At 65.1% G+C, this 53,614-nt stretch carries 59 protein-coding genes (2 of these 59 only partly in view); 17 read left to right on the forward strand and 42 right to left on the reverse strand.

The window, feature by feature from the left end; genetic code table 11:
• From ACKVEX_RS05735 to ggt, 10 genes are all read left to right on the forward strand, one after another.
• Positions 1-786: the 3' portion of an ABC transporter permease gene (locus ACKVEX_RS05735; RefSeq protein WP_473214739.1), read on the forward strand. 30 nt of this gene lie to the left of the window's left edge; 786 of the gene's 816 nt are visible here — the last part of the coding sequence; the start codon falls outside the window, past its left edge; the stop codon is at positions 784-786.
• Positions 783-1,322: a nitrous oxide reductase accessory protein NosL gene (locus ACKVEX_RS05740; protein ID WP_473214740.1), complete on the forward strand. Its 540-nt coding sequence runs from the start codon at positions 783-785 to the stop codon at positions 1,320-1,322. Before ACKVEX_RS05735 ends, ACKVEX_RS05740 begins: the two co-directional genes overlap by 4 nt.
• 2 nt (positions 1,323-1,324) lie before the next feature.
• Complete coding sequence (locus ACKVEX_RS05745; protein WP_473214741.1) at positions 1,325-1,870, forward strand: nitrous oxide reductase accessory protein NosL; 546 nt, start codon at positions 1,325-1,327, stop codon at positions 1,868-1,870.
• A 2-nt stretch (positions 1,871-1,872) separates the two neighbouring features.
• Complete coding sequence (locus ACKVEX_RS05750; RefSeq protein ID WP_473214742.1) at positions 1,873-2,145, forward strand: hypothetical protein; 273 nt, start codon at positions 1,873-1,875, stop codon at positions 2,143-2,145.
• Positions 2,142-2,510, forward strand: coding sequence for a toxin-antitoxin system TumE family protein (locus ACKVEX_RS05755; protein WP_473214743.1), 369 nt, complete (start codon positions 2,142-2,144; stop codon positions 2,508-2,510). The genes ACKVEX_RS05750 and ACKVEX_RS05755 overlap by 4 nt, the downstream gene beginning before the upstream one ends.
• The gene (locus tag ACKVEX_RS05760) at positions 2,510-3,115 is read left to right on the forward strand and encodes a nitrous oxide reductase accessory protein NosL (protein ID WP_473214883.1); all 606 of its coding nucleotides are present in this window, start codon (positions 2,510-2,512) and stop codon (positions 3,113-3,115) included. The genes ACKVEX_RS05755 and ACKVEX_RS05760 overlap by 1 nt, the downstream gene beginning before the upstream one ends.
• Before the next feature lie 463 nt (positions 3,116-3,578).
• Positions 3,579-3,992, forward strand: a complete 414-nt coding sequence (locus ACKVEX_RS05765) for a GlcG/HbpS family heme-binding protein (protein ID WP_473214744.1) — start codon at positions 3,579-3,581, stop codon at positions 3,990-3,992.
• Positions 3,993-4,077: 85 nt separating this feature from the next.
• Complete coding sequence (pyk, locus tag ACKVEX_RS05770; protein ID WP_473214745.1) at positions 4,078-5,496, forward strand: pyruvate kinase; 1,419 nt, start codon at positions 4,078-4,080, stop codon at positions 5,494-5,496.
• A gap of 92 nt (positions 5,497-5,588) precedes the next feature.
• Positions 5,589-6,446, forward strand: coding sequence for an HDOD domain-containing protein (locus ACKVEX_RS05775; RefSeq protein WP_473214746.1), 858 nt, complete (start codon positions 5,589-5,591; stop codon positions 6,444-6,446).
• Positions 6,447-6,643: 197 nt separating this feature from the next.
• Positions 6,644-8,356, forward strand: a complete 1,713-nt coding sequence (gene ggt, locus ACKVEX_RS05780; RefSeq protein ID WP_473214747.1) for a gamma-glutamyltransferase — start codon at positions 6,644-6,646, stop codon at positions 8,354-8,356.
• A 267-nt stretch (positions 8,357-8,623) separates the two neighbouring features.
• Here the strand turns inward: ggt and ACKVEX_RS05785 are convergent, their stop codons facing one another.
• The 3 genes from ACKVEX_RS05785 to ACKVEX_RS05795 all read right to left on the reverse strand — a co-directional run bounded on the left by ACKVEX_RS05785 (position 8,624) and on the right by ACKVEX_RS05795 (position 11,177).
• Positions 8,624-8,875, reverse strand: coding sequence for a type II toxin-antitoxin system ParD family antitoxin (locus tag ACKVEX_RS05785; protein WP_473214748.1), 252 nt, complete (start codon positions 8,873-8,875; stop codon positions 8,624-8,626).
• Positions 8,876-8,962: 87 nt separating this feature from the next.
• On the reverse strand, positions 8,963-9,823 hold the full coding sequence (locus tag ACKVEX_RS05790; RefSeq protein WP_473214749.1) for an REP-associated tyrosine transposase: 861 nt from the start codon (positions 9,821-9,823) through the stop codon (positions 8,963-8,965).
• A 253-nt stretch (positions 9,824-10,076) separates the two neighbouring features.
• Positions 10,077-11,177, reverse strand: a complete 1,101-nt coding sequence (locus tag ACKVEX_RS05795; RefSeq protein ID WP_473214750.1) for a porin — start codon at positions 11,175-11,177, stop codon at positions 10,077-10,079.
• 291 nt (positions 11,178-11,468) lie between these two features.
• Here ACKVEX_RS05795 and rpoH point away from each other — a divergent pair, with 291 nt between their 5' ends.
• Positions 11,469-12,317, forward strand: a complete 849-nt coding sequence (gene rpoH, locus ACKVEX_RS05800; RefSeq protein ID WP_473214751.1) for an RNA polymerase sigma factor RpoH — start codon at positions 11,469-11,471, stop codon at positions 12,315-12,317.
• Between the two features lie 57 nt (positions 12,318-12,374).
• Here rpoH and ACKVEX_RS05805 read toward each other — a convergent pair whose 3' ends face one another.
• The 5 genes from ACKVEX_RS05805 to ACKVEX_RS05825 are packed head-to-tail and all read right to left on the reverse strand — an operon-like array spanning position 12,375 to position 16,156.
• Positions 12,375-12,965, reverse strand: coding sequence for an SCO family protein (locus ACKVEX_RS05805; RefSeq protein ID WP_473214752.1), 591 nt, complete (start codon positions 12,963-12,965; stop codon positions 12,375-12,377).
• A gap of 18 nt (positions 12,966-12,983) precedes the next feature.
• Positions 12,984-13,898 (reverse strand): heme o synthase, encoded by a 915-nt coding sequence (gene cyoE, locus ACKVEX_RS05810; protein WP_473214753.1) that lies wholly within the window; start codon positions 13,896-13,898, stop codon positions 12,984-12,986.
• Positions 13,864-14,901, reverse strand: coding sequence for a COX15/CtaA family protein (locus tag ACKVEX_RS05815; protein ID WP_473214754.1), 1,038 nt, complete (start codon positions 14,899-14,901; stop codon positions 13,864-13,866). The genes cyoE and ACKVEX_RS05815 overlap by 35 nt, the downstream gene beginning before the upstream one ends.
• A 3-nt stretch (positions 14,902-14,904) precedes the next feature.
• On the reverse strand, positions 14,905-15,465 hold the full coding sequence (locus ACKVEX_RS05820) for an SCO family protein (protein WP_473214755.1): 561 nt from the start codon (positions 15,463-15,465) through the stop codon (positions 14,905-14,907).
• Complete coding sequence (locus ACKVEX_RS05825) at positions 15,455-16,156, reverse strand: SURF1 family protein (protein WP_473214756.1); 702 nt, start codon at positions 16,154-16,156, stop codon at positions 15,455-15,457. The genes ACKVEX_RS05820 and ACKVEX_RS05825 overlap by 11 nt, the downstream gene beginning before the upstream one ends.
• Before the next feature lie 153 nt (positions 16,157-16,309).
• Between ACKVEX_RS05825 and ACKVEX_RS05830 the strand changes: the two genes are divergently transcribed.
• Positions 16,310-16,504, forward strand: coding sequence for a twin transmembrane helix small protein (locus tag ACKVEX_RS05830; protein ID WP_473214757.1), 195 nt, complete (start codon positions 16,310-16,312; stop codon positions 16,502-16,504).
• A 5-nt stretch (positions 16,505-16,509) separates the two neighbouring features.
• Here the strand turns inward: ACKVEX_RS05830 and ACKVEX_RS05835 are convergent, their stop codons facing one another.
• The 16 genes from ACKVEX_RS05835 to ACKVEX_RS05910 all read right to left on the reverse strand — a co-directional run bounded on the left by ACKVEX_RS05835 (position 16,510) and on the right by ACKVEX_RS05910 (position 29,817).
• Positions 16,510-17,364 carry a cytochrome c oxidase subunit 3 gene (locus tag ACKVEX_RS05835; RefSeq protein ID WP_473214758.1) on the reverse strand — a complete coding sequence of 285 codons (855 nt, stop codon included), beginning with the start codon at positions 17,362-17,364 and terminating at the stop codon, positions 16,510-16,512.
• A 12-nt stretch (positions 17,365-17,376) separates the two neighbouring features.
• On the reverse strand, positions 17,377-17,622 hold the full coding sequence (locus tag ACKVEX_RS05840) for a DUF2970 domain-containing protein (protein WP_473214759.1): 246 nt from the start codon (positions 17,620-17,622) through the stop codon (positions 17,377-17,379).
• Positions 17,622-18,197, reverse strand: a complete 576-nt coding sequence (locus tag ACKVEX_RS05845) for a cytochrome c oxidase assembly protein (RefSeq protein WP_473214760.1) — start codon at positions 18,195-18,197, stop codon at positions 17,622-17,624. The genes ACKVEX_RS05840 and ACKVEX_RS05845 overlap by 1 nt, the downstream gene beginning before the upstream one ends.
• A gap of 16 nt (positions 18,198-18,213) precedes the next feature.
• Positions 18,214-18,408, reverse strand: a complete 195-nt coding sequence (locus ACKVEX_RS05850) for a cytochrome oxidase small assembly protein (protein WP_473214761.1) — start codon at positions 18,406-18,408, stop codon at positions 18,214-18,216.
• 5 nt (positions 18,409-18,413) lie between these two features.
• Entirely contained in the window at positions 18,414-19,994 is a 1,581-nt protein-coding gene (ctaD, locus tag ACKVEX_RS05855) for a cytochrome c oxidase subunit I (protein ID WP_473214762.1), read from the reverse strand.
• Positions 19,995-20,119: 125 nt separating this feature from the next.
• Positions 20,120-21,247 (reverse strand): cytochrome c oxidase subunit II, encoded by a 1,128-nt coding sequence (gene coxB, locus ACKVEX_RS05860; protein WP_473214763.1) that lies wholly within the window; start codon positions 21,245-21,247, stop codon positions 20,120-20,122.
• Positions 21,248-21,609: 362 nt separating this feature from the next.
• Positions 21,610-22,026, reverse strand: a complete 417-nt coding sequence (locus ACKVEX_RS05865; RefSeq protein WP_473214764.1) for a nuclear transport factor 2 family protein — start codon at positions 22,024-22,026, stop codon at positions 21,610-21,612.
• Positions 22,023-22,799, reverse strand: a complete 777-nt coding sequence (locus ACKVEX_RS05870; protein WP_473214765.1) for an SDR family NAD(P)-dependent oxidoreductase — start codon at positions 22,797-22,799, stop codon at positions 22,023-22,025. Before ACKVEX_RS05870 ends, ACKVEX_RS05865 begins: the two co-directional genes overlap by 4 nt.
• Positions 22,796-23,326, reverse strand: coding sequence for a DUF3833 domain-containing protein (locus ACKVEX_RS05875; protein WP_473214766.1), 531 nt, complete (start codon positions 23,324-23,326; stop codon positions 22,796-22,798). The genes ACKVEX_RS05870 and ACKVEX_RS05875 overlap by 4 nt, the downstream gene beginning before the upstream one ends.
• Positions 23,323-24,666, reverse strand: a complete 1,344-nt coding sequence (locus tag ACKVEX_RS05880; protein WP_473214767.1) for an MFS transporter — start codon at positions 24,664-24,666, stop codon at positions 23,323-23,325. Before ACKVEX_RS05880 ends, ACKVEX_RS05875 begins: the two co-directional genes overlap by 4 nt.
• Positions 24,659-25,183: a chalcone isomerase family protein gene (locus ACKVEX_RS05885; RefSeq protein ID WP_473214768.1), complete on the reverse strand. Its 525-nt coding sequence runs from the start codon at positions 25,181-25,183 to the stop codon at positions 24,659-24,661. Before ACKVEX_RS05885 ends, ACKVEX_RS05880 begins: the two co-directional genes overlap by 8 nt.
• 58 nt (positions 25,184-25,241) lie before the next feature.
• Positions 25,242-26,465 (reverse strand): class I SAM-dependent methyltransferase, encoded by a 1,224-nt coding sequence (locus ACKVEX_RS05890; protein WP_473214769.1) that lies wholly within the window; start codon positions 26,463-26,465, stop codon positions 25,242-25,244.
• Positions 26,462-27,244, reverse strand: a complete 783-nt coding sequence (locus tag ACKVEX_RS05895) for a DUF1365 domain-containing protein (protein ID WP_473214770.1) — start codon at positions 27,242-27,244, stop codon at positions 26,462-26,464. Before ACKVEX_RS05895 ends, ACKVEX_RS05890 begins: the two co-directional genes overlap by 4 nt.
• A complete protein-coding gene (locus ACKVEX_RS05900) occupies positions 27,241-28,593 on the reverse strand; it encodes an NAD(P)/FAD-dependent oxidoreductase (RefSeq protein ID WP_473214771.1) in 1,353 nt (450 codons plus the stop codon). Before ACKVEX_RS05900 ends, ACKVEX_RS05895 begins: the two co-directional genes overlap by 4 nt.
• Before the next feature lie 73 nt (positions 28,594-28,666).
• A complete protein-coding gene (gene folE2, locus ACKVEX_RS05905) occupies positions 28,667-29,467 on the reverse strand; it encodes a GTP cyclohydrolase FolE2 (RefSeq protein WP_473214772.1) in 801 nt (266 codons plus the stop codon).
• Positions 29,464-29,817 carry a hypothetical protein gene (locus ACKVEX_RS05910; protein ID WP_473214773.1) on the reverse strand — a complete coding sequence of 118 codons (354 nt, stop codon included), beginning with the start codon at positions 29,815-29,817 and terminating at the stop codon, positions 29,464-29,466. The genes folE2 and ACKVEX_RS05910 overlap by 4 nt, the downstream gene beginning before the upstream one ends.
• Positions 29,818-29,905: 88 nt before the next feature.
• Here ACKVEX_RS05910 and ACKVEX_RS05915 point away from each other — a divergent pair, with 88 nt between their 5' ends.
• Positions 29,906-30,811, forward strand: coding sequence for a MerR family transcriptional regulator (locus tag ACKVEX_RS05915; RefSeq protein ID WP_473214774.1), 906 nt, complete (start codon positions 29,906-29,908; stop codon positions 30,809-30,811).
• Between the two features lie 58 nt (positions 30,812-30,869).
• On the forward strand, positions 30,870-31,364 hold the full coding sequence (rfaE2, locus tag ACKVEX_RS05920; protein ID WP_473214775.1) for a D-glycero-beta-D-manno-heptose 1-phosphate adenylyltransferase: 495 nt from the start codon (positions 30,870-30,872) through the stop codon (positions 31,362-31,364).
• An 89-nt stretch (positions 31,365-31,453) separates the two neighbouring features.
• On the opposite strand, the gene ACKVEX_RS05925 is transcribed toward rfaE2, so the two are convergent.
• On the reverse strand, positions 31,454-31,705 hold the full coding sequence (locus ACKVEX_RS05925; RefSeq protein ID WP_473214776.1) for a hypothetical protein: 252 nt from the start codon (positions 31,703-31,705) through the stop codon (positions 31,454-31,456).
• 108 nt (positions 31,706-31,813) lie between these two features.
• Here ACKVEX_RS05925 and recQ point away from each other — a divergent pair, with 108 nt between their 5' ends.
• Complete coding sequence (recQ, locus tag ACKVEX_RS05930) at positions 31,814-33,652, forward strand: DNA helicase RecQ (protein ID WP_473214777.1); 1,839 nt, start codon at positions 31,814-31,816, stop codon at positions 33,650-33,652.
• 18 nt (positions 33,653-33,670) lie between these two features.
• On the opposite strand, the gene ACKVEX_RS05935 is transcribed toward recQ, so the two are convergent.
• The 16 genes from ACKVEX_RS05935 to ACKVEX_RS06010 form a co-directional block, all read right to left on the reverse strand.
• A complete protein-coding gene (locus ACKVEX_RS05935; protein WP_473214778.1) occupies positions 33,671-34,015 on the reverse strand; it encodes an FKBP-type peptidyl-prolyl cis-trans isomerase in 345 nt (114 codons plus the stop codon).
• A gap of 148 nt (positions 34,016-34,163) precedes the next feature.
• Positions 34,164-34,724 carry a peptide-methionine (S)-S-oxide reductase MsrA gene (gene msrA, locus ACKVEX_RS05940; protein ID WP_473214779.1) on the reverse strand — a complete coding sequence of 187 codons (561 nt, stop codon included), beginning with the start codon at positions 34,722-34,724 and terminating at the stop codon, positions 34,164-34,166.
• Between the two features lie 62 nt (positions 34,725-34,786).
• Positions 34,787-35,575, reverse strand: a complete 789-nt coding sequence (trpC, locus tag ACKVEX_RS05945) for an indole-3-glycerol phosphate synthase TrpC (protein ID WP_473214780.1) — start codon at positions 35,573-35,575, stop codon at positions 34,787-34,789.
• Between the two features lie 18 nt (positions 35,576-35,593).
• Complete coding sequence (trpD, locus tag ACKVEX_RS05950; RefSeq protein WP_473214781.1) at positions 35,594-36,625, reverse strand: anthranilate phosphoribosyltransferase; 1,032 nt, start codon at positions 36,623-36,625, stop codon at positions 35,594-35,596.
• Positions 36,626-36,727: 102 nt separating this feature from the next.
• The gene (locus ACKVEX_RS05955; protein WP_473214782.1) at positions 36,728-37,303 is read right to left on the reverse strand and encodes an aminodeoxychorismate/anthranilate synthase component II; all 576 of its coding nucleotides are present in this window, start codon (positions 37,301-37,303) and stop codon (positions 36,728-36,730) included.
• A 73-nt stretch (positions 37,304-37,376) separates the two neighbouring features.
• Positions 37,377-38,864: an anthranilate synthase component I gene (trpE, locus tag ACKVEX_RS05960; RefSeq protein WP_473214783.1), complete on the reverse strand. Its 1,488-nt coding sequence runs from the start codon at positions 38,862-38,864 to the stop codon at positions 37,377-37,379.
• 204 nt (positions 38,865-39,068) lie between these two features.
• Positions 39,069-39,746 carry a phosphoglycolate phosphatase gene (locus tag ACKVEX_RS05965; protein ID WP_473214784.1) on the reverse strand — a complete coding sequence of 226 codons (678 nt, stop codon included), beginning with the start codon at positions 39,744-39,746 and terminating at the stop codon, positions 39,069-39,071.
• On the reverse strand, positions 39,743-40,438 hold the full coding sequence (rpe, locus tag ACKVEX_RS05970; protein WP_473214785.1) for a ribulose-phosphate 3-epimerase: 696 nt from the start codon (positions 40,436-40,438) through the stop codon (positions 39,743-39,745). The genes ACKVEX_RS05965 and rpe overlap by 4 nt, the downstream gene beginning before the upstream one ends.
• A gap of 77 nt (positions 40,439-40,515) precedes the next feature.
• The gene (locus ACKVEX_RS05975) at positions 40,516-42,873 is read right to left on the reverse strand and encodes a GspE/PulE family protein (RefSeq protein WP_473214786.1); all 2,358 of its coding nucleotides are present in this window, start codon (positions 42,871-42,873) and stop codon (positions 40,516-40,518) included.
• 111 nt (positions 42,874-42,984) lie between these two features.
• Entirely contained in the window at positions 42,985-43,752 is a 768-nt protein-coding gene (locus tag ACKVEX_RS05980; protein WP_473214787.1) for a 3',5'-cyclic-nucleotide phosphodiesterase, read from the reverse strand.
• Between the two features lie 121 nt (positions 43,753-43,873).
• Positions 43,874-44,614, reverse strand: coding sequence for an FHA domain-containing protein (locus tag ACKVEX_RS05985; protein ID WP_473214788.1), 741 nt, complete (start codon positions 44,612-44,614; stop codon positions 43,874-43,876).
• Between the two features lie 42 nt (positions 44,615-44,656).
• The gene (locus tag ACKVEX_RS05990) at positions 44,657-45,394 is read right to left on the reverse strand and encodes a PP2C family protein-serine/threonine phosphatase (RefSeq protein WP_473214789.1); all 738 of its coding nucleotides are present in this window, start codon (positions 45,392-45,394) and stop codon (positions 44,657-44,659) included.
• 33 nt (positions 45,395-45,427) lie between these two features.
• The gene (locus ACKVEX_RS05995) at positions 45,428-46,384 is read right to left on the reverse strand and encodes an ornithine cyclodeaminase family protein (RefSeq protein ID WP_473214790.1); all 957 of its coding nucleotides are present in this window, start codon (positions 46,382-46,384) and stop codon (positions 45,428-45,430) included.
• A gap of 224 nt (positions 46,385-46,608) precedes the next feature.
• Positions 46,609-47,502, reverse strand: a complete 894-nt coding sequence (gene sucD / locus ACKVEX_RS06000; protein WP_473214791.1) for a succinate--CoA ligase subunit alpha — start codon at positions 47,500-47,502, stop codon at positions 46,609-46,611.
• Positions 47,503-47,514: 12 nt separating this feature from the next.
• Positions 47,515-48,675 (reverse strand): ADP-forming succinate--CoA ligase subunit beta, encoded by a 1,161-nt coding sequence (gene sucC, locus ACKVEX_RS06005; RefSeq protein ID WP_473214792.1) that lies wholly within the window; start codon positions 48,673-48,675, stop codon positions 47,515-47,517.
• Positions 48,676-48,924: 249 nt separating this feature from the next.
• Complete coding sequence (locus ACKVEX_RS06010; protein WP_473214793.1) at positions 48,925-49,479, reverse strand: DUF2889 domain-containing protein; 555 nt, start codon at positions 49,477-49,479, stop codon at positions 48,925-48,927.
• 438 nt (positions 49,480-49,917) lie between these two features.
• Here ACKVEX_RS06010 and ACKVEX_RS06015 point away from each other — a divergent pair, with 438 nt between their 5' ends.
• Complete coding sequence (locus ACKVEX_RS06015) at positions 49,918-51,861, forward strand: type IV pilus assembly protein FimV (protein ID WP_473214794.1); 1,944 nt, start codon at positions 49,918-49,920, stop codon at positions 51,859-51,861.
• Positions 51,862-51,922: 61 nt separating this feature from the next.
• Here the strand turns inward: ACKVEX_RS06015 and ACKVEX_RS06020 are convergent, their stop codons facing one another.
• Positions 51,923-52,669, reverse strand: coding sequence for a Nif3-like dinuclear metal center hexameric protein (locus ACKVEX_RS06020; protein WP_473214795.1), 747 nt, complete (start codon positions 52,667-52,669; stop codon positions 51,923-51,925).
• Between the two features lie 150 nt (positions 52,670-52,819).
• On the opposite strand from ACKVEX_RS06020, the gene ACKVEX_RS06025 reads away from it, so the two are divergent.
• A protein-coding gene (locus tag ACKVEX_RS06025) for a trypsin-like peptidase domain-containing protein (RefSeq protein ID WP_473214796.1) crosses the window boundary here: on the forward strand, positions 52,820-53,614 show its 5' portion. Its footprint extends 375 nt past the window's final position; 795 of the gene's 1,170 nt are visible here — the first part of the coding sequence; it begins with the start codon at positions 52,820-52,822; its stop codon lies off the right edge, out of view.

Consider the following 53,614-nt stretch of genomic DNA (forward strand, 5'->3'; position numbering starts at 1 on the left):
GGCAAGGAGTTCTGGGATCGCATTCGCAACCGGTGGGTGCTCGCTGTCGCGCTGGTGTTCACCATCTTCGCGCTGGTGATCGCGTATTTCGGCAGCGCGCAGCAGGGCACGATCGGCTTCCGGTCGATCGAGTTCACGATCGCCAGCCTGGTCAGCCTGGTCATCTATCTGATTCCGCTGATCGCGCTGGTGCTCGGCTTCGACGCGATCGTCGGCGAGCGCGAACGCGGTTCGCTCGACCTGTTGCTGTCGATGCCGATCACCCGTTTCGAGCTGCTGCTGGGCAAGTACCTCGGCCTCGCCGGCGCGCTCGCCTTTTCGACGCTGATCGGCTTCGGGCTGGTCGCGGCGGTGCTGGGCTCGCAGATGGGCCTGACCGCGCTGCTGCAGTTCGTCGGCTTCATGCTCAGCTCGGTGCTGCTCGGCATGGCCTTTCTGAGCCTCGCGGTGATGCTGTCGGTGTTTGCCGGCGATCGCACCCGCGCGTCCGGCCTGGCGATCGCGGCTTGGTTCTTCTTCGTGCTGATCTTCGACCTGCTGCTGCTCGGCGCGCTCGTCGTCACCGGCGGCAGCTACGGCGGCGAGATTTTCCCCTATCTGCTGCTGCTCAACCCGGCCGGTGTGTTCCGCGTGCTGAACATATTCAGCCTGGAAGACGTCCGGACCATGTATGGACTGGCAACGGTGATGCCGCAGGGACTCGCCGAGACCCGTGTGCTGATCATGGTCATGCTGGCGTGGATCGCCGCGCCGCTCGGCATCGCCGCCTGGAGGTTCCGCAAATGAAAGCCCACTTCACCGTGACGCACAGGATGTTCGCATCGATCGCGCTCGTCGCGCTGCTTCTGACCGGCTGCGGCGACACGCAGACGCCGGACACCGGCACGGTCACGCCGGCCGAGATCACGCGCGACACGGCCAGCGTGATCGACGGCATGCTGCTCGCCGACCACCCCGGCCCCAAGGGGCAGATACATTACTCCGGCCAGACCGGTCCGGATTTCTTCTGCAACACCAAGGACATGATCTACGTCTATCTGGTGCCGGAGCAGCTGCGCAAGGTTCGCGCGATGTTCGTGCAGGACATGGGCAAGACCGACTGGGACGAACCCGAGGGCCACTGGATCGATGCACGGGCCGCCTTCTACGTGGTCGGCTCGAACCGGCGCGGCTCGATGGGCACCACGCTCGCGACCTTCGCCGTTGACGCCGACGCGCGCAGCTTCGCCGAGACCTACGGGGGCGAGGTGAAGCGCTTCGATGAACTCACGCTGGACAGCGTCGTGCCGCCGGACGACGGCCTGGACGCATACAAGAACTGATCATGTGCACCGCACACCGAACCTCGCTGTCGCGGCGCGGCTTCGTCCTCGCCAGCGCCGCTGCAGGCCTGCTGATCGCGTGTGGTCGCAGCGGTGACCGGGTCGCGGCACCCGAGGCGCTCGCATTCGACGACAGCACCGTATGCGTACTGGACGGCCTGCGTCTGGTCGACCATGCGGGCCCGAAGGCCCAGATCTTCTGGAGCGACCGGCCCGATCCGGATTTCCACTGCGATACGGTCGAGATGTTTCACGTGGTCCTCGCCTCCGGCAGGCGCCAGCAGTCGATCCGCGCACTGTATGTGCAGGACATGGGCGAGGCCGACTGGTTCGAACCGCGCGGCCACTGGATCGATGCGAAGAGCGCGCTGTACGTCGAGGGCTCGTCGCGCCTGACGGCGATGGGGAAGACCCTGGTTTCGTTTTCACGCCTGCCCGACGCCGAGGCCTTCGCCGACGCGCATGGAGGCAGGATCCTGCGCTTCGACGACGTGGACGCCGACATGGTGGCTCTCGACGGCGGCGCGCTTCACGACGCGAGCATGTAGCCATGACGAACATCTTCGACAAGCTGGGATACGAGGAAGCCGGGCACCTGGAGCGGCTCACGCGGCTGGCCTATGAACTGCGCGAACATCGCAGGGACATCCTGGCCACGCATGACGTCGACGACGAACCGAGCCTGCTGAAGGGCATCGTCGCCGGCCAGATCCCCGAGCATCCGGGCTACGAGCACTACCTCGCCGCCCGCATTCTGGCCGAGACCCGCGAGCAGGCACGCCAGCTGCTGGCCGACGGGATTGCGGAGGCACAAAGATCATGAGCATTCATTTCACGCTTCAGGAGGCGATCACGGAGAACTTCGCCGAGCGCCTCGCGACCCCACCGCAGATGACGCAGGACGCGATCCTGGTCAGGCTGGAGAACGGCATCGAGCTGACCATCCGCTATGCGGCATCCGATGCGTATTCGTTGCGCTGGACGCACCGGGGCAGCTTCTTCGGCATCGATACCGCACCGCTGCATCGCCACCTGCGGACCTTTCCGAATCACTACCACGACGCCCATGGCAAGCCACATGCGGACCCGATCACCGATCCGGCCGACTCGCCGGAGGACAACGTGTCCCGTCTGATCGTCACGCTGCTCGACGAGCCCACGCTCGGCGCCAAGGAGGACGAGGCGTGATGCCGTCGGTCGGCCGCCTCGTCGGATTGGGCGCGATCTTCGCGATCGCGAGCCTGGTCGCGTGGTGGTGGCCCCACGCCCACGGCGAGTCGCCGGGCGTCGAAGCCCTGTCCGACGTGTGCATCGTCGCGCCGCCGACCCCCTACGACCCGGCCTCCGGCCTCGACATATTCGAACCGCGGCCGGTCCCGGCCGATGCCCGCTGTCCGGTGTGCGGCATGTACCCGTCGCGCTTCCCCGACTGGGCGGGACAGGTCATCTTCAAGGACGGCGCGGCCCAGTTCTTCGACTCGCCGGTCAATCTCCAGCTCTTCCTGCGCAACGTGTCGCGCTACAGCCCCTATCAGGCGAGCGACGTGGCGGTGAGCTTCGTCAACGATATCGCCAGCGGCCAATGGACGCCGGCCAGCGACGCGTTCTATGTGCACGGATCGAGCGCGCTCGGCCCGATGCGCGAAGGTAACCTGCCGACCTTTGCCGATCGCGCAGTCGCCGAGCGCTTCGCCGCCGACCGCGGTGGCGAGGTGCTGACGATGGACGAGATCACCGACGAAATTCTCGGTGCACTGGTGCGCGACGCCCCCCAGCATCACCAGCACCACTGACAAGCCAGTCGTCCGATATCGGGCGGGGAATGCCGGAACGCATGCGGCATCAGTCCGCGCGCCGGGCGATTGCTCTTCGTCTGGCTGAGCGTGGTCAACCTGTTCGTAGTGTCGGTGTGCTGGTCCTTCAAGACCGACCTGTACCGACCGACCCAGAGCAAGCGACTGTTCGGCATGGTCGCGGTCGGTGGCACGCCGGGCTCGCGGTCCTGCACTGCGATGGCGTGGCTGGGCCTGGGGCTGTCCGACCTCGCGCTGTCGATGGTGCCGCTGTCGCTGGCCTGGCTGATGCTCGCGCTGTGGCTGGAGCGCAAGCATCGTGCGTTGCATAAGGGAGCGGCCGACTTCGCGGCAGGAAGGCGGATCGCCATCCGTCGATTTCGTGAGATCATCGCGATGCGATCCGGCGCCGGCTCGGCAGACCGAGGCACCGGACATCACACACCACGACTTGGGAACACGAATGAAGACCTGCAACAAGCTGACGCTGGAAGACGTCAGGACCATCGCCGCCGCCTCCGAGACCTTCGCGGCCGAGAAGGGCTGGAAGGTCACGATCTCGATCTGCGACGCGGGCGGTCACCTGCTGTGGCTGCAGCGCATGGACGACGCGCCGCTGATGAGCGCGCAGGTCGCACCGCAGAAGGCATACACCTGCGTCATGACGCGCAAGCCGAGCAAGGCGATGGAGGACATGGTCAACAACGGTCGCTTCGCCGCGCTCGACATGCCGGTCCTGCCGATCGAGGGGGGCGAGCTGATCGTGGTCGATGGCGACATCGTCGGCGCGGTCGGCGTGTCCGGGGTCAAGGCGAGCGAGGACGCCGAGATCGCGCGGGCCGGCATTGCGGCGGTCGGCGCAACCACCGCACTCTGAGGCGCGCACGACGATACGATGACGCGGGCCGCGATCACATGAAATCGATCGCAGCCCGCATCACCCGAAATTCACGGAGATCTTCATGCGACGCACACGCCAGGCCCGCATTCTCGCCACGCTCGGTCCATCGAGTTCGGACACCGCGCGGATCCGTGCGCTGCACGCGGCCGGCGCGGATGTCTTCCGGCTCAACTTCAGCCATGGCAGCCACCAGGATCATGCCGAGCGCTACCGGCAGATCCGCGAGATCGAGCACGACACCGGCAGGCCGATCGGCATCCTGATGGACCTCCAGGGTCCGAAGCTGCGGGTCGGCCGCTTTGCCGACGGCCCCGTCCAGCTCCGGCCGGGCGCTCGTTTCCGGCTCGATCTCGACCCGACCCCGGGCAGTGGCAGCCGTGCACCGCTCCTCCATCCGGAGATCTTCGCCGCGCTGCATGCAGGCACCGATCTGCTGCTCGACGACGGCAAGATCCGGCTGCGGGTGGAGCGCTGCGGTCCGGACCATGCCGACACCACCGTGCTGGTCGGCGGCACGCTGTCCGATCGCAAGGGCGTGAATGTGCCCGGCGTGATCCTGCCGATCTCGCCGCTGACCGACAAGGATTTGCGCGACCTCGAATTCGGCCTCGAACTCGGCGTCGACTGGGTCGCCCTGTCCTTCGTGCAGCGCCCGGAGGATATCGTGGAGGCGCGCAGGCTGATCGGCGATCGCGCGTGGATCATGGCCAAGCTGGAGAAGCCGTCCGCGATCGAGCATCTGGACGCGATCGTCGCAGAAGCCGACGGCGTGATGGTTGCGCGCGGGGATCTGGGCGTCGAACTGCCACCGCAGCAGGTACCGGTGCTGCAGCGTCGCATCGTGCGCGCGTGCCGGCACGCCGGCAAGCCGGTGGTGGTCGCGACCCAGATGCTCGAGTCGATGATCAACGCGCCGATTCCGACCCGCGCCGAGGCGTCCGATGTCGCGACCGCCATCTACGACGGCGCGGACGCGGTCATGCTGTCGGCCGAGTCGGCATCCGGCCAGTACCCGCTGGAGGCGGTGAGCATCATGGACCGGATCATCGGCGAGGTCGAAAGCGACCCGACCTGGCGGCGTGCGCTGGAGGGCACGCATACCGCGCCCGAACCGAACACGCCGGACGCGATCTGCGCGGCGCTGCGCCAGGTGTCCGCCCTGCTCGCGCCGGTCGCGACCGTGGCCTACACCGCATCAGGCTTCTCCACGCTACGGGCCTCGCGCGAGCGCCCGCCGGCGCCGATCCTGGGCCTCACGCCGCACCTGCGCACCGCACGCCGGCTCGCGCTGGTGTGGGGCGTTCATCCGGTGCCGTTCGAGGAGGTGCATGACGTGAAGGAGATGATCGAGCATGCCGCACGCGCCGCGGTCGAAGGCGGATTCGCGCGGCCCGGCGACCAGATCGTCGTGATCGCAGGCATCCCGTTCGGCCACAGCGGCACGACGAATCTGCTGCACATCGCGCGCGTACCGGAATGAGTACGCACCGGGCCGGCCCGGTCGAACAGCCGGATGACGAATCACCGGTTAAACTTGTCGAGCGTGCCCAGACGCGGCACGGGAGTGAATGAATGCAGGATTTCGAAACCCAGATACAGGCCTTTGGCGAACGGATCGAACGGGAACTGCAGGAGGGACACCTGAACTTCCCGACCGCCCTCGACGTGTCGATGCGCATCCGGCGCCTGGCCGACGACCCGGACTCGTCGCTAGACGACATCGCGAAGGTGGTCAAGGCCGAACCGGTACTCAGCGCCAAGGCGGTCAGGCTGGCCAACGCGGTGATGATGAATCCGTACGGCCGCAAGATCACCAGCGTCGGCGACGCGGTGCAGCGCATCGGTCTCGCGTCGCTGCGCTGCCTCGCGTTCGCGGTGTCGGCCGAACAGCTTGCGCAGGATCACCGCTCGCCGAACATGCGCCTGGTCGCATCCGGCCTGTGGATGCATTCGATCGATGTCGCCTGCTGGGCCCATACGATTGCGCGCGAAACCCGCGCAGCACAGCCCGACACCGCGATGTTCGCCGGCATGATGATCGACATCGGCCAGTTCTTTCTGCTCGCGCGTGCAAACGAATACCCGGCCATGGAGCGCAACCTGGACCGCTTCGCCGAGTTCGTGAACACCTGGAACGAACCGGTCGGCCGCGCGATCCTCGAGATCTTCGACCTGCCCGAGGCGGTGCTCGACGCCTATCAGTACGAAAACCCGTACGGCGGCTCATGGCCTCCGGCCGGCCTAGCAGACGTGGTCTTCATCGCGTCGCTGGCCGCCGAGGCCCCGAATCCGTTCGACAACCTGCTCGGCATCCGACGGCCCGCACTGCGCGACCTTACCGCGCCCGGTTTCGACAAGGACAAGATCGACGCACTGCTGAGCGCCGCCAATGCCGGTCGTGCCGGCCTGCTGGCGGCGGTCTGCGGCTGACCCGTGCGCGGTGCCCGAGCGCATGCCCGCGGCGCAACCGGGTCGCGCGAAACCGTGATCGTGCCGCTGTGAGACCGGCAGCGACACCGACACCTGCCGCGCACCCGGAGCCTGTCGCAGCGCCGTACTGGCGCACCGAGACGACAGGCTCGACCCGATCGCCATTCGATTGCCGGATCGACAGGATTCTTCGGCTGGTGCTGGTGACGGCGCTGCTGGCGCTGCTCGGGGCCTGCAGCCGTGACAATCCCGATGTCGAATCGCTGCTCGGCCCCGGCCCGCCGGTGGAGCAACGCACGGCCGCGCGGCACATGGTCTCGGCAGCCCATCCGCTGGCGGTGGAGATCGGGCTGGACACGCTGCGGCGCGGGGGCCATGCGGTCGATGCGGCGGTCGCGGTGCAGATGGCGCTCGGTTTCCTGGAGGCACCGGAGACCGGCATCGGCGGCGGCGGATTCCTGCTGCTGCGCGACGCCTCGACTGGGGAACTGCAATTCTTCGATGGCCGCGAGACCGCGCCGGCCGCGGCCACGCCGGACCGGTTCACGCTGTTCGGCAGGCCGCTGCCGCTGTGGGCTACGGTGCCGTCGGGCCGAGCGGTCGGCGTGCCCGGCCTGGTCGCGATGCTGGGCGAAGCCCATGCGGCCCATGGCCGGTTGCCCTGGTCGGAACTGCTGCAGCCGACGATCGCACTGGCGCGCGCAGGCGTCGACATGCCGGCACGCCTGCAGCGCCAGGTCGCCGAGGACCCCTCGCTGTGGCTGTTCGGGGACATGCGTCGTTATTTCGTCGCGCAGGCCCGCGCCGAGCCGCCACGGCTGCGCAACCCGGCCCTGGCCGATACGCTCGCGGCGCTGGCCGAGCAGGGTCCCGCGCATCTGTATCACGGGGACATCGCCGAAGCGATCGTCGCGCGCGCGGCCGGCCGCTGGCCATGGCCGGGCGATCTCGGCCGCGACGACCTCGCCGATTACCGCGCCCAGCTGCGCGATCCGATATGCAGTCCATATCGTCGGTGGATCGTGTGCGGCGCCCCGCCCCCTTCTTCAGGCGGCATCGCGCTGGCGCAGATTCTGGGCGTACTGGAGCATTTTCCGATGGCCGACTACGGCCCGGACTCGGCCATCGGCATTCATCTGATCGCCGAGGCGAGCCGGCTCGCCTTCGCCGACCGTGAGCGCCATGTCGGCGACCCGGACCACATCGACGTGCCGGTGACCGGACTCGCCGATCGCGACTACCTGCGCGCCCGCGCGGCGCTGATAGACCCGAACAAGGCCATGAGCCGTGCGCTGCCGGGCGAACCCGGCCAGGCTGCGGTGATCCGCGAGGCCGGTCACGCGATGCAGGCCGAGCGCGGCGGCACGTCGCACTTCAGCGTGGTCGATGCGCAGGGCAACATGGTTGCGCTCACCAGCTCGATCGAGGCGCCCTTCGGCGCCCGCATGATGACTGACGGCTTTCTGCTGAACAACCAGCTCACCGACTTCAGCTTTTCCGCCGAACGGCACCGACACCCGCATCCGAATGCGGTCGGTCCGGGCAAGCGCCCACGCAGTTCGATGTCTCCGGTGATCGTGCTCGAACGCGACGGCACGCCCAGACTGGTGCTCGGTTCGCGCGGCGGCAGCCGCATCATCGGCCATGTCGCTCGCACCTTGATCGCGATGCTGGACTGGGACATGGATATCCAGCACGCGATCGCGCTGCCCAATTTCGTACACCGTGGGGACCGACTGGAGCTGGAGCGCGGCAGCCCGATCGTGCGGCATCGCCGGGCGCTCGAGGCGCTCGGACACGAGGTCGCCGAGGTCCGCATGACCAGCGGCCTGCACGGCATCGAGCGTATCGCCGAGGGCTGGCGCGGTGGCGCCGACCCCCGGCAGGACGGCGTCGCGCGCGGCGACTAGTAGGGGTCAGGCCTAGCTTCGTAGCATCATCCGCTGCCTTTCGCAGGCAAGGCCCGGCGTCCGGTCCGAGCGACCGCGACGGAGAGAGTGGGGCACAGCGGATCACCGATGCGTGATGAACCCATGCAAGGTGACGCTGGAGTTGTTCCAGCGCTTCTCGGCTCGCTTCGACCCGGCGTTGGACCAATTGAGTGGCAACGTGATCTCGGTAATAGCGCACCTCACTGTGACGGTCGAACCGTGCCTGTGGCGGAAGGGTCAGAGGCTTCAATCGGTCTCTCCATGCGCGATCGCAACGAGTTCGTATTCATCCGACTCGTCCCAGGGCACTGCGGCGCCAGAGGCCAGACCATCCGCAATCAACCCGCGGAGACGCTCCCTCACCTGCTCCGCCTGATCCTTGCGAATCAGCTCCCTCAGGTACTCGCTGGTGTTACCGTACTGACCGGAGGCCACCCGCGCATCGACATAAGCGCGCATGCTTTCGGGGAGAGCGAAGTTCAAGGTATTGCGCCTCACGGTGACCCTCCTGGGTGACCCATCGCGTATTGACAACGGTTGACAACCTCAATATCGCATAGAGGCGGCAGGCCCAGCTGCGTCGCATCAGCTGCGCCCCTTCGCACGCAGCGCCCGGCGCACGGCCCGACCGACGGTTGTGAAATGGACGCCAAAGTATCGCGCAATCTCGGCGTAGCTGTATTCGCCCGTAGCGTGGGCCGCGACCATTGCGGCGTCCCGGTCGGCGTGCGCTTGCGCGATCCGTTCCAGCGTCGGCGGCGGAGCACGGCGCTGCACCTTCGGGATATCGAAGTCTTCTTTCATCTCCCCCATCCGCGCTAGCGTTAGCTTGATGAAGGACTCATCGCCGAGAAAGATGGATCGCGCAACCTGCTGGCTCAGCCCGCCCGCTCCCACGTCCATGGCGTCGTCCACAAAACGGATGAACGCCGCCCTCGCCTCGCACCGTGACGGGCCGTAGACGGAGAGCAGCGTATCGGTCGTCAGCCACGGCGGCGGATCGGTCATCCCTACTGTCGCCCGGTAACTGCTCCAGGGGTAATCGGCCGCCGAAGCCACGATGCGCGCGCGCACCGGATTCAACACGATGTATCGCGCGAGTTCGAGAAGGTAGTTGTCGCCGTCGACCAGAATCGCCTTGTACCGACCCTGAAAGACATGTCCGCTTCGCCGATGGCGACGGTTGGTTACCTGGGTGAACACACCATTGAGGTGCCGCATGCCCTTGGAAAGATTCCCGTCAGGCGTCGCGACCATGAGATGGTAATGGTTGTCCATCAGGCAGTAAGCGTGACACTGCCAGTTGAAACGCGAAACCACGTCACCAAGCGTGTCGAGAAAGATAGTCCGATCCCCATCGTCCCAAAAGATGTCTTCACGCCTGTCGCCTCTCGACATCACATGATACAGCGCCCCGGGAAACTCGATTCGCAACGGCCTGGCCATGCATATAGCATACCGCCAAGGCAAGTATATGTCATGATTGATCGCGCACCGGAAAATGGCCACAAACGAGACGGCGGTGCAGTTCGTAAAGACCCTCCGGGCGGGAAATGCTACGAAGCTAGACCTGACCCCAAAGCCCCTTCCGGGCGGGAAATGCTACGAAGCTAGACCTGACCCCAAAGCCCCCCAAAGCCCGTAAACGCAAAAACGGGCGCCGAAGCGCCCGTTGGTCGTTCAAATCGTCAGCAGACGATCAGAACCGGTGGTTGACACCCAGACCGAACAGGTTCTGGCTTTTACCCGTTTTCTCACCAAAACCAGCGCTGGTGTCGTCGTCGTTGCTGACGTAGTTGTAGGCAGCGTACAGCGTGGTGCGCGCGGACAGGCCGTGGGTGTAGGCCAGGGCGAAGCTCTTCGCCTTGCCCTCGCGGTAGTCAGGATCGGTCACGAGCTTGCCGTTGCCGTCCTGATCGCTCTCGCCGTAGCCGACATGCACCTTGCCGGCTGCGCCGACCGGGACGATCGCACCGACGTACCACAGATCGGCGTCGTTGCCCTTTACGTTACCCAGATCGCTACCGTCCTGATAGCTGGCGACGAACTTCGCGAAACCGAAGTCATAGCTACCACCGACAAACCATTCGTCGCTGGTCTTGGTGGAGGGCGTAACACCGGCGTTACCCTGGATGCTGTGGTAGGTGACGCCGACCGCGAGCGGGCCGTTCTTGTAGGTGAGGCCCAGGCCGTAGGCGTCGTCATCGCTCGGATCGAGTAGTTTGTTCGGGGGTGTCGCATCGTCGAACGTCGTCTGCTCGACACCACGTGCCGACCAGATACCACGGACGGTCAGGCCCGAGAACGAACCCGTATAGGTCACGGCGCTGTCCCAGCGAGCCGGCGAGGCGGCGAGGATCGACAGGCCAGCGGCACCGGCCAGTGTGGGATGCGGATCGAAGAGGTTCGCGCTGTTGACGGCGTTGAAGTCAACACCGGCCCAGTAACCCGGGGCGTACTGACGACCCAGCGCAACGGTACCCCAATCACCGGACAGGCCGACCAGCTGCTGACGAGCCCTGAGGCCGCCCGTCCCGATACCCTGGTTCTCATCGATGTTCAGACCGTACTCGAGCACGAACACCGCCTTGAGGCCGTTGCCGAGGTCTTCGGTGCCACGGAAGCCGATACGGCTACCGGCCAGAATGCCACTGACGACACCGGTGAAGTCTTCGCTACCCTGCGAACCCGCGGCGACTGCGGCATCGACGACACCGTAGACGGTGACGTTGGACTGGGCCATCGCGACTGGTGCGGCGACCATGCCGGCGATCGCCAGAGCAATCAGTTTCTTTTGCATGTGTTTCTCCTCTAGTTGAAGTTGAAACCGACTGGCGCCGGTCCGACTTACCTCTCGATTGAGAAGTTGAAGCCATTGTCCGAATGCGCGCCAGCCCATGCAAGTGCGGCAGAGGAAAAACGGCACAATTGACCGGCTCCTGTTGCGTGCATGCAACACGGTCGCCGTGAAAGCCGGGAGCGCTTGGCACCCGAGCGTGCACCGGCTTGACCGGCCTCGGGGGAACCTGCTGCGGATTTAGCACTCTCATGCGCAGAGTGCTAAAATAGCGCGCAAGGAGGGATCAAGCATATGAATCAAGCCCTGTCGCTGCCGACGCCGAGCGCGGTCGGCAGCATCGACCAGTACATCCAGACGGTCAACCGCATTCCGCTGCTGACCGAGCGGGAAGAACAAACGCTGGCCACCCGTCTGCAGCAGGACGGCGACGTGGGTGCCGCGCGGCAACTGGTGATGTCGCATCTGCGCCTGGTGGTCGCGATCGCACGCGGTTATCTGGGCTACGGCCTGCCGCATGCGGACCTGATCCAGGAAGGCAACATCGGTCTGATGAAGGCGGTCAAGCGCTTCGACCCGACGCGCGGCGTGCGGCTGGTGTCGTTCGCGATCCACTGGATCAAGGCGGAGATCCACGAGTACATCATCCGCAACTGGCGGCTGGTCAAGATCGCTACGACCAAGGCGCAGCGCAAGCTGTTCTTCAACCTGCGCAGCATGAAGACCACCACCGGCACGCTGAAGCATGACGAGGTGCAGGCGGTTGCCGAGCAACTCGGTGTCAAGACCGAGGAAGTGGTCGAGATGGAGACCCGCCTGACCGGTCGCGACATGCCGCTGGAAGGCGGCAACGACGACGAGGACGAGCGCTTCGCGCCGATCGCGTACCTGCCCGACCCGAACGCCGAACCGTCGGTGGTACTGGAACAGGCCGAGAACGCCCGCCTTCAGGAGCAAGGCCTGCATGACGCGCTGGCGAGCCTCGACGAGCGCAGCCGCGCGATCGTCAGCCGCCGCTGGCTGACCGAAGGCGACAGCGCGACGCTGCACGAACTCGCGGCCGAATACGGCGTGTCGGCCGAACGGATCCGCCAGATCGAGGCCAAGGCGATGCAGAAGATGCGGGGTCTGCTGGCCGCCTGATCGCCGCAGCCGCGCGTGTAACACCCGAGGCCATCTCCGGATGGCCTTTGCTTTTTGCTACTTGCCCGCGAGCAACTGCTTCACGTCCGCCGCGATGGTGTCGGCCGACTCCCCATGCCTCACGTACAGGCGCAACCGCCCCTGCGGGTCGAAGACGTAGGTGCCGGCGGAGTGGTCTATCGTGTAGTTCATGCCGCTGGTATCACCGCTCTTGCGGTAGAAGATGCGGAATTCCTTCGCGACCTCGGCGATCTGCTCGGGCGTACCGACCAGGCCCAGAAAGCGCGAATCGAAGGCCGGCACGTAACTGGCGAGCAGTTCCAGCGTGTCGCGTTCCGGGTCGACGGTGACGAACAGCACCTGCAGGCGGTCGGCGTCCGGTCCGAGCGCGGCCATGACCTCGCTCATAGTCATCATGCTGGTCGGGCACACGTCCGGACACTGCGTGAAGCCGAAGAACAGCGTGACCACCTTGCCCTTGAAGTCGGCCAGGGTGCGCGGCTCGCCGTGATGATCGGTGAGCGCGAGCGAGCGACCGTAATCGGCGCCGGTGATGTCGGTGCTCCGGAAGGTCGGGGCGGCGGGGTCGGAACAGGCTGCGACCGCGAGCAGGATTACGAACGCGGCCGCGAGAGAGGGAAATCGCATTAAACCATCTTGTGAGAGTCAGAACCTGAGGTAATGATCGGTCAAGAGGGCGGCGAAGAGCAAGAACAAATACAGGATAGAGAAGCGGAAGGTCTTGCGTGCCAGCGCATCGCTGTAATCGACATACAGACGCCACGCATGGTGCAGGAAGGTCGCACCGAGCGCGACCGCCGCCGCCAGATAGAGCCAGCCGCTCATGCGGGTCGCGAACGGCAGCAGCGTGACCGCGAACAGGATGCAGGTGTAGAGCAGCACCGACAGCCGGGTGTACTCGGACCCATGCGTGACCGGCAGCATCGGCAGGCCGGCGCGCGCATAGTCCTCGGTGCGATACAGCGCCAGCGCCCAGAAGTGCGGCGGCGTCCAGGCGAAGATGATCAGGAACAGCAGCAGCGCATCCGCGCTGACCTCGCCGGTGACCGCCGCCCAGCCGAGCACCGGCGGCATCGCACCGGACGCACCGCCGATCACGATGTTCTGCGGCGTGCGCGGCTTCAGCAGCACGGTGTAGACGATCGCATAGCCGACGAAGGTGGCCAGCGTCAGCCACATCGTCAGCGGGTTGACCAGTTGATGCAGGATCACGAGGCCGGTGCCGCCGAGCGCGGCCGCGAAGCCCAGTGTCTCGACCGGCTTGAGCTCGCCGCGCGGCAGCGGCCGGCCGCGGGTGCGGGCCATGTGAGCATCGATGCTGCTTTCGATCAGGCAGTTCATCGCGGCCGCCGCGCCGGCCACGAACGCGATGCCGACCGTGGCCGCCAGCACCACCGCCGGGTCGGGCAAGCCCCCCGACACGGCCAGGAACATACCGATGATCGCGCAGAACACGATCAGCGTATTGACCCTGGGCTTGGTCAGCACATAGAACGCGCGCAGCCGCCGGCCGGCGGCTGCGCGATCAAGCGTAAGAGTTCTTGTGTTCTGCGCGCTCATCGTCTCTCCTGACGGCCGTGACCGGGCGCGGCGCCCCGTTCAGCCGATATGTAATACACACCATCACCAGCAGCAGCAGCGCGGCGCCGGCATTGTGGGCCACCGCCAGCCACAGCGGCAGGCTGAACACCACGTTCGCGACCCCGATCAGCACCTGCAGCACCACCGCCGCCAGCAGGGCCAGGCCGATGCGCTGCGTGGCCTGGCGGCGCGACAGCAGCCACGCGAGACCGAACAGCGCCGAACCGGCCAACACCGCGCCGATGCGGTGCATCCAGTGGATCGCGGTCAGGGCCTCGAGCGACAGCAGCTCGCCTTCGGGCGTCATGCCGAGCTCGCGCACCACGTGAAACGCGTTCGCGTAGTCGACGTCCGGCCACCAGCTGCCATGGCAGGTCGGGAAATCGGTACATGCGAGCGCCGCATAATTGGTGCTGACCCAACCACCCAGCGTGATCTGCGCGACCAGTAGTATGAAGGCCAGCCAGGACAGAACCTGCACCAGCGGGGCGACCTCGACCCGGTGCACGCGGTACGCGCGCAGCGCCAGCACCGCGAGCATGCCCAGCACGGTCATGCCGCCGAGCAGGTGCGCGGTGACGATGGCGGGCTTGAGCAGCAGCGTCACCGTCCACATGCCGAGCAGCCCCTGGAAGACCACCACGCCCACCAGCGCGGTCGCGACCATCGGTGCGCTGCCCTGCTCGGCCCGACGACGCCACGCGAGCACCGCGATCGCGATGATCAGCAGGCCCAGCGTGGAGGCCAGATAGCGGTGGATCATCTCCTTCCAGGCCTTGGGCATGCTGACCGGACCATGCGGGTCTGCGCCATGGGCCTCGCGAATGTACTGCACCGCATGCGCAGGCGTCAGTTTTCCGTAGCAACCCGGCCAGTCCGGGCAACCCAGACCGGCATCGGCGAGGCGCACATAGGCGCCGAACACGACCACCAGGGTGGTCAGTATCAAGGCCAGCACGACGAGGCGACGATATGTGTTCATGACTCAACCCAGTCCGGAATATTTGAGCAGGCGCTGCAAATCCTTGATCACGAGCTTGATGTCCGCCTGCTCGGGGAACCGCATCATCACGTTACCGAGCGGATCGACCAGATAGACGAACACCCCCTGTTCGGCGCCCGGAAGCAGCGCGAGCCAGCCGGCGTCGGCATGCGCGACGCGCAGCTCGGCATGGGCATCGAGCAACGCGGGCGCAGGCGTGCCGCCGTCGGTGACCAGCCACAACCGCGACACGCGATCCATCTCCTTGCCCTGCGCAAGACGGGTCTGACGCGTCGCATACAGGGCCTGCTGGCACGCGTCGCCGCAGGCGGCCGGTCCCGCATAGACCAGGGTCCAGTGGCCGCTCATCGATCCGCGATCGACCGCTGGCAGACCCGCCGGCACCGACAGCGTCGCGTCGGGCAGCGGCCTGGGCGACATCAACTCGCCGTAATTCACGCTGTCCTGGGGTTTCCAGACATAGAACGCGAGATAAGATGCGATCACCGGCAGGGTGCACACCACGATGATCGCGGTGAGGGTGATCTTTGCGCTACGCTGCATCGGACCTGACACTCCTGTAGACATAGAAACCGGTCAGTGCGAGCGCAATGCCGGCGAACGAATACCACTGCAATGCATAGCCACGATGGCGATCCATGCCGGCGTCCGGGCGGGGCCAGTCGCGCACCAGGCCGTCATCCGACGACGAGGTCTGCTGCACGATCCAGTCCCTGACGGCGAGACCCGACCAGTCGCGGTAGCGCGCGACATCGATGTACTGCCACAGCGCGCCCTGCCCCGCCTCGGTCGCCAGTGTGAACGGCGCGGACTCCGGCTCGCGAACCTGTCCGATCACGGTGGTCGGCCCGAGCGCGGTCGGCACCGGTGGCAGCGTCGCACGATCCGGCCCGGCGAAGACCCAGCCCCGATTGACCAGCACCCACCCCTGCGCATTCGCGAGCTGCAGGGGGGTCAGCACATGATAGCCGGCCCGGCCGTCATACACCCGGTTGTCGAGGTAGATCGTGCCTTCCGCGCGCCAGTTGCCGGTCAAGGACACGTTCTGCCATTCGGCCGGCACCCCGAGGGTGTCCACCGGCACCGGCTCGGCCCTGAGCCCCGCGTCGATCCGCGCCTGAATATCCTGCTTTTCGGCGGCCCGTTGCATCTGCCAGTTGCCCAGCAGCGTCGTGCCCACGATCACGATCAGGCCGGCCAGCACCGGGACCGGGTGCAGTCGCGTCACAGTCATGCCGCTACGACCGCCGCGGCACCACCTTGCCGAAAACACGGCTGGACACGCGTCAGCCCCGCGCATTCCGGGCACTTTCGCGCGACAATGGACACCAAGAAAGCTCGTACCCACACCAAGCTCCAACCCCTGCAAAAGACCAGGAGACGCGCCATGCGCATCATCGTGATTCTGTTCATCTTCCTGATTCTGGCGAGCCTCGGCTCGGCGCTGCTGTTCCTGATCCGCGACAAGGGCACCGGCACCCGCACGCTGCACGCACTGGCGCTACGGGTGGGGCTGTCGATCGGCCTGTTCCTGATCCTCATGCTGGGTTTCGCGACCGGAATGATCACCGGCAAGTTATAAGCCGCTCACAGCCAATACACGACCACGAACAGGATCAGCCACACGACATCGACGAAGTGCCAGTACCAGGCCGTCGCCTCGAACGCGAAGTGATTGTCCGGCCGAAAATGGCCCTTGTGGATGCGCACGTACATCACGGTCAGCATGATCGCGCCGATCGTGACGTGCAAGCCGTGGAACCCGGTGAGGAGGTAGAAGGTCGAGCCGTAGATCCCTGAATCCAGGCGCAAATTCAGGTCGGAATAGGCATGGACGTATTCGTAGGCCTGGAAGCTCAGGAAGACCACGCCGAGCAGGATGGTCAGCAGCAAGCCCTTCTTCAGCGTCGCGCGATCGTTCTTCAGCAGCGCGTGATGCGCCCAGGTCAGCGTCGCGCCGGAGGTCAGCAGCAGCAGGGTGTTGAAGGCCGGGATGCCCCAGGCGCCCATCGGCGTGAACGCTTCGTAGACCAGCGGCCCCGCAGTCGGCCAGGTCGAATCAGTGAATTGCGGCCACAGCAGTTCGAAGTTCTCGCCGGTCGCGAGCCAGGGCACGCTGAACACGCGCGCATAGAACAGCGCACCGAAGAAGGCGGCGAAGAACATCACTTCCGAAAAGATGAACCAGCCCATGGACCAGCGGAAGGATCGGTCGACCTGCTTGCCGTACTGGCCGCTTTCGGACTCCTTCACCACCTGACCGAACCAGCCGAACATCATGTAGATCAACAGCGCGACGCCCAGGAAGAACACCAGCGGCCCCGGACCCACACCATTGAGCCACATCACCGCACCGGTGCCGAAAAGCAGCAACGCGATGGAGCCGAAGATCGGGTAGGTCGAAGGCTCGGGTACGAAGTATTTGTCCAGCGCGTGACTCATTGATTGACCCCCTTATTGTGATACCGAGATGACGAAGCGCACCAGTGCGACGATCGCCAGAACGAACAGGACACCCCCCAGTACGCCTGCGACGACGATTGCACGCGGGTCGAGCGAGGTCGCGTCGCTGATGTAGCCGCTGCGTTTGCGGATGCCCAGGAAGCCCCACAGCACCGCGCGAATCGTAGCCCAGAACCCGGCACGCCTCACCGTTTGCACCGACGCGTCCGTGTCCATGGCCTTCCTGTCCCCGGCCATCAGGATTCGTTGGCGGGCGCGGCCACCACCGACGCGCGGCGACCGGCGATCTCGAAGAACGTGTAGGACAGCGTGATCGTCGTCACATCCGCCGGCAGCGCCGGATCGAGCACGAAAGCGACCGGCATCGTGCGGCGCTCGCCCGGCGCCAGCGTCTGCTGCGTGAAACAGAAGCAGTCCATCTTCATGAAGTGCCGCCCCGCGACCTGTGGGCCGTAACTCGGCACGGCCTGTCCGGTGATCGGCTCCGCACGCGTGTTCGTGACCTCGTACGCGATCGTGGTCAGTTCCCCCGGATGCACGCGCACCGCGGTCTGCAGCGGACGGAAGGTCCACGGCAGATCGTGGTGGATGTTGGCATCGAACTGCACCGTGATCGTGCGTGACAGGTCGACCTGGGTGTTGACGACCTGGCTCGGCTGCAGGATGTTGTTGATGCCGGTCACCTCGCAGATCTTCTCGTAGAACGGCACCAGCAGAAAGCCGAAGCCGAACATCGCGACCGCGCCGAGCGCCAGGCGCTGCAACACCCTGCGATTCTCCCGTTCAAGCCTGTTCGTACGCTCGCCGCTCATAGCCCGCTCTCCGCGCTCATGCGCCCAACATCTTGTGCTTGATCACCACCAGCATGAAGAACCCGAACGCGACCGCCGCGAGCAGCAGGCCGGTGCGGACGTTCTTGGCCCGGCGCGGGTCCGGCCCGGGTGTGCGCCCGGCCGACGGCCCGCCCGCGCCGCCCTGCCCGGCATCGTGCTTCATCTGCGGCGTCGCGAGGTGCGTACTCACGCGGCTCACCTGAGCACCGGCGCTTCTTCGAAGGTGTGGTGCGGCGCCGGCGACGGCACCGTCCACTCCAGTCCTTCGGCGGCTTCCCAGGAACGGGCCGCGGCCTTCTCGCCGGAACCGCGCGCGGCCTTGATGACCACCCACAGGAAGATCAGCTGCGACAGCCCGAAGCCGAATGCGCCGATCGACGCGATCATGTTGAAGTCCGCGAACTGCAACGCGTAGTCCGGCACCCGACGCGGCATGCCGGCCAGGCCGAGGAAGTGCATCGGGAAGAAGGTGATGTTGAAGAAGATCAGCGACGACCAGAAGTGGATCTTGCCGACCGTTTCGTCCGGCATGCGGCCGGTCCATTTCGGCAACCAGTAGTAGGCACCGGCAAACAGCGCGAACAGGCTGCCGGCGACCAGCACATAGTGGAAATGCGCCACCACGTAGTAGGTGTCGTGGATCTGGATGTCGATCGGCGCGATCGCGCAGATCAGGCCGGTGAAGCCACCCATCGTGAACACGAAGATGAAGCCGGTCGCCCACAGCATCGGCGTCTCGAATGTCATCGAGCCACGCCACATCGTCGCGATCCAGTTGAACACCTTCACGCCGGTCGGTACCGCGATCAGCAGCGTCGCGTACATGAAGAACAGCTGACCGGCGGTGGGCATGCCGGTGGTGAACATGTGGTGCGCCCATACCACGAAGGACAGGATCGCGATCGACGAGGTCGCATACACCATGGACGCGTAGCCGAACAGCGGCTTGCGAGCGAAGGTCGGGATGATCTGGCTCACGATGCCGAAAGCCGGCAGGATCATGATATAGACCTCGGGATGCCCGAAGAACCAGAAGATGTGCTGGTAGAGCACCGGATCGCCGCCGCCGGCGGCGTTGAAGAAGCTGGTGCCGAAGTGGCGATCGGTCAGCAGCATCGTGACCGCACCGGCCAGCACCGGCATCACCGCGATCAGCAGGTAGGCAGTGATCAGCCAGGTCCAGCAGAACAGCGGCATCTTCATCATCGTCATGCCGGGCGCGCGCATGTTGAGCACGGTCACCACGATGTTGATCGCGCCCATGATCGAACTGATGCCCATGATATGGACCGCGAAGATCGCCATGTCCATGCCCATGCCCATCTGGATCGACAGCGGCGGGTACAGCGTCCAGCCGGCGGCGGTCGCGCCGCCCGGCACGAAGAAGGAGCCGATCAGCAGGATCGCCGCGGGCGGCAGCAGCCAGAAGCTCCAGTTGTTCATCCGCGCGAAGGCCATGTCGCTCGCGCCGATCATCAGCGGGATCTGCCAGTTCGCGAAGCCGACGAAGGCCGGCATGATCGCGCCGAACACCATGACCAGCCCGTGCAGCGTGGTGAGCTGGTTGAACAACTCGGGTTCGACCACCTGCAGGCCGGGCTGGAACAGTTCGGCCCGGATCGTCAGCGCCATCACACCTCCGGAGAGGAACATGATGAAACTGAAGATCAGGTACATCGTGCCGATGTCCTTGTGGTTGGTGGTGGTGATCCAACGCATCAACCCGGTCGGGCCGTGATGATGATCATGCAACTGATCAGGGGTTACCGCCGCCATGCTGCCTCCTTCGCTGACCGGTCGGGCGCGCCCTTCCGGATGGTGATTGCATTGTTTCAAGGCTTGCGGGCATGGGCTGAACGCCCGCTGCCCGCAGCATCATTCTCGTCGTGCAGGGGAGGCGATCAACCGCCTCGCGCGCCCGCGACCTCGTCCGGCATGACCGCGTCGCCGATCGCGTTGCCCCAGCCGTTGCGCAGGTAGGTGGTCACCGCCGCGATGTCCGCGTCGGACAGCTGAGCGCCGAACGGGGCCATCGCAGTCCCCTCCCTGCCCTTGAGCACGACAGCGAGCAAGTCGTCATGCGGTCCCTGAACCAGTGCCGAGCCGTCCAGCGCCGGGAAGGCTGGCGGGATGCCGGTACCCGCCGGCTGGTGACAGGCCGCGCAGTTGGCTGCATAGACTTCGGCGCCACGCGCGATGAGGTCGTCGCGCGACCATTCACGGTCGTCGGCCACGGTCTTCGCGAGGCTGGCGACCTTGATCCCTTCGGCCCAGGCGCTGTAATGGGTCGGCGACACCACATGCACTTCGATCGGCATGAACGCATGGTCCTTGCCGCACAGTTCGGCGCAGACGCCGCGGTAGATGCCTTCCTTGTCGGCACGGAACCAGGTGTCGCGGATGAAGCCCGGAATGGCATCCTGCTTGACGCCGAAGGCCGGCACCCACCACGAATGGATCACGTCGTTGGCGGTGATCAGCATGCGGACCTTGGTGCCGACCGGCACGACCAGCGGATTGTCCACCTCGAGCAGATAGTGGTCGCCTTTGTCCTCACGCCCCTGGATCTGGGCCAGCGGCGTCGCGAGATTGGACACGAAGCGGATGCCCTCGCCTTCGCCCTGCAGATAATCGTAACCCCACTTCCACTGGTAGCCGGTGGCCTTGATCGTGATCTCGGGATCCGTGGTGTCGCGCATGTCGATGATCGTCTTGGTCGCCGGCCAGGCCATGCCCACCAGGATGAAGACCGGAATGATGGTCCACACGACCTCGATCGTGGTGTTCTCGTGGAAATTGGCAGCGACCGCACCGCGCGACTTGCGATGCTTGAAGACCGACCAGAACATCACTCCGAATACGACGATGAAGATCACCAGACAGATGAACAGCATCAACGTGTGCAGGTCGTAGATCTGTTCGGCCACGCTGGTCACTGGCGGCTGAAAATTATAGCGACTCTGCGCCAACACGCCCTGCGATACAGTCAGCAATGCGGCTGAAGCTGTCAGACGCCCGGAAAGACTCATGTCTCAACCCCCATGTGGTCCATTGTTGCAAGTCACGAAAAACCGATCTGTCGCGCATTCACGTCGTCGTGACCGACAACCGCTCGGGGGAACGCTCCTCCGACCCTGCTGCGCAAAAGGCCAAGCGCTCAAAATCGTTCGGAATCTTGTAGACGCGCGGTTCTTCGCCTGCTTGAGGCGATCATGCCATAGCCGATTCCGCGCTCGCAACACGATTTTTTGACGTCGATCAATATGCTGCGACGCCGCATGTGATAAACGTGGCCTTCGAACCTGTCGATCAGGACATCGCGAAGCCAAGCGCATGTCTTGTTGCTGCCATGCAGCACGCTTATGCTTTAGGTATGAATGGCTGCGTCGGCTCACGCAGCGAGTCTGCGCGCCATCCATCTGAGGACCGCGCCGATCACCGGGAGCTTGGCGTACAACTCCTCCGCCGCATCCCAGTAGTCGCGATGCTCGGCAACCCTGCCCTGCTCGTCGAAGACCATGTGCGTGACCCCCCGCACTGTCATCGCGCGGCCATGCGTCGTGAAGCTGAACACCCATGCGAGCATCGCATCCCGGCCCTGGACGATGCGTGTGCCGACCGCGAAGCGCGGATCGTCCACCTGCGCGAACATGTGGCGGAAGATCCGTTCGATCGCGTCGACGCCGCGGACGTCGTTGAACGGGTCCTTGAAGTGCGCGTCGGCCGCGTAGAGCTCGCGCAGCCGCACGACCGAGGCCGGCGACAGACCTTCATAGAAAGCGACCAGCGACTCGACGTCTGCGTTCATGCGCCGGTGATCCTGCCGACCAGTGAAAAATACGCGCGATAGGGCAGCAACTGCAGCAGCTTCAGCACGCGGGTGAAACGCTTCGGAAAGTGTATCTCGAACTGTCCGCGGCCAAGGCCGGCGATGATCGCGTCGGCCGCCTGGTCCGGCTGCATCAGGGCCGGCATGTGAAAGTCGTTCTGCGCGGTCAGGCCGGTCGCGACGAAACCCGGGCTGATCAGATGGACCGCGATGCCGCGCGGGGACAGATCGAGGTACAGCGTCTCGGCAAAGTTGATCAACGCGGCCTTGGACGCCCCGTACGCGATCGCCTTCGGCAGCCCGGCGTAACCGGCGACGCTGCCGACCATTGCGATCGCACCTTCGCCCTGCTGCAGCAACTGCGGCAATACCGCCGCCACGCCATCCGCGACCCCGAGGAAATTGACGTCGAAAGTGCTTCGGATCGCCTCCGGGGTCATCTCCCATGCACGCAACGGTGCATAGGTCCCGGCATTGAGGATGACGAGGTCCACGCCGCCCCAGCGCTCGACGATGATCTCCAGCACGCGCGCGTAGTCGCCTTCCCGGGTGACGTCCATCGGCAGGGCCAGCGCACCAGCGCAGTCGGCCGCGACCTCCGCAAGCTTGCGCTCATCGCGCGCCGACAGGGCCAGCCATGCCCCGCGGGCGGCGAGCCTGCGCGCGAGCGCGGCACCGATGCCGCTCGATCCGCCGACCAGCCACACCCTGCGCCGGGCCCAGTCGCGTATCCGGGGATTCAGCGACTTCATTCGGGGCGCTTGTAGAAGGACAGCGTTACCTCGCCCAGCCGGAAGCCGAACTTGCTCATCACCGAGCGGTTCAGCATCACGCGGTCGTCCATCAGGAACATCCAGTCGTCGAAATCGACGTTGTACACCTTGTCGCCGACCGGCAGGGCCAGTACGTAGCGCCAGCGCAGCGCATTGCCCTGCGCCTGGCCGACCGCCTCGCCGACCACGTCGTCGGCGCGGCCGGTGTAGCGATTGCGGTCGTGCCGTACGATAGTCCACACCCGCCGTTGCGTGGTGCCGTCCGAATACGTGAAGTGTTCGTCCAGCACGCCGGTGTCACCTTCCCAGCTGGCTTCAATCACCACATGAAAGCGACGCACGACCTCGCCCGAGCGATCCTGAAAGATGCCGTGCGCGTCGAGCGTACCGTCGAAATAGCTGCGCAGGTCGAGTTCGGGTTTTTCCATCGCGTACCTGTCGATATCCACCGACCCGCAACCGGCCAGCCCCACGAGGCCGGCAAACATCACTGCAATCCTGTTCATGTCGCGCCTTCCGCAAAATCGAGTTCGTCGCGCAGCGCCCACAACAGCACGGACGCGCAGACCTTGAGCGCCACCGGCAGCAGCGCATAGACCGCCGCCAGGGCCCGTAGCGACGCGGGATCGGTGCTCCCCGAGGCATAGCCGAACAGGGCCAGCAAGGGCAGCGCAAGGCCCGCCGCGAGCGCGAGATTCGCCTTGGTCACGAAGTTCCACCAGCCGAACCACGCCCCGGCGCGCGCCGTCCCGCCGCGCGCGCCATCGCGGGCCAGCAGGTCGGCCAGCATCGCCGGCGGCAGCGCCAGATCCGCACCGAGGGCCATGCCCGACAGCACGCAGATCAGGGCAAAGGGCAGGACGTCGCCCGGGCCCAGCGTCCACGCCCATACGAACACGACGATCGCGAGCAGCATCGACGACAACCATGCGCGCACCTTCCCGATCCGGCGCGACAGCGCCACCCACAACGGCAGGCTCGCCGCCCCGGCCACGAAATACAGCACCAGGAACAGGCCTGCCAGGCGCTCCGCGCCGAGCAGGTCGGACACAAAGAACAATACGGTCGAGGCCGGCACCGCCGCGGCGATGCCATTGGCCGCGAACACGATGATCAGCAGCCTGAACGGTCGATGCATCAACGCAGCACCAAGGGAACCGAGCATCGGCGCATTGGAGCGCAGCGGCGTGGGCCCCGCCGGCGCGAACGCGAGCGAGATCACCGCGGCGACCAGCAACAAGGGCAGAAACAGCGCCCCGAGTGCGGCCAGCCCCGCCACCTCGTCGTCTGCGATCAGGCCGGGCAGCGCCGCCGCGAGCACGACACCGATCAGCGCGAAGCCCTCGCGCGCCGCGACCACACGGGTGCGCCCATGCGGCGTATGCGCAACCTCCGCCCCCCACGCACCATAGTTGATCGACGCGGCCGAGAATCCCAACGTCACGATCAGCACCATCAGCCCCAACCAAAGCGCGCCCGCCTCGGGCGGCGGCGCGAGCAGGCCGAACATGCCGGCGCCGAGCAGCGGCAGGGACAGCGCGATCATGCCCTTGCGTGCCCCGACCCGGTCGCTGACCCAGCCGATCATCGGGTCACTGAGCGCATCGAAGATCCTGACGCCGAGCAGCACGCCGCCCACCGTTGCGAGCGGCACGCCGAGGCCGTCGGAGTAGAGCTTCGGCACATGAACATAGATCGGCAGGGCTGCAAAGGCCAGCGGCAGGCCGAAGACGCCATAGGCCGCCAGATGCGACACGCCCATTTCGGCGCCGCGTCGCAGTCGCCCGATCGGCTCGTCGCCCAGCACGGGGGCCGGTCCCGCCGCGTCCAGGCGCGACTCAGCCATCGGTCGACGCGCCGAGCAGGCGCGCCCGCAGGCCGGGTTCGCGGGTGCGCTCATCCAGCCAGATTGCGAAGAACGCGCGTGCAAACGCGGGATCCAAGATCTCGACGGTGAGTTCGTTTCCAAAATAGAAGGCGACCCCCCGTCCGGCGAGATTGACACCGGTGATGCGGTCGCCGGCAGCCACATCCGGGAAAGCGGCCTGCAGCCGTGGCCCCCATCCGGACAACTGCGCCTCGGATGCCTGACCCAGCCGTCGCATCTCGTCCAGGCTGGCCTGCACCAGGCGGGACGCATCGATCGCGCGCGCGTAACGGATCACCAGCGCGAAATCGTCATGCGTGTCCCAGCGTAACGGATCGGCCGCCCACAGCGCCGCCCGGTAGACGCGGAAACCGAACCAGCGCAATTCGCCGCTGCCGATCGCCTGCCATTGCTGCTCCCCGAGCGGGTGGGGTAGCGCGGGCGCGTCCTGCGCCGCGTGCGCCGCGCTCCACAGCGCAACGAACGTCAGCGCCATGATGGCCGCGACCTGACGCAAGCACGCCGTGCCATCTGAGCGCCGACGCAGCGAAGTCTCAGCCACGATGGACGATTTCATAGTGGTGGACGTCGATCGAGCCGGTTTCGAACCCTGCCTCGCAATACGACAGATACATGCGCCACATGCGGATGAAACGCTCGGAGAAACCCTGCGCCCGGACCGCAGGAAGGCAAGCAATGAAGTTCCGGTGCCAGTGCGCGAGGGTCCGCGCATAGTCCCGTCCGAACGCGAAGTCGCCCGCCAGCGACAATCCGGCAGCGTCGACCTGCTTGCCGATCTCGGCCGGCGACGGCAGCATGCCGCCCGGAAACACGTAGCGCTGGATGAAATCGGTACCTCGACGATAGCGATGGAACAGATCATCGTCGATCGTGATCGCCTGGATCACGCAGCGCCCACCGGGTCTGAGCAGATCCGCGATGCGTTCGAAGTACACCGGCCAGAACCGCTCACCGACCGCCTCGATCATCTCGATCGACACGATATGGTCGTACTGGCCCCGCACGTCGCGATAGTCGCACAGCTCGAAGCTGGCCCGATCCGCGAAGCCGCCGCGCTCCGCGCGCGCCTGCGCGTATGCGAGCTGAGCCGGCGACAGCGTCACCCCCAGCACCCGGCAACCGAACTCGGTTGCCGCAACCTCCGCGAATGCGCCCCAGCCGCAGCCGATCTCAAGGATCAGCTGGCCGGGACGTGCATCCAGGCGCTCCAGGATGCGGCGGTACTTGCGCAACTGGGCGGCCTCGAGCGCCTCGTCCGGCGACGCGAACACCGCGGCCGAATACGTCATGCCCGGGTCCAGCCACAGCGTGTAGAAATCGTTGCCGAGATCGTAGTGCGCCTCGATGTTGCGCCTGGCGCCGCTGCGGGTATTGGCCCGCAGCAGGTGCCACAGCCTGTGCCCGGCCAGCCGGATGAAGCGGCCGTACACCGCCCGTCCGAGCACGTCGCGATTGCGTGCCAGCAGGCTCAGCACCGCAGTCGGATCGTCGCTGTCCCAGGCCTCGTCCATCCACGCCTCGGCCAGGCCGATGTCGCCGGTGGCCAGAGCCAGGTCGAACACGTTCAGATCGCGGACGCGCCAGTGCGCCACCAGCGGACCATGCCCGACCCGGATCCGCTGCCCGTCCGGAAGCTCGATCGCCAGCGCACCCCCCTGCAGGCAGTCGAGCAGTTCGAGCCCCAGACGCGCGCTGCGGGGTAGCGTAGCCAGCTGGCGCGGACAAAAGCGCGGCAGGGCCTGTTCGATGATGTTCATGTCGTCGTTTCCTCGAGAGGGGGCGGTGGTTTGCGATAGAAACGCACCTTTTTGAGCCACAGGCGCAACGCCTGCCAGTGAATTCGGGCCACCACGCCCAGGGTCATCAGCGGAAAGCGCAGCAGCCAGCGCATCATCGCGCGCCCGTTCAGCGCCTCGGCACGTCCGCCCACGCGCGTGCCGAGCTGCTTGACGCCGTCGCTGAAGTAGTCGATCGCGACCGCATGAAACTCGGCCCGGCGCTCGATACGGAAGCGGTACTCACCCGCCACCGGAAAGAACGGCGACACATGGAAGACCTTGCGCGCGGCCAGTTGTTCTCCGTTCGCGATCGGGCGCAGATCCGGGTGGTGAATCAGGTAGTTGTGCCGTTCGCCGAAGGTGTTGTTGACCTCGGCGAGCACGACCCGCAGAAGCCCGCCACGGTCATGGCAGAACCAGAAACTGACCGGATTGAACACGAAACCGAAAAGTCTCGGCATCGCCTGCAGCATGACCTCACCGTCCGCGACCTCGGCCAGCCCATGCTGCGCGAGGCGCGCGCGAATCCACGCCAGCAGCGGAGAACCGTCGCGCGGGCCGTGGTCCCGGGTGCGGAAGGCGAAGATGCCGGGACCATCGATACCGAGCAGCGGCACCGACAGCTCATGAAGCCGGGACAATGGCAGGCGCAGGAACGCGAGCGGATAGACGAAGCGGTTGGTCGCCCCGACGTGACGCTCATGGGTCACGGCGCCGAAGCACACGGACGCGTCCAGCGGCTGCACGATGGCGTTCATGCGACCCGCTCCAGCGGTTCATGACGCCGATGTTCGCGCGCGACGTCATCACGCCACGGAATGCTGCCGCCCAGCCGTTCCACGACGCTCAGCGCGGACTTGAGCCCATCCTCATGGAAGCCATAACCGGTCCATGCGCCCGCGAACCAGGTCTTGCGCACGCCCTGAATCCGGTGCAGCTGCGCCTGCGCATCGACCGCGCCCTCGTCGAACACCGGGTGGGCATAATCGAAGGATCGGATCACCTTGTCCGGCGCCGGTTCGCGGAACGGATTCAGCGAAACGATGACCGGAGTGTCGACCGGCAGTGGCTGCAGCCGGTTGATCAGATAGCTGACCGACACCGGGCGCGCATCGACATCCCCGCGACCGGCCAGGTAGTTCCACGCCGACCAGACCGCCTTGCGGCGAGGCAGCAGTGCGGCATCGGTATGAAGCACCGCGCGGTTGGGCTGGTAGCGAACTGCGGAGAGCAGGCGGCGCTCCAGCACACTCGCGTCGGACCCGAGGATGGCCAAGGCCTGGTCGCTGTGACAGGCGAAGATGACGTCGTCGAAGCGTTCGGTTCCGCGGACGGACTGGACCCACACCCCGGCATCGTCGCGCACCACGCTGTGGACCGGGCTGTTCAAGCGCAGGTCATCCAGGAGCGAGACGATCTTGCGCACATACGCCCGACCGCCACCCTTCACCGTGAGCCAGCGCGGCCGGTCCAGCACCTGCAGCAGGCCATGGTTGTGGCAGAAACGCACGAAGGTCGAGAGCGGATAGTCGAGCATCGCGCGGGTCGGGCACGACCAGATCGCGGCGGCCATCGGAAGCAGGTACCAGTCGCTGAAGGCCTTGCCGTAATGATTCGACGCGAGGTAGGCGCCAAGCGGAACGTCCGGCGCGTCACCTGCGAGCGCCATGCGGGTGGCCTCACGGTTGAATCGCATGATGTCAGACAGCATGCGCCACATCGCGGGTCTGACCAGATTGCTGCGCTGTGCGAAAACGGTGCCTAGGTCAGACCCCGCCCACTCTACATCGGGCGCGTCGAGACTCACGCCGAACGACATCTCGGACTCGACCCACTTGACCCCGAGCACGCCGAACATCGCGCACAGGTTAGGATAGGTCTTGCGGTTGAACACCAGAAAACCGGTATCGACCGGAAACGACCGGCCGTCGACGGTGACGTCGACCGTATTGGTGTGCCCACCGGCGTACGCGTTGGCCTCAAACACCGTGACCTTCGCGTTGCGCGACAGCAACCAGGCGGCCGACAATCCGGCCACGCCGGCCCCGATGACCGCGATGCGGCGCGCGCCCCCGTTGGTCAAGCGCTCCAGTTCTCCCAGCTTCATGTCGGGTCTCCCGAGGATTCGTCACCGCGACCACCGGTCGCAAGCCCAAGCGGCGATGGATGCAGCGACGCCATCACGGATTCACGCCCTCGATGAGTGCGTAGGCGGAATGGTTGTGGATCGACTCGAAGTTCTCTGACTCGACCACCCAGGATGCGATCCGCGAATCTCCGCCGAGGCGCAGCGCGATGTCCCGAACCAGGTCTTCGACGAACTTGGGGTTGTCGTAGGCGCGCTCGGTCACCCATTTCTCGTCGGGGCGCTTGAGCAGACCGAACACTTCGCACGAGGCCTCGTCTTCGGCGACCCGGACCAGTTCCTCTATGCTCACATCCTCGCGCAGCTTCGCGGTGATCGTGATGTGCGAACGCTGATTGTGCGCGCCGTAGTCGGAGATCTTCTTCGAGCAAGGACACAGGCTGGTCACCGGCGCGACGACCTTCAAGGTCACCTCTGCGTCTGCGTCGGCACTTTTGTCGATCATCAGGGCCGCATCGATATCGAGCAGACTATCCACTCCCGAGACGGGCGCCGCCTTGCGCAGAAAGTACGGAAATTTCATCTCGATCCGGCCGGCCGAAGATTCCAGGCGCTCGAGCATCTCGACGAACATCACCTGCAGTCCGGACAGTTCGAGCGGCTCGCGCTCGGCCTCCAGGATCTCGACGAAGCGGGACATGTGCGTTCCCTTGACTTCGGGGGGAAGCGAAACCGTCATCTCCAGCGTTGCCACGGTATGACGCACGTCGCCCCACACGCTGCGAAGCGCGATCGGATAGCGTAGTCCGCGCACACCCACGCGCTGGATCGCCAGCGCACGCGTGTCCTCGCTCGCCTGCACGTCGGGTAGGAAGATTCGTTCGGGTGCGTTCATGATTTCTCCTGTTCGGGGCTGGTTCTTTCCGGAATGGAATCGGGGGATGCGCTCGCGCTGTGCAGCGATTCGGCATCGGTGACGGACAGTCTATCGTTGTTGCACAGGTGCGCATCGCCGCCGGACGAGGCATTCAGTATGAGGCCGGCTCGGTGGATCATCAATTTGAGCTTCAGCGCCGCATCGACACAACTGTCCTGGACAAAACTGGAATGAGCATCAACATCGGGCGGCGCGGACGCCGTGCTTGCGGCGTGACTCTGGCCGGCGATCCACAAGGCTGCCGCGGCAATGCCGACGGCGCACATCACAGGGATCACACGTGCTCTGGGAATCGTTAACGTTTTCATTTTGTTTGTCCTAGACAAGTTAAACGTATGGCTCTAAGATAGGACCACATTCAACCGATGTCAACTACTTGTCCAAGACAAACGGATCATGACAGTGCAACCTCTGTTCAACATCGCCGCGGTCGAACGAGACACCGGGCTTTCCAAGGACACACTCAGAGTGTGGGAGCGCCGCTACGGCTTTCCATCTCCGCTGCGTGACGAGAACGGCGATCGCGCCTATCCGCCGGAACAGGTGGAGAAATTGCGTCTGATCCGCCGCCTGCTCGACCTGGGCAAACGTCCGTCCAAGGTGGTTGGCGCGTCGACCGAAGACCTGCTGCAGGAGATCGAAACCCATCAACCGCCGCATCAGTCGGACAGCGCGGTACCGGAGGAGGATTTCCTGCGGCTGGTCAGACTCCATTCCATCGACGAACTTCGCTCGACCCTGAGCCAGATGTTGCTCAAGCAGGGGCTGCAGCGCTTCGTATCCGAAACCGTGGATCGGCTCAACGTCGCGATCGGGCAATCCTGGATGCGGGGAGAACTGGACGTCTCGGAAGAGCACCTGTATTCGGAGCAGTTGCAGAATGTGCTGCGCAACGCAATCGGTTCGCATTCGAATCCAGGATCGCGCCCGCGCGTGCTGCTGACGACCTTTCCCGAGGAGATGCACGGGCTGGGCCTGCTGATGGCCGAGGCGATGCTGGTGCCGGAAGGTGCGTGCTGCGTTTCACTCGGCATTCAGACACCGTTGGCCGACATTCGCAGCGCGGCGATCGCCGGCAATTTCGACGTCGTCGCGCTGTCTTTCAGTGGCGCCTATCCGACGCGCCAGGCGATCGAAGGTCTGAACCAGTTGCGCAGCATGCTGCCGGACGGGGTCGCGCTATGGGCCGGCGGAGCGGCCCTGCTGGGCAAGCAGGCCAGGCTGGATGGCGTGCGCGTCATCACGTCGCTACCGGATGCTGTGGCCGCACTCGGGGAGTGGCGCGCAGCGCATCAGAGCTGACCGCCGCGGCCTCCGGACGCTACAATGGCTGATTCGTCATCACAGCCCCACGACACGCATGCGTTACGCCGGCCCTGCCTTCGAAGCCAAGATCTGCGACCCGCAGCAGTTGCGCGAGCGCGCCGCGTCCCTGCCGCGGCCGCTGGTGTTCACCAACGGTTGTTTCGACATCCTGCATCGCGGCCATGTCACGTATCTGGCGCAGGCTCGCGCGCTCGGCGCGTCGATGGTGGTGGCGCTGAACACCGATGCTTCGGTCAGACGCCTGGGCAAGGGCGAGGATCGGCCGATGAACCCGCTGGAAGACCGTATCGCGGTGATGGCGGCGCTGGACTGCGTGGATCTGGTGACCTGGTTCGACGAGGACACGCCGCTCGCGCGGATCATCGAGGCACGACCCGAAGTTCTGGTGAAGGGCGGCGACTGGCGCTTGGAGCACATCGTCGGCGCGTCCGAAGTGATCGGCTGGGGGGGTTCGGTGCACTCGATCCCGTTCGAGCATGAACGCTCCACGACGCACCTGATCGAGCGCATTCGACGGCAGCGCGGCTGAGCGCGCCACAAGGCGCCGCCACGGCCGGCGAATCGACGACGGCCGGCACGCGGGACAGGCCCGCGTGCCGCATCAGCGGCCGGACGCCCTCACTCGGCGGTACGCTGCCACGCCGGTATCGTGAACGACTCGTCGAACTGAGGAAACGAACGATCGTGTTCCATCAGCAGGCGAAGAAGAGTCGAGGCGTTCTCCGGCGCGAACCCGGCACGCGCGCCCCCGCGCGAATCGCTCATCAGCTCGGTCAGCAGGACGCGGCACTCGGCCTTGCCCCACAACTCGTCGATCCGCCTCAGATGCGGATGCGTGGCGTACAGTCGGGTGGTGTCGGTGTTGGGCATGTTGGAGAGCTCACTGTGGAACTGTCAGGAACACAAGGACGAGAATATCCACCTTGCCGTCAGACGGGTCAAGTCGCACCCATGCCCGCTGGGCTCGATGCCGGTAGAATGGCGGCGATGACCATCACGACCGCCCCCGCTCCCGCCCTTCACATTCTGGACCACGTGTTCGGCTACACCGCCTTTCGGGGCGAGCAGCAGGCGATCGTCGAGCATGTGGCCGGCGGAGGCGATGCGCTGGTGCTGATGCCCACCGGCGGCGGGAAATCCCTGTGCTACCAGATCCCGGCCCTGCTGCGCGACGGCACCGCGATCGTCGTGTCGCCGCTCATCGCACTGATGCACGACCAGGTCAGCGCATTGGTCGAGGCGGGAGTGTCGGCCGCCTTCCTCAATTCCAGCCTGGACGCGGAAGCCGGCCGCGCGGTGGAAAGACGCCTGTTCGACGGTGATCTCGACCTCCTCTATGTCGCGCCCGAACGCCTGATGACGCCGCGCTTTCTGGATCAGCTCGATCACCTGCGCGACACCCGGCGCCTGGCGCTGTTCGCGATCGACGAGGCCCACTGCGTGTCGCAATGGGGTCATGACTTCCGGCCGGAATATCTGCAGCTATCCATCCTGCCCGAGCGCTATCCGGCGATTCCCCGCATCGCACTGACCGCCACCGCCGACCGGCAGACCCGCGAGGAGATCGCGGCGCGGCTGCGCCTGGACACGGCCCGGCGCTTCATCTCCAGTTTCGACCGACCGAACATCCGTTACACCATCGTCGAGAAGCACGATCCACGCCGCCAGTTGCTCGGTTTCATCCGAGAGGAATGCCTGGGCGACGCGGGCATCGTGTACTGCCTGTCGCGGCGCAAGGTCGAGGAGACGGCCGCGTGGCTGCAGGAGCAGGGCATCACGGCCCTGCCCTACCATGCCGGCATGCCGGTAGAGCAGCGCTCCGCGAACCAGATCCGCTTCCTGCGCGAGGATGGCATCGTGATGGTGGCGACGATCGCGTTCGGCATGGGCATCGACAAGCCGGACGTGCGCTTCGTCGCGCATCTGGACCTGCCGCGCTCGATCGAAGGCTATTACCAGGAGACCGGTCGGGCCGGCCGCGACGGCCTGCCCGCACAGGCGTGGATGACCTGGGGCGCACAGGACGTGGTTCAGCAGCGCCGCATGGTGGACGAGTCCGAGGCCGACGAGACCTTCAAGCGCCTCGCGCGCAACCGTCTGGACGTGCTGGTCGGACTGGTCGAGGCGACCGATTGCCGGCGTCAGCACCTGCTCGCCTATTTCGGTGAAGCCGCCACGCCCTGCGGCAACTGCGACAACTGCCTGCATCCGCCGCAGACCTGGGATGCGACCGAGGCGGCGCGCAAGGCGCTGTCATGCGTCTACCGCACCGGACAGCGCTATGGCGCCGGACACCTGATCGACGTGCTGCGCGGCGAGATGACCGACAAGGTGCGCGAACGCGGTCACGACACGATCAGCACCTTCGGCATCGGGGCGGAGCTTGACGAGAAGGGCTGGCGCACGGTCTTTCGTCAGCTCGTCGCACGCGAATTGCTCGCGGTCGATCATGAGCGTTACAACGCGTTGATGCTGACCGACCATGCCAGACCGCTGCTGCGCGGAGACGCGCGCTTTGACTTGCGCGTGGAAAGGGAACGGCCCCGCACCCGCGCGAAGCGGCGCAGCAGCGGAAGCCTGGATATTCCGGGCGGCATTCCGACGACGCTGTTCGATCGTCTGCGCGCGTGGCGGGCCGAACAGGCGAAGGAACGCAATGTGCCCGCCTACGTGATCTTTCACGATGCGACGCTGCGCGAGATTGCGATCGCGCGCCCGCGCAGCGTGGCCGATCTGGCCGTCATCAGCGGTATCGGCGACCGCAAGCTCGAGGCCTACGGCGAGGCGATCCTCGAGGTGGTCGCCCGCACCACGTAAGCCCGGATCAGTTGCAGGTCACAGCACCTTCAGCAATTCGACTTCGAACACCAGCGTCGCATTGGGCGGAATCACGCCGCCGGCACCACGCGCGCCGTAGCCGAGTTCGGGCGGAATCGTGAGCTTGCGCCGACCGCCTTCCTGCATGCCCTGCACCCCCTCGTCCCAGCCGCGGATCACATGGCCTGCCCCGAGAGGAAACTGGAACGGGTCGTTGCGATCCTTGCTCGAATCGAACTTGCGGCCGTCGGTCAGCCAGCCGGTGTAATGAACCGAGACCGTCTTGCCCTTCTCGGCCACGGCACCGTCGCCGGATGCCAGCTCTTCGAACACGAGGCCGCTGGGAAGGGTTTGCTGGGTCATGTGGAACCTCCTGAAAGTGCCGGCGCGGATCGCCGGCGTTGAAAGAAGCTTGTGCAGCGACGCAAAGCGCGTTCTTGCGGCTTGCGCTGCCCGATGGCCCGAATGTGTCATGCCTACGGCGTCCGGCGACCACTCCGGATCGACGGGCTTACCCGCGCTTACGGCGCTTTGCGAAGTTCTCGCGAAACTTCGCGATCTTCGGTGCGACGACGTACTGGCAGTAGGGCTGATCCGAATTCTTCGCGTAATAGTCGCGATGGTGGTCTTCGGCCGGCCAGAAGGTCTGCGCCCGCTCGACCCGGGTGACGATCGCCGACGGGAACACCCGCTGCTCCCCCATCTCCTCGATCAAGGCCAGCGCATCATGCAGTTGCGCATCGGTGGTCGGGAAAATCGCCGAGCGGTATTGGGTGCCGATGTCGTTGCCCTGGCGGTTCAGCGTGGTCGGATCGTGAATGACGAAGAAGATCTCGAGCAGATCGCGAAAGCTGATCCGCTCCGGATCGAATTCGATCCGCACGACTTCCGCGTGACCGGTTCCGCCCTCGCAGACTTCGTGATAAGTCGGGGATGCCACCTTGCCGCCACAGTAGCCTGGCTCTACCGACAGCACCCCTTCGACATCGACGAAAACCGCCTCCAGGCACCAGAAACACCCGCCGCCCAGGATCGCTGTTTCGATTCGAATGTCCGTCGTCAATCGGGTCATGCAATCACCTCCTGCTCGTGTTCGTGTGCGTTGAGACAACGACACGGGCACATCATTCCGCACTATCCGAACAGCGCGCGCAAACCCGCGCCCGGGTCCTCGACACGCATGAAGGCCTCGCCGACCAGGAAGGCATTCACGTCATGGGCACGCATCAGCGCGACGTCCCCGGGCCTCAGGATGCCGGATTCGGTCACGACGATGCGCTCTGCAGGGATCCGCTCGAGCAGGTCGAGGGTGGTCTGCAGGCTGACCTCGAAACTGCGCAGATCGCGGTTGTTGATGCCGAGCAAAGGCGTATCGAGCTCCAGCGCGAGCGACAGTTCCGCCGCATCATGCACTTCGACCAGAACCGCCATGCCCAATTGCTGCGCGATCGCCTCCATCTCCCGCATCTGCGCAAGGTCGAGCGCGGCGGCGATCAGCAGGATCGCATCCGCGCCCATCGCGCGGGCCTCATAGACCTGCCACGGATCGACCATGAAGTCCTTGCGCAATACCGGCAGCGCGCACGCCGCCCGCGCCGCCTCGAGATAATCGGCCGAGCCCTGGAAGAACTCGCGGTCGGTCAGCACCGACAGGCAGGCCGCGCCCGCCGCTTCATACGCGCGCGCGATCTCGGCGGGACGGAAATCGGCCCGGATGACGCCCCTGGACGGACTGGCCTTCTTGATCTCCGCGATGACGGCGGGCTGACCGTTCGCGATCCGGTCGCGAACGGCGGCGACGAAATCCCGCACGCGCGGTGCCGCAGCCGCATCGGCCTCGATCGACGTCCGCGGCCGCAGGACGAGCCCCGCCTCGACTTCCCGGTGCTTGACCGCGATGATTCGCTTCAGTATGTCGCTCATGTGGATCCCGACCAGAGTTCAGCCCGCCGTGCGGGTGAAGCGGACGAATTGGTCCAGTTTCGCTCGCGCAGCCCCGCTTGCGATGAGTTCGCGGGCACGCCGGATGCCCTCGGCAATGGAATCGCACAGGTTGGCCGTGTATAGCGCCACGCCGGCATTCAGGATTACGATCTCGCGTGCCGGTCCGGGTTTGTTCTCCAGCGCACCGAGCAGCGTGTCCATGGATTCCTCGACGTTTTCCACGCGCAGATTGCGGCTGCCGGCCATGGCCAGGTCGAAGTCCTCCGGGTGGATCTCGTACTCGATAATCCTGCCATCCTTGAGTTCTCCGACCATCGTCGCCGCGCCGAGGCTGACCTCGTCCATGCCGTCCAGGCCGTAGACCACCAGCACGTGATTGGCACCGAGGCGCTCCATGACCCGCGCCTGGATGCCGACCAGGTCGGGATGGAACACGCCCATCAATGTGTTCGGCGCACCCGCCGGATTGGTCAACGGCCCGAGAATGTTGAAGAGGGTCCGGACACCCATCTCGCGCCGCACCGGTGCGACATTCTTCATTGCGCTGTGGTGATTGGGCGCGAACATGAATCCGATGCCGGTCGCCTCGATACAGTCGGCCACCTGCTGCGGCGACATCGCGAGGTTGACCCCGAGCGCCTCCAGCACGTCCGCACTGCCGCTCTTGGACGACACGCTGCGGTTGCCATGCTTGGCCACCCGCGCACCGGCCGCGGCTGCGACGAAGATCGTCGCGGTCGAGATGTTGAAGGTGTTGGCGCCGTCGCCGCCGGTTCCGACCACGTCCAGGAAGTGCTCATGCGGCGGCGGCACGGTCACCCGCATGGACAGCTCGCGCATCACCGTGGCCGCCGCGGCGATCTCGCCGATCGTCTCCTTCTTGACCCTCAGGCCGGTCAGAATCGCGGCCGTCATCACTGGGGACACCTCGCCGGCCATGATCTGACGCATCAGCGACAGCATCTCGTCATAGAAGATCTCGCGGTGGTCGATCGTGCGCTGCAGGGCTTCCTGTGCGGTAATGGACATGTTGGACGTTCCTGATTGACGTTTTTTACGATGAAATCGAGATGGCCTGACGCGCAGCGGACGGATGTGCGCCCGAGGACGCTCCGGCCACCGGGACCCGCGTCAGGCCGGCACCGGCTCCGAAAGGAAGTTGCGCAGCAGATCGTGCCCGCACTCGCTCATGATCGACTCCGGATGAAACTGCACCCCTTCGACCGCGAGCGTCCTGTGACGTACGCCCATGATCTCGCCATCCTCGGTCCAGGCGGTGATCGCAAGACACTCGGGCAGCGTCTCGCGTTCGATCGCGAGCGAATGGTAACGGGTGCACACCAATGGATCGGGCAGCCCCCTGAACACGCCTTCGCCCGAATGCCGGACCGGCGAGGTCTTGCCATGCATCAGGCGCTTGGCATGCACGATGCGACCGCCGAACGCGACACCGATGCTCTGATGTCCGAGACAGACGCCGAGGATCGGTATCTTGCCGGCGAAGGCCTCGATGGCCGGCACCGAGATCCCGGCCTGGGCCGGCGCACACGGGCCCGGCGAGATCACCAGCTGCGACGGACGCAGCGCAGCGATCTGCTCCAGCGTGATCTCGTCGTTGCGAAACACCTTGACCACCGCACCCAGTTCGCCGAGATACTGCACCAGGTTGTAGGTGAAGCTGTCGTAGTTGTCGATCATCAGCAGCATGGCCGCATTCCTCGCAGGGATTCGATAGGGGCGCGTGACACCGGGACGCGCCCGCACATGGCATTCGCGTCGCTCAGGCTGCCGGGGTATCCAGCCCGGACTCCGCCATCTCGGCGGCGCGCAGCATCGCGCGCGCCTTGCTGCGCGTCTCCTGCCATTCGGCATCGGGATCGGAGTCGGCGACGATGCCGGCACCCGCCTGAACGTGGATCTGCCCGTCCTTGAGCACCGCGGTGCGGATCGCGATCGCGAGATCCATGTCGCCATGAAAGCCGATGTAGCCCGCCGCCCCGGCATAGACGCCGCGCTTGACCGGTTCGAGTTCGTCGATGATCTCCATCGCACGCACTTTGGGGGCACCCGACACGGTGCCGGCCGGAAAAGCGGCGCGCAGCACCGCCAGTGCATTGAGCTCGTCCTTGAGCCGCCCCTCGACGTTCGACACGATGTGCATCACATGCGAGTAGCGCTCGACATTGAACTGCTCGGTAACCCGGACCGAGCCGATCTCGGACACGCGACCGGCATCATTGCGACCCAGATCGAGCAGTTGCAGGTGCTCGGCCCGTTCCTTCTCGTCGGCCAGCAAATCCTTTTCAAGGGCCTCGTCCTCGGCAGGGTTGCTGCCGCGCCGGCGCGTACCGGCGATCGGACGAACCGTCACCCGCTTGCCACCACCGTCGTCGTCGAGCCGCACCAGGATCTCGGGTGACGCGCCGACGACATGGAAGTCCTCGAAGTTGAAATAGAACATGTAGGGCGAGGGGTTCAGCGTACGGATCGCGCGGTACAGCGCCAGCGGGCTTGCCGCGTAGGGCTTGCTCATGCGCTGCGACAGCACCACCTGCATGATGTCGCCGTCGACGATGTACTGCTTGGCCTTCGCCACCGCATCCTTGAAGGCCGCTTCACCGAAGCTGGACACCGCCTCCTGCGGCGCAGCACACGTGTCCTGCGGAATCCGGACCGGCTCGCGCAGGCGGGCGAGCAGTTCACGCAAGCGCTTCTTCGCGCGCTTGAACGCACCCGGCACCTCCGGCTCGGCGTAGACGACCAGCGTCAGCTTGCCCGACAGGTTGTCGACGATCGCGATCTCCTCGGACAGCAGCAGCAGGATGTCCGGTGTGCCGAGTTCATCCGGCTTCTCGGTGCCGGCCAGTCGCGGTTCGATGTAGCGCACAGTGTCGTAGCCGAAACACCCGACCAACCCCCCCGCGAAACGCGGCAGACCGTCGCGCGGCGGCACCTTGATGCGCGCCATGAACTCGGCGACGTAGTTGAGCGGATCACCGTAGTCGCGCCGCTCGACCAGCCGGTTGCCGGTCAGCAGCAAGGCCGATCGACCATAGACCTCCAGGCGGGTCGAGGCAGCCAGACCGATCATCGAATAGCGGCCGAAACGCTCCCCACCCTGCACCGACTCGAGCAGGTAGCTCCACGGCTCGTTGGCCAGCTTCAGGTAGATCGAAAGGGGGGTATCGAGATCCGCGAACGTTTCCAGCGTCACCGGAATACGGTTGTATCCCTTGGCTGCAAGTTCGTTGAATTCCTGCTCAAGCATGGAGACTCCAGAAACATCGTTGGTTCTGTGTTGCGAGGACCGCGGGCGCTTTGTCCCGCGCAGCACGGCGCGTTATTGTCGGCCCGAGGGCCAACCACGCCAGCAGACCGGAGCGGCGCTGCCGGGCATGAAGTCCTTGCGAGAAACCCTGATTCCGTATGTCACGATGTCGAGCGGTGGCTGTCGTGGGTGAGCGATGAAGGATCAGCGCGGAGCGATCCGATCGAGCGCTTCGTAGGCGGTCGATAGTAGCCCATCGCATTCGATGGTGTCCACCGGCATGCCCTCGCTGTAACCATAGGTCACCAGCAACACCGGGACGCCGGCGCCGCGGGCCGCCAGCGCGTCATTGGCCGAGTCGCCGATCATCAGCGCCCGGTCGAGCGGAGTGCCGAGCAGTTTGCACGCATGGACCACCACGGCCGGATCCGGCTTCTTGACCGGCAGCGTGTCGCCGCTGACCACGACCGAGAAGTAACCGGCCAGGCCCATGCGCTCGATCAATGGCAGCGTGAAAGCCTCGGCCTTGTTGGTGACGCAGGCCAGGCGCAGATTGCGCGCCCGCATCGCATCCAGCGTATCGATGACTCCCGGGAAGACGGTCGAGCGGCTGCCGTTGACTTCGGCATAGTGATGGCGGAAACGGGCCACCGCATGTTCGATCTCCGCGTCGGACGCCTCGTAACCGTCGGTCAGGCAGCGGCGCACCAGATTCGGAATGCCCTTGCCGACGAAGGCGCGAATCTCGTCCAGCGTGCGCTGCGGCCGAGCGATATCGGCCAGCATGCTGTTCGCGGCTTCGGCCAGATCATTCACCGTGTCGAGCAGCGTGCCATCAAGATCGAACAGCACCGACTCGACCCGGAAGAGGTCCGAAGTCATTGCGCCACCGTCGCCAGTTCGGCACGCAGCGCCGCGATCACGCCATCGTAGCGGTTCGGGTCGTCCTCGCGGGCCGCACCGAACACCGCGGACCCCGCGACGAAGGTGTCGGCACCCGCGCGCGCGATCTCGGCGATGTTGTCGACCTTCACGCCGCCGTCTATCTCGAGCAGGATCCGCCGGCCGCTGCGCGCCTCGTAAGCATCGAGCTTGTGTCGCGCGGCGCGCAGCTTGTTCAGGGTCTCCGGGATGAACTTCTGGCCGCCGAATCCGGGGTTCACGCTCATCAGCAGCACGATGTCGAGCTTGTCGAGCACATGGTCGAGATAATGCAGCGGGGTCGCGGGGTTGAACACGAGTCCGGCCTGGCAGCCGGAATCACGGATCAGGCCCAGGCTGCGATCGACATGCTCGGACGCTTCGGGGTGAAAGGTGATCAGGTTGGCCCCCGCCTTCGCGAAGTCCGGGATGATCCGATCGACCGGCTTGACCATCAGATGCACATCGATCGGCGCACCCGTATGCGGACGGATCGCATCGCACACCAGCGGGCCGATGGTCAGGTTGGGTACGTAATGATTGTCCATCACGTCGAAATGGATCCAGTCGGCGCCAGCTGCGACGACATCGCGCACCTCCTCGCCCAGGCGGGCAAAGTCGGCAGAGAGCAGGCTTGGGGCTATGCGAAACATCGTCGTTTCCTTATGCATCGGTTTGACCGGATTGTACGCACAAAGCGTTCCGGGGCATCATGTACGAACCGAAGCGCTCAGCGCACACACACCCTTCTGACCTGCACCATGTCGGTCATGCCGGCCAGCACCTTCTCGATGCCATCCTGGCGCAGCGTGCGCATGCCCTCGCTCAGAGCCGTTTCCAGCAACTTGGCCGCGCGCGCGCGCTCCTGGATCTGTCGCCTCAGTTCGTTTGATCCGAGCATCAGCTCGTGCAGACCGACCCGCCCCTTGTAGCCTTCGACACACTCCGGACAGCCGACCGGCCGGTACAGCGTGAAACGCCCCTCGACGTCGGTGAAACGCGTCTTCCAGTCGGCCAGGATCTGGGCTTCGGCGGCCTTCTCGTCGGCCGCGAAGGCCGGGGTATGGTGCATGTCCTCGCAGTACTCGGACAGCAGGCGCTCGATCTCGTGCTGGTCGGGATGGTAGGCCTGCCGACACTTGGGGCACAGCCGCTTGGTGAGGCGTTGCGCCAGCACGCCGATCAACGCGTCTGCGAAGTTGAACGGGTCCATGCCCATGTCCAGCAGTCTCACGACCGACTCGGGCGCGCTGTTGGTATGCAAGGTCGAGAATACCAGGTGGCCGGTCAGCGACGCCTCGATGCCGATCGACACCGTCTCGGCATCGCGCATCTCGCCGACCATGATCACGTCAGGATCGGCACGCAGGAATGCACGCATCATCGTCGCGAAATCCAGTCCGGCCTTGCGATTGACCTGTACCTGGCGAAGACCCTTCTGCGTGATCTCGACCGGATCCTCGGCGGTCCAGATCTTGGTTTCAGGCGTGTTGATGTAGCCCAGGATGGAATGCAGCGTCGTGGTCTTGCCCGATCCGGTCGGACCGCAGACGAAGAAGATGCCCTGGGGCCGCGTGATGGTGCGCTTGATGCGCTCGAGGTTCTGCGGCGACAGCGCCAGCGCGTCAAGCGGCATCGGCTCGCCGGACGTGAGCAGGCGCAGCACCACGTCTTCCAGGCCACCGGCGGTCGGGACCGTGGCGACCCGCAGCTCGATGTCGAGCGGCGCGTATTTGCGGAACCTGATCTTGCCGTCCTGCGGCTTGCGCTTCTCCGAGATGTCCAGATCGCACATGATCTTGATCCGCGTCACCAGCGGATTGCGGTAGCTGGCCGGCACGTTGATATACGGCACCAGCGTGCCGTCCTTGCGGAAGCGGATCAGCGTCTTTTCCTTGCCCGGACGCGGCTCGATGTGGATGTCGGAGGCGCCCTGACGATAGGCGTCGATGATGATGCGATTCACGAGCTTGACCAGTTCGTTGTCGGCAGCGGCGTTGACGTCGTCGGCGATGGAGCCTTCCTGGTCGTCCTCGCCCATGTCCGAAAGCAGTTCCGACACCGATCCGGCGTCCAGGGCCGGCTCGAAGAACTGGTCCACGGTCTGCTTGAATTCCTCCCGGGTCGTAACCCGCATCTGCAGGCGACTCTTCGTAAACACGTTGTGTGCGACGCGTGACGACCGCACCTGTTCCGGATCGATCGTCAGGATGGTGATGCCGTCCGGGGTCTCCTCCAGGGGCAACCAGTGGTTTTGCTCGACGTAATCACGCTTGATGTTGCGCAACAGATCGACCTGCTTCAGACGATCCTGGCGGTAGGGCTCGTAGGGCACGTTGAAGTAGCGGGCCGCCGCCTCGCCGATCTCGGCCAGCGTCAACTTCAGCGAATCGACCAGGATGCTCTCGACCGTGACGCCGGTCTCGCGCGCGCGCCGTGTGGCCGCATCGAGTTCATTGGCGCTGATGCGCCCATCGGCCACCAGCGCGTCGAAGCGCGAACGCAGCATCGCCGGCGTCTGGCTCCGTTTCGAGAAGGCCACCGCAAGCGTCTGCGCGAGACCCAGCAGTCCTTCCTCCATCACGGGCAAAAACGGACCGCCGGTCTGGTTGTTGATCAGCTGCACCACGCCCTGCAAGCGCCCGCTGTCCGGGTCGATCAAGGGCGCGACCAGCATCTCGCGACATCGGAAGCCGGTCGCTTCGTCGAGGTCGCGCCGGAACCTGAGTTGCGGCGAAATCGCGTGCAGCTCGCCCTCATCGTAGACATCGGCGATGTTGAGCACTTGCCCCGAGAACGCGACATAACCGCCGACGCTGGTTTCGTCGATCGACAACTGGATGCCTTGCATCGATTCGAGACCGGTCTTGACCCGGGCGATGATCGCATCACCCGATTCGGCCATCGTGTAGATCGTCAGGCGGTCGGCCTCGAACAGGCGGCAGATCTCGCTCGAGAGCTCGAAGATGATGTCATCGATCAGGATCGCCGCATGGATCCGGGTGGTGATGGCCTGCAGGCCCTTGAAGAATGCCAGCCGGCGTGCGACGTCGCTTGTCGCGGACTTGACCTTGATCGCATCGTTCATCGAAGAATCCCAGGCTAGAGCGCGCTCATCACCGGACATGGCAACTCGCGCAAGCCCGATAGATTAGCGCAATCGATCCGGTTTGGGCATGCACATCCCGCGCCAAGGGGTTCAGAAGTCCAGCACCTCGCCCTGGATCAGCGCCCGAGGACGAAGGCGGCCGACCTGGGCGTCGATCTGGCTCATGATGAAATCATCGAGTCCCGGTTTCAGGTGGCTGATGTGCACGGTGGGCGAAACCACCAGTGCGTCGAGCATCGCCCGCAGCATGCTGGGGCACAGATGACGCGATGCGAGCGCGAGGCCATGCTGTTCGTCCGAGAACGCGGTTTCCACGATCAGGTGGCTCAGGTCGGACAAACCGTTTATCGCGGCGATCAGCTCGCGTGAATACGCGGTGTCGCCGGTGTACACCAGCTTGCCGGATCCGCTGTCGAGACAATAGCCGATCGCCGGCACCGTGTGATGCGCCGGCAATGCGGTGATCCGGCGGCTGCCCAGCCGCACGGTCTCGCCGATCCTGACCGGCTGGAAGCGCAGAAAGGGATGGCGTCGATCCGGAATCGCCGTGAAGTCCGGCCATACCAGCCAGTTGAACACATGGGAACGCAGAATCCGGATGGTTTCCTCGGTCGCATACACCGTGAGCGGCATGTTGCGCACTTCGCCGACCGAATCGACCATCAATGGGATCGACGTGATGTGATCCATGTGGGAATGCGTGACGAACACATGATCGACCCGGGCGAGTTGCTCGAACTCCAGGTCGCCCACACCGGTGCCGCAGTCGATGAGCACGTCCTCATCCACCAGAAACGAAGTCGTCCGTGTCCGGTTTCCGCCTATTCCGCCACTGCAGCCCAGCACTTTAAGCTTCATCTTCCCCGGTATCGCGCAGTGTCGACACGCACTTGAGGCGGGTGGACAGGGTTGGTTCGAGACGTCCAGAGCTTAGCACCAGCTCGAGCCTCGGCCGTGTGCACTAACTCACGCGACCGGATCAACCACGCATGTAAAAGGCCATCTTGACACCGGCAATGTCCAGAACGTCGTTATCCTGCAGCTGATGCGCCTGCGCATTCAGCGCCCGACCATTGACCAGCGGAAAACGCTCGCCTTCGACATGCGTGATGTAGTAACCGGCGGGCCTGCGGGTGATCACCGCCACCTGTTGCCCGGGCTTGCCGAGCGTGACCAGGGACTTGGACAGAACCAGTTCCCGCCCCGCGTTGGTTCCGCTGAGCACCTGGATCACGCCGACCCGTCCCCCCGCACCGGCTGCGTCGTCGTGCTGCACTGCCTGTCTGAGTTCCGGCGGAATGACCTGCGTATGGGTCGCCGAGGCGGACGGCGGGGGTGCCCTGCGAATCGGGAAATCGGAGTCCGGCGACACGGAGATCGCTTCGAGCGCTGCGGTGTCGGTGAAATCCGACGCGTGCGAGGTCTCCTGCGCCGCGTCCGCGATGAACTTGAGCCGATACTTGCCCAGCTCGACGACGTCGTTGGACTGAAGCACGTGTTTCTTGACCGGCTGTCCATTCACATAGGTGCCGTTGGTACTGTTCAGGTCCTCGAGGAAGGCGTCATCGAGAATGGTCGTGATCAACGCATGCTGGCCGCTGATCGCGAGATTGTCGATCTGGATGTCATTATTCGATTTGCGCCCGATCGAGATCCGTTCCTTGTCGAGCGGTATCTCCTTCAGAACGAGCCCGTCCATGCTGAGTATCAACTTCGGCATCGCGTTTCTTCCGTGTTGGCTGAACCACAAACCCGGCTCTAATCATACGATCATTCTAGCAAGCACGATCGACACATTGTCCCGGCCTCCATGTCGATTGGCCGCGTCGACGAGTCGGTCCGCGATCTGCTCGAGCGACGCGTCGGCCATCATAAGATCGGCGATCTGTCGATCCGACAGCATGTCGGTGAGGCCGTCGGAGCACAGCAGGAAGAGATCGCCGATCCGGGCCTCATGGGTCGCGATATCGATCTCCACCCTCGATGTCACGCCCAGACCCCGGGTCAACATGCCTTTTGCACCGGAGAGGCTCACGTCGTCGGCACGTACCAGACCCTCGTCCATGCGCTCCTGCAGCACCGTGTGGTCACGCGTCAGCTGACGCAGGAGGCCATCACGCAGACGGTACATACGCGAGTCACCGACATGCGCCACGATGACATCGGACGCGACGAAAATGGCCGCCACCACGGTGCTGCCCATCAGCGCGAGTTCGGCATCCTGCTGTCCGGCGCGATAGATCTCGGCATTGGCCGCGCGCACCGCATTCTTGAGGGCGAGGGACGCTTCGTCGGCGGACCAGTCCGGTCGATAGGCCGCTGCGAGCGATCGCTCCACCGCCTCGACGCCGATTCGCGCGGCGATGTCGCCCCCGCGGTAGCCCCCCATGCCATCGGCGAGAATCGCCCAGGCCTGGTCCAGCCCCAGGCCGATCACATCCTCGTTGCGCTCACGCAACCTGCCGATATCACTGCGGGCGACGATTTCGATGCGGTTCATGGGATCCCTGGATGTCCTCAGGCTGCGGACGGCTCAATACGGGAGCGGCTTGCCGGCGACGCCCCGCTCCCGGGCGCGTTCGAGCACGCTGGCCGCGAGCGCGATGTCCTGGACCGCCATGCCCTGAGATTCGAACAGCGTGATCTGCGCGGATCCGGTTCGCCCCGGACGGAGTCCTGCAACGATCTCACCGAGTTCCACCCAGCGACCCACATGGGTGCGGCCTTTCTCGAGCGAGGGCAACAGGTCGCCGGCCTCGCGGAGCGCCGTCTCGCGGGCATCGACGCAGATCAGGTCGGCCCGCTGGACCGCAGCCTCGGGCAACTCCTGACGCGCGAGGCTGTTCGAGCCTGCGGCCGTGACATGCATGCCGGGTGCTAGCCATTGCGCGTCGAACAGCGGCTTCGGCGATGTCGTGACGGTGATCACCACGTCCGAACCGCGCACGGTTTCCTCGGCGCTGGCGGCCGCCACGACCTCGCGGCCACTCGCAGCGCTCATGCGACGACAGAAATCGGCCACACGCTCCGAATTGCGCGCGAACACCTTGATCCGCTCCACCGGGCGCACTGCGCACAGCGCGAGCAACTGCCCTTCGGCCTGCCAGCCCGCCCCGAACATGCCGGCCACCCGCACATCCGGCCGCGCCAGCCATTTCGCAGCGACACCGCCGGCCGCACCGGTCCGGGTCATGCCAAGCCGGTCGGCCTCCAGCACCGCAACGGGGTCGCCATTATGCGCATCGAACAGGTGCACCCAGAAGCGCGCCTTTCCACCCGACGTCGTATAGACCTTGAAACCGGTCAGATTCACCGATGGCACCCCACCCTGCAGCATGTGCGTGATCGTGCCCGGTAGCCGCACCCGCTGGCGCGGATGGTCGATCGCATCGCCGCGGGCGTGCTCGGCCATGACGCGCTCGACGACATCGATCGTGCTCGGCATGTCGAGCAGGCCCGCCACATCCTGCTCGGTCAGGTAGATCGCCATTCGATTCTCCTCACTTGAGATGATCCCGTCACGATTTCCCAATTCGGGTCGTCGATCCCTGGATTCTAGCCCGGATCGACGGCGGCCGCGCGCGCGATCAAGCACGCCGACCGTATGCGGCTCACATCGAATCAGGTCGCCGGGCGAGCGACGCACGCACGGGTCAACGAAAAACGCCGGACGAACCGGCGTTTTTCGTGATTGAGCCCTGCCCGGATGGTCGCCTACAGCAGCGCCTTGAGCAGCTTGCCCATCTCGGACGGATCGCGCGTGACCGTAAAGCCGCACTCTTCCATGATCGCGAGCTTCGCATCGGCCGTATCGGCACCGCCGGAGATCAGCGCACCGGCGTGACCCATGCGTTTGCCGGCCGGCGCAGTGACGCCCGCGATGAAACCGACGATCGGCTTCTTCATGTTCTCCTTGCACCACATCGCGGCTTCGGCCTCGTCCGGACCGCCGATTTCGCCGATCATGATGACCGCATCGGTGTCCGGATCGTCGTTGAACAGTCTCATCACGTCGATATGCTTCAGCCCGTTGATCGGGTCACCGCCGATACCGACCGCCGAGGACTGGCCCAGACCGATCTCGGTCAGCTGCGCGACCGCTTCATAGGTGAGGGTACCGGAGCGCGACACCACGCCGATCCGGCCCTTGCGATGAATGTGGCCCGGCATGATGCCGATCTTGATTTCGTCCGGCGTGATGAGCCCCGGACAGTTCGGACCGAGCAACAGCGTTTCCTTGCCGCCGTTGGCAACCTTCTGCTTCATCTTGTTGCGCACCATCAGCATGTCGCGCACCGGGATCCCCTCGGTGATGCAGATCGCCAGGTCCAGGTCGGCCTCGCAGGCTTCCCAGATCGCGGCGGCGGCACCAGCCGGCGGCACGTAGATGACCGACACGGTGGCGCCCTGCGTCTCTTTCGCTTCCTTGACGCTGGCGTAGATCGGGATGCCCTCGAACTCCTCGCCGGCTTTCTTGGGATTCACGCCCGCGACGAAGCAGTTGGCGCCGTTTGCGTACTCGCGGCACTTGGATGTGTGGAACATGCCGGTCTTGCCGGTGATGCCCTGGGTGATGACCTTGGTGTCTTTATTGATCAGGATGGACATTCGGAACTCTCCTTAGTTGACCGCAGCAACGATCTTGGTTGCAGCTTCCGCCATGGAGTCGGCCGCGATGATCGGCAGGCCGGATTCCGCGAGTATCTTCTTGCCGATTTCCTCGTTGGTGCCCTTCATGCGCACGACCAGAGGAACGGAGAGATGAACCTCGCGTGCAGCGGTCACCACGCCAGCGGCAATGGTGTCACAACGCATGATGCCGCCGAAGATGTTGACCAGGATGCCCTTGACCTTGGGGTTCTTGAGCATGATCTTGAACGCTTCGGTGACCTTTTCGGCCGTCGCGCCGCCGCCGACATCGAGGAAGTTGGCCGGCTCGGCGCCGAACAGCTTGATCGTGTCCATCGTGGCCATTGCGAGACCGGCGCCATTGACCAGACAGCCGATGTTGCCATCGAGGCTGATGTAGGCGAGATCGTACTTGGAGGCTTCCAGTTCGTCGGCGTCTTCCTCGTCGAGGTCACGGTACTCGACGATTTCGGGATGACGGTAGAGCGAGTTGGAGTCGAAGTTGAACTTGGCGTCCAGCGCCTTGATGTTGCCGTTGCCTTCGAGAATCAGCGGATTGATCTCGGCCAGCGATGCGTCGGTTTCCATGTAGCAGGTGTAGAGCTTCTTCAGCGTATCGACCGCCTGCGCCTGGGACGCTGCCGGTACGCCGATACCCTGCGCGAGCTCGGTCGCCTGCGCGTCGGTCAGGCCGACCAGGGGGTCGACGAACACCTTGATGATCTTCTCGGGCGTGTTGTGCGCGACTTCCTCGATGTCCATGCCGCCTTCGGAGGACGCCATCATCGCGACCTTCTGCGTGGCGCGGTCGGTCAGCGCGGCAACGTAGTATTCATGCTTGATGTCGGCGCCTTCCTCGATCAGCAGACGGCGAACCAGCTGTCCTTCCGGCCCGGTCTGATGCGTCACGAGTTGCATGCCGAGAATCTCGCCTGCGCGCGCCTGAACCTCGTGCGGCGATTTCGCGATTTTCACGCCACCGCCCTTGCCGCGGCCACCGGCGTGAATCTGGGCTTTCACGACCCAGATGTTGCCGCCCAGTTCCTCGGCCGCCTTGACCGCTTCGTCGACGCTGAAGCATGCCTTGCCCTTCGGCGTCACGACACCGAACTTCCTCAGTATTTCTTTTGCCTGATACTCATGAATCTTCATGATTGCCCTTCGATCGAAGTTGCAGTGCGTTCATGCGCTGCAAACAGGTTGATGGGACGCTTCGGGTTTCCCGACGGCGGATGACGTCTCCCTATCCCCAACGCCCGCCGTCACCGATCGACGCGAATCGACCGGCTCCGTCTCATGACTCGCCCCCGTAACGGAGGCTATGGCCTCAAGAACGGCTGATTATAACCGGAATATCGCAGTGCAAAATCAATCGCGCCATGCCGCGCCCGGGGCTGGCGCTCAGTCCAGGCCTTCACTGCCCCTGTACCAGCGCGGGTAGTAACGCTTTACTGCCGATGCGGTGGTTTCCAGCGCATGACAGCGATCGAGCTGGAACGGCTTCTCACCCGAGTCGTCGTTTTCGCGCCGGAAGGTTGCGAAGGTCTGGATCGCCGCGGTCGGAAGACTCAGCAGCAGTTCGGTCACATGGGAGCAACCGCGCACGTCGCGGAACATCTCGGCCACCGTGCGCCGGAAACCCCGCACCAGGTTCAGTCCGACCAGCTGGGCGTAGGCCGGACCTATGGTGTCGCAATACCCAGGATAAGGGACCCATTCCGACGTGGCCTCGGCATGAACGATGGTGAACTCGTTATCCAGCGTGACGCGCACCCACATGCGGTGCACCGGATCACCGGCGTGTCGCACGCCCGAGGCAAGCGGATAATCGGCATCCTTGACATCCTCGAGCATCGCATCCAGCTCGAGCAGCCCGTCTTCGCGGAGATATCCGTCGATCACGATTCGACGGCGATGCGCCCTTCGACGGGGCGTTTGAGGCGTGGGTAAAGGCATTGGAATGCGTACGGTAACGTATGGACCAGCGCAATGATACCTGTAAACCCGTCGGACAAAACCGAGGACGACCACCTCCGGCACTGATTCCTAGGAGGCTGTCGGACTTGAGCGATCGTCACGAGCCGGGTGGGAAAGCGAGGACAGATCTGGTCGATTTTGAGGCGCATAGTGGTTCTATGCAACGAAAAATCGGGCAGATATGGACCGATTCTCCCACCGGCGCAGTAGATCAGCCTCAAGTCCGACAGCCTCCTAGGCCCCGCCGGGACGCGCGGACGCGCGGTCAACACATCGACCCGAGCCGATGAAGCTGGCATCTGGGACCACGCGTGTCATATGCATCGCATCCATGATGACGAATTTATTTACAATGTCGGACATTTCGATCGGTACCGACCTTCAATGACGACTCATCCCGGCGAGCAAGACGCGCGAATGAAACGATTCGAACCGAAAGTCCTGGCGATGCTGCTCGCGGGCTTTTCCCTGGCACTGACGGTGGGCGACGCAAGCGCGGCCCGGCTGGGGGACCTGACCACACTGTCTGCAACAGGTCAGGCCCTCAGAGTGGAGATCGCCTCGCCGGAGAGCACCGCGGATCGCGTCGCAGCGTGTATCCGGGTTGCAGCGCCAGCGACATCGACGGACGGTATTCCGTTCGTCCGCGCGGCGACCGTTTCGCTGACGGGGCGGGGGTCCGGCGCGCGCATCGTCGTGACGCACCCCGAAGCGGTATTCGAGCCGATCCTGAAGCTCGTGCTGCAGGATATGTGCGAAGCACGCATGACGAAAGAATATACACTGCTGCTGCCGGGGCCGGTCGAACTGGCGACGCCGGTCGCGGTGGCGTCGCCACAGCCACGACCGGCGTCGCCTCGGCCAGCCCGTGCGCCGGCCCCCGCCGCACCACGGGCGACGCAGACCTGGACGACGGTTGCAGGCGAGTCGGTGGCCTCCATCGCCCAGGCGATGTACCCGAGGGACGCGGGCGCGCGCAACGCATTCATTGCCGGCGTGCGTCAGGCCAATCCGGGGTTGACCGGCGACACGCCCACCGCCCCGCTTCCGCCGGGCACGGCACTGAACATACCCAGCCTCGCCCGCGTCGCGGCCGCGTCCACCGAGCCGCGCGCGCGCGCCACGCCGCGCCCGGCGGCGGCGCGCCCGACCACAGCCGCGCCGCAACCGCGGGAAGCATCTGCGCCCCCGGCGCCGTCCGTGCCGCCGACCGCCGCTTCGGTCGCCGAGCCGCCTGCTCCGGTATCGCCCGCCGACCGGCTCGTGCTGCAACAGGACGCCGACCGGGAGACGCGCTCGAGCGACGAAGCCCTGTCCCAGGCCACTGCCGACGAGTTGCTGGCGCGCGAGGACGTGCTGGTTTCGGCGATAGACCGCACCATCAATTCGCAACTCGAAATGCTCGAGCGCCTGCGACGACTGGAGGAGATCCAGACCGCATTGCGCGACCAGCTTCAGATGGCCGAGGCTCCGTTGGCGCAGTTGGCGACCAGTGCGCCGGGAACGCCGTCAGCGAGCATGCCGAACGACGTACCCGAAGACCGTATTCCCGAACGGGAGACCTCGCCCGCCGCCCAGCAATGGCCCGAATGGTGGAAACCGGCAGCAGGCGCACTCGCGGTCGCCCTGCTGTTGCTCCTGCTGCTGCGTCGGCGTGAGTCGGACAGCGCCCCGCTTTCCGGCGCAACTGCGCGTCGCGTGGCCCCGACCACCGAGTGGCTGTCCGAGGTGCCCACGCGCGCTGGACAGTACACCGGGCGAGAGACCCCTGCCCAGGCGGAGACGCCCCCTTCGGTCCACAACGCGGCGCTCGAGTGGGAGGCGGATGCCCGTCGCGCCGGAATCGTCACAGACGAAGCCACGGCAGTCCCGGCTCTGTCGCAGGAGGACGAAGTCGTCGAGGAGCACGAGTCGGCGGTGGAACTGGCCGACATCATGGTGAGTTTCGGGCGCCTGCGTGGCGCGGCCGACACGTTGGCCGAATTCATTCGCGCGAATCCGAAACAGGCGCTGTCGCCATGGCTGAAGCTGATGGACATCTACCGCGCAGCCGGCATGAAACCCGAATTCGATACGCTGGCTCGACAGCTGAACATGACCTTTAACGTGAAGGCGGTCACCTGGGAGAATTTCGAGGCGTCCCGCAAGGACGACGGTGGTCTCGAGGCGATGCCGCACATCCTGGACAAGGTTCTGCAGTTCTGGGGCAGCCGGGAATGTCAGGCCTATCTCGAGACCATCGTGCGCGACAACCGGGGGGGCACCCGCCAGGGCTTCGGCCTTTCAGTCATCGATGACATCGTGGTGCTGGCCTCCATACTCGAAGAGCATCTCGGCCGCTACCGCCCGACTTCCCCCTGACACGACGCAGCTCAAAGCCGGCCATGCCGGCGAACGTGCCGCCCCAGCGGTGCGCCAGCCCTCAGACGGGGTTGTCGAGGTCGATGAAATCGGCCTCGAGGTTCAGCACCTGCCGAAGATGTTCCGCCAACGCTCGCACGCCGTATCGCTCGGTCGCGTGATGTCCGGCCGCAATGTAGGCCACACCCGACTCACGCGCCAGATGCACCGTCTGCTCGGAAATCTCCCCGGACACATAAAGATCCGCACCGGCCGCGATCGCGTGCTCGAAGTAGCCCTGCGCACCGCCGGTGCACCAGGCCACCCGACCGACCTTTCGATCACCGTTGCCGATCAGCATCGGTTTGCGCTCGAGCACCGTCTCGAGGCGGTCCGCCACGCCGGCGGCCACTTGGGGCTGAACTGGGCGTCCGATCCAGCCCAGACTCTGATCACCGAATCGCCCGTCGACGGACCAGTTCATCAGCTTGCCCAGTTGCGCGTTGTTGCCCAGATCCGGATGCGCATCGAGCGGCAAATGGTACGCGAACAGGCTGACATCGGCCTTGAGCAACGCGGCCAGACGACGCTTGCGAATGCCTGTGATGCGACCATCCTCGCCTCGCCAGAAATAGCCGTGGTGCACGAGCAGCGCGTCATACCCGCCCTCGACCGCCCGATCCACGAGCGCCTGACTCGCGGTGACGCCGCACAGGATGCGACGCACCACAGCGCGGCCTTCCACTTGCAGACCGTTTGGGCAATAATCCTTGAAAATGGTGACGTCCAGCAGCGTGTCCAGATGTTCGCGCAAACTATCGAGTTGCATTAGTCGCCCTTCCCTTTCGGTTGAAACCAGCGCTTTGCGGGTATCGGCGCTGCGATCGCCCGATGTTACTACGCGAGCATCGCGCATCGTGCCAGAAGCCATGACGCAAACACTTCCCCGATCACCCTCATTTCGAGAACGCTGACGCCGATGCGCCAATTGTGGCTCGTTTTTGCCCAGACCGTGACCGTTGCCGTCGCCGCGCTGTTCGTGGTCACCACGCTCAAGCCGGACTGGATCGGCACCCGGTCGTTTCCGATGCAACCGGCAACGGTGACCATCGTCCAGGCACCCGAGCGCCTCACCGTGGCCGCGGCTCCGGGATCGTATGCGGAGGCTGCAGGTCGCTCCATGCATGCGGTCGTCCATATCTTCACCAGTCGCGACACGCTGACGGCGGGGCCCCCGCTTCGCGACGATCCGTTGTCCCGGCATTTTTTCGGTGACCGGGACGAGGGGGGCCAGCAGGCGCCGTCCGGCCGGGGATCCGGCGTCATCGTCAGTCCGGACGGACTCGTGCTGACCAACAATCATGTCATCGATGCGGCCGACGGAATCGAGATCGCACTGAACGACGGACGCAAATATCCGGCACGCTTGATCGGTCGCGACCCCGAAACCGACCTTGCCGTTCTGCGCCTGCAGGGCGCCGCCGAACTGCCTTTCATAACGTTCTCGTCCCCGGAGTCGCTACAGGTCGGCGATGTCGTGCTCGCGATCGGCAACCCGTTCGGCGTCGGTCAGACCGTGACGATGGGCATCGTGTCCGCACTCGGTCGGACACGGCTCGGCATCAGCACCTTCGAGAACTACATTCAGACCGATGCCGCGATCAATCCGGGTAACTCCGGCGGCGCACTGGTCGACGCCAACGGAAACCTGGTCGGTATCAATACCGCGATCTACTCGAGCACCGGCGGCTCGCTGGGCATCGGCTTTGCGATT

It is taken from the genome of Denitraticella aggregata, from assembly GCF_048158365.1.
GTDB lineage: Bacteria > Pseudomonadota > Gammaproteobacteria > Burkholderiales > Rhodocyclaceae > Azoarcus_F.

What these genes read in the sequence shown, in the direction of transcription:
- ACKVEX_RS05740 (WP_473214740.1), top strand. Translation starts at nt 783, where the DNA reads ATGAAAGCCCACTTCACCGTGACGCACAGGATGTTCGCATCGATCGCG.
- ACKVEX_RS05745 (WP_473214741.1), top strand. Translation starts at nt 1,325, where the DNA reads ATGTGCACCGCACACCGAACCTCGCTGTCGCGGCGCGGCTTCGTCCTC.
- ACKVEX_RS05750 (WP_473214742.1), top strand. Translation starts at nt 1,873, where the DNA reads ATGACGAACATCTTCGACAAGCTGGGATACGAGGAAGCCGGGCACCTG.
- ACKVEX_RS05755 (WP_473214743.1), top strand. Translation starts at nt 2,142, where the DNA reads ATGAGCATTCATTTCACGCTTCAGGAGGCGATCACGGAGAACTTCGCC.
- ACKVEX_RS05760 (WP_473214883.1), top strand. Translation starts at nt 2,510, where the DNA reads ATGCCGTCGGTCGGCCGCCTCGTCGGATTGGGCGCGATCTTCGCGATC.
- ACKVEX_RS05765 (WP_473214744.1), top strand. Translation starts at nt 3,579, where the DNA reads ATGAAGACCTGCAACAAGCTGACGCTGGAAGACGTCAGGACCATCGCC.
- pyk (WP_473214745.1), top strand. Translation starts at nt 4,078, where the DNA reads ATGCGACGCACACGCCAGGCCCGCATTCTCGCCACGCTCGGTCCATCG.
- ACKVEX_RS05775 (WP_473214746.1), top strand. Translation starts at nt 5,589, where the DNA reads ATGCAGGATTTCGAAACCCAGATACAGGCCTTTGGCGAACGGATCGAA.
- ACKVEX_RS05790 (WP_473214749.1), bottom strand. Translation starts at nt 9,823, where the DNA reads ATGGCCAGGCCGTTGCGAATCGAGTTTCCCGGGGCGCTGTATCATGTG.
- ACKVEX_RS05795 (WP_473214750.1), bottom strand. Translation starts at nt 11,177, where the DNA reads ATGCAAAAGAAACTGATTGCTCTGGCGATCGCCGGCATGGTCGCCGCA.
- rpoH (WP_473214751.1), top strand. Translation starts at nt 11,469, where the DNA reads ATGAATCAAGCCCTGTCGCTGCCGACGCCGAGCGCGGTCGGCAGCATC.
- ACKVEX_RS05805 (WP_473214752.1), bottom strand. Translation starts at nt 12,965, where the DNA reads ATGCGATTTCCCTCTCTCGCGGCCGCGTTCGTAATCCTGCTCGCGGTC.
- cyoE (WP_473214753.1), bottom strand. Translation starts at nt 13,898, where the DNA reads ATGAGCGCGCAGAACACAAGAACTCTTACGCTTGATCGCGCAGCCGCC.
- ACKVEX_RS05815 (WP_473214754.1), bottom strand. Translation starts at nt 14,901, where the DNA reads ATGAACACATATCGTCGCCTCGTCGTGCTGGCCTTGATACTGACCACC.
- ACKVEX_RS05820 (WP_473214755.1), bottom strand. Translation starts at nt 15,465, where the DNA reads ATGCAGCGTAGCGCAAAGATCACCCTCACCGCGATCATCGTGGTGTGC.
- ACKVEX_RS05825 (WP_473214756.1), bottom strand. Translation starts at nt 16,156, where the DNA reads ATGACTGTGACGCGACTGCACCCGGTCCCGGTGCTGGCCGGCCTGATC.
- ACKVEX_RS05830 (WP_473214757.1), top strand. Translation starts at nt 16,310, where the DNA reads ATGCGCATCATCGTGATTCTGTTCATCTTCCTGATTCTGGCGAGCCTC.
- ACKVEX_RS05835 (WP_473214758.1), bottom strand. Translation starts at nt 17,364, where the DNA reads ATGAGTCACGCGCTGGACAAATACTTCGTACCCGAGCCTTCGACCTAC.
- ACKVEX_RS05840 (WP_473214759.1), bottom strand. Translation starts at nt 17,622, where the DNA reads ATGGCCGGGGACAGGAAGGCCATGGACACGGACGCGTCGGTGCAAACG.
- ACKVEX_RS05845 (WP_473214760.1), bottom strand. Translation starts at nt 18,197, where the DNA reads ATGAGCGGCGAGCGTACGAACAGGCTTGAACGGGAGAATCGCAGGGTG.
- ctaD (WP_473214762.1), bottom strand. Translation starts at nt 19,994, where the DNA reads ATGGCGGCGGTAACCCCTGATCAGTTGCATGATCATCATCACGGCCCG.
- coxB (WP_473214763.1), bottom strand. Translation starts at nt 21,247, where the DNA reads ATGAGTCTTTCCGGGCGTCTGACAGCTTCAGCCGCATTGCTGACTGTA.
- ACKVEX_RS05865 (WP_473214764.1), bottom strand. Translation starts at nt 22,026, where the DNA reads ATGAACGCAGACGTCGAGTCGCTGGTCGCTTTCTATGAAGGTCTGTCG.
- ACKVEX_RS05870 (WP_473214765.1), bottom strand. Translation starts at nt 22,799, where the DNA reads ATGAAGTCGCTGAATCCCCGGATACGCGACTGGGCCCGGCGCAGGGTG.
- ACKVEX_RS05875 (WP_473214766.1), bottom strand. Translation starts at nt 23,326, where the DNA reads ATGAACAGGATTGCAGTGATGTTTGCCGGCCTCGTGGGGCTGGCCGGT.
- ACKVEX_RS05880 (WP_473214767.1), bottom strand. Translation starts at nt 24,666, where the DNA reads ATGGCTGAGTCGCGCCTGGACGCGGCGGGACCGGCCCCCGTGCTGGGC.
- ACKVEX_RS05885 (WP_473214768.1), bottom strand. Translation starts at nt 25,183, where the DNA reads ATGGCGCTGACGTTCGTTGCGCTGTGGAGCGCGGCGCACGCGGCGCAG.
- ACKVEX_RS05890 (WP_473214769.1), bottom strand. Translation starts at nt 26,465, where the DNA reads ATGAACATCATCGAACAGGCCCTGCCGCGCTTTTGTCCGCGCCAGCTG.
- ACKVEX_RS05895 (WP_473214770.1), bottom strand. Translation starts at nt 27,244, where the DNA reads ATGAACGCCATCGTGCAGCCGCTGGACGCGTCCGTGTGCTTCGGCGCC.
- ACKVEX_RS05900 (WP_473214771.1), bottom strand. Translation starts at nt 28,593, where the DNA reads ATGAAGCTGGGAGAACTGGAGCGCTTGACCAACGGGGGCGCGCGCCGC.
- folE2 (WP_473214772.1), bottom strand. Translation starts at nt 29,467, where the DNA reads ATGAACGCACCCGAACGAATCTTCCTACCCGACGTGCAGGCGAGCGAG.
- ACKVEX_RS05910 (WP_473214773.1), bottom strand. Translation starts at nt 29,817, where the DNA reads ATGAAAACGTTAACGATTCCCAGAGCACGTGTGATCCCTGTGATGTGC.
- ACKVEX_RS05915 (WP_473214774.1), top strand. Translation starts at nt 29,906, where the DNA reads ATGACAGTGCAACCTCTGTTCAACATCGCCGCGGTCGAACGAGACACC.
- rfaE2 (WP_473214775.1), top strand. Translation starts at nt 30,870, where the DNA reads ATGCGTTACGCCGGCCCTGCCTTCGAAGCCAAGATCTGCGACCCGCAG.
- ACKVEX_RS05925 (WP_473214776.1), bottom strand. Translation starts at nt 31,705, where the DNA reads ATGCCCAACACCGACACCACCCGACTGTACGCCACGCATCCGCATCTG.
- recQ (WP_473214777.1), top strand. Translation starts at nt 31,814, where the DNA reads ATGGCGGCGATGACCATCACGACCGCCCCCGCTCCCGCCCTTCACATT.
- ACKVEX_RS05935 (WP_473214778.1), bottom strand. Translation starts at nt 34,015, where the DNA reads ATGACCCAGCAAACCCTTCCCAGCGGCCTCGTGTTCGAAGAGCTGGCA.
- msrA (WP_473214779.1), bottom strand. Translation starts at nt 34,724, where the DNA reads ATGACCCGATTGACGACGGACATTCGAATCGAAACAGCGATCCTGGGC.
- trpC (WP_473214780.1), bottom strand. Translation starts at nt 35,575, where the DNA reads ATGAGCGACATACTGAAGCGAATCATCGCGGTCAAGCACCGGGAAGTC.
- trpD (WP_473214781.1), bottom strand. Translation starts at nt 36,625, where the DNA reads ATGTCCATTACCGCACAGGAAGCCCTGCAGCGCACGATCGACCACCGC.
- ACKVEX_RS05955 (WP_473214782.1), bottom strand. Translation starts at nt 37,303, where the DNA reads ATGCTGCTGATGATCGACAACTACGACAGCTTCACCTACAACCTGGTG.
- trpE (WP_473214783.1), bottom strand. Translation starts at nt 38,864, where the DNA reads ATGCTTGAGCAGGAATTCAACGAACTTGCAGCCAAGGGATACAACCGT.
- ACKVEX_RS05965 (WP_473214784.1), bottom strand. Translation starts at nt 39,746, where the DNA reads ATGACTTCGGACCTCTTCCGGGTCGAGTCGGTGCTGTTCGATCTTGAT.
- rpe (WP_473214785.1), bottom strand. Translation starts at nt 40,438, where the DNA reads ATGTTTCGCATAGCCCCAAGCCTGCTCTCTGCCGACTTTGCCCGCCTG.
- ACKVEX_RS05975 (WP_473214786.1), bottom strand. Translation starts at nt 42,873, where the DNA reads ATGAACGATGCGATCAAGGTCAAGTCCGCGACAAGCGACGTCGCACGC.
- ACKVEX_RS05980 (WP_473214787.1), bottom strand. Translation starts at nt 43,752, where the DNA reads ATGAAGCTTAAAGTGCTGGGCTGCAGTGGCGGAATAGGCGGAAACCGG.
- ACKVEX_RS05985 (WP_473214788.1), bottom strand. Translation starts at nt 44,614, where the DNA reads ATGCCGAAGTTGATACTCAGCATGGACGGGCTCGTTCTGAAGGAGATA.
- ACKVEX_RS05990 (WP_473214789.1), bottom strand. Translation starts at nt 45,394, where the DNA reads ATGAACCGCATCGAAATCGTCGCCCGCAGTGATATCGGCAGGTTGCGT.
- ACKVEX_RS05995 (WP_473214790.1), bottom strand. Translation starts at nt 46,384, where the DNA reads ATGGCGATCTACCTGACCGAGCAGGATGTGGCGGGCCTGCTCGACATG.
- sucD (WP_473214791.1), bottom strand. Translation starts at nt 47,502, where the DNA reads ATGTCCATCCTGATCAATAAAGACACCAAGGTCATCACCCAGGGCATC.
- sucC (WP_473214792.1), bottom strand. Translation starts at nt 48,675, where the DNA reads ATGAAGATTCATGAGTATCAGGCAAAAGAAATACTGAGGAAGTTCGGT.
- ACKVEX_RS06010 (WP_473214793.1), bottom strand. Translation starts at nt 49,479, where the DNA reads ATGCCTTTACCCACGCCTCAAACGCCCCGTCGAAGGGCGCATCGCCGT.
- ACKVEX_RS06015 (WP_473214794.1), top strand. Translation starts at nt 49,918, where the DNA reads ATGAAACGATTCGAACCGAAAGTCCTGGCGATGCTGCTCGCGGGCTTT.
- ACKVEX_RS06020 (WP_473214795.1), bottom strand. Translation starts at nt 52,669, where the DNA reads ATGCAACTCGATAGTTTGCGCGAACATCTGGACACGCTGCTGGACGTC.